Here is a 57,671-nt window from a genome sequence, read left to right on the forward strand (position 1 = left end):
CAGGCGTTGCACAAAAACAAAGGGAATTGCAGGATGCCATGAATGCGATGATTTCCCCTGCTCACACATCGATAATTTTCCCATGGCGGTAGGCAAAAAAGTCATTTTGCGCGCCATCCCATACTGGAGAGAAGTGGTCACGGAAAAATGGATACGCGATGAAGAGGCCCGTTATATTTGCCCCGAGTGCGGGAACAAACTATTTCGCGGTGTTTTAAAGTGCAACCAATGCAAGACCAGGCTTGATCTTGACTAGTGTCTATTCAGAAATGGTGGATTGAACGGACAATCACCGACCACCTGCATAGCAGTTGTTTTTCTGCGGTATTATTGTTTCGCCGGAAAGGTCCGAACCTTTTTCGGGTCGCTCGAGCATAGCCCGAGGTTTAAATAAACTGCATTCAATTGACATCTTTTTTCGGCGTCCTACATTTCCCCAAGATAAGCGATTAGCCGTTAGCCATTAGTTGTCAGTCCTTATCTGTTGAAAACGTATCCGTAATTCGTTAGTCAACGATTGGTTAAACGCAAAATTTCAGCTATTCGTTGAAATTTTATTACTAATTGCTAACCGCTAACGGCTAATCGCTCATTTTACTTCTATAAACGCAAGCAATCCCCTCCCCTTGCAGTCAATTTCAATTGTCAAGGGATTACCAGCGGAGAAATATATGAGCCTTGATGCCTACCTCACCCTATCCCTATTAGTGGTGCTCTTCGTTCTCCTGATAAAAACGAAGATTCCTGCCCCCGCCATCTTTATCGGCGCGCTGACCGCGGCCATCACCCTGAAACTGGCCCCGGTTCCGGAACTGCTCAAAGGGTTCAGCAACCCGGGGATGCTGACCGTAGCCGTGCTGTTCATGGTGGCGGCGGGAATGTATGCCACCGGCGCCATTACTATGATCATGGACAAGCTCATCGGCCTGCCGAAGACCATTCTCAGGGCCCAGTTGAAGATTATGCCGCCCATCGCGTTTGGCAGTGCGTTTCTCAACAACACCCCGCTGGTGGCCATGATGATCCCGGTGATCCGTGACCTGTCCCGGGCCAGCCGCCTGCCCGCCCAGCAACTGTACCTGCCGCTGAGCTTTGCATCGATTTTAGGGGGGATGTGTACGGTAATCGGCACCTCCACCAATCTGGTCGTGGCCGGCATGGTCATTGACGCCGCTGAAAAGGGAATCGGCAGCGTTCATATCGTCAACATGTTCGATCCGGCCTGGATCGGTGTTCCCATTGCCTGTGTGGCCATCGGATTTATGATTTTAGCAGGACGCTTTTTCCTGCCGGGCAGAAAGACGGAAAAAGCCGATGATGCCATGATTCGCCGATATACCGCTGAATTTGAAGTTCGTGATGAATCACGCATCGTTGGACGCACACTGGAGGATACGGGACTGGCCAGTAGCGAAGGGATTGAAATCCTGTATATTCGTAGAAACGACAGCATTCTGACCAACGATCTCATGCACGAAGAATTGCAGGCCGGAGATCTGCTTGCCTTTTCAGCGGACTCCCAGAATATGGTCGAGCTGTGGCGCACCAATACCCTGGTTCCCCACCTGACCCTCAACCCCATGGAAACCGAACGTCACACCCACCACCTGGTAAAAGCCGTTGTTTCACGCCAGAGCAAGGCCGTGGGAAGAAAAATTCCCGATATCTCAGATAACGCCAGGGCCTGCCAGTACAAATTTGTAGCCCTTTCCCGGGATGGTCAGCCGGTGGATGGGCCGCTGGATGAAGTGACCATCGAGGCTGGAGACAGTGCGGTCCTTGAGGTCAATGACGACTTTTTTTACGAATGCCAGATTGAGCATGACTTTGCCCTTACCAAGGCCCTGAAGGGCTTCCACCTTCAGCGCACGGATCGCGCGGTGGAGGCCAGCCTGATCACACTGGTCATGGTCGCTGTGGTAGCCCTGGGCTGGATGAACATGCTCAACGCCAGTCTCCTGGCCAGCGGAGCGATGCTGTTGACCGGTTGCCTGACCCTTCATACCGCGGCACGCAGCATCGATTGGGGGACCCTGGTCGTAATCGCTTGCGCCATTGGCCTGGAATCCGCAGTGACCAGCAGCGGGCTGGCCGAACAGATTGCCGGGCTGCTCAACACAGTTGGACGTGACAACCCCCATCTGGCCCTGGCAGTCATCTTTTTGGGATGTTCATTTATGACCAACGTCATTACCAACAACGCTGCAGCGGCGTTCATGTTCCCCATCGCCCTGTCCACCGCCAACCAACTGGGCGTGAACTTCATGCCCTTTGCCATCACCCTGATGATTTCAGCCTCCTGCGCCTTTATTACTCCAACGGGATATCAGACCAACCTGATGGTCTGGGGGCCCGGCGAATATAAATTCACCGATTTTGTCAAGATCGGCTCGGTTCTGACAATTCTCGTGGCTGCGATGACCATCTGGTTGGCGCCGATTTTATACGAATTTTAAAATGACAAAAAAATGCACAAAAAGCCTTGACTTATTTTTTAAAAAGGGTATTATGCGGACTTTCTTGAGGGGGCAAAAGCCACTCGGGAAGCCAGCCGAGGTAGCTCAGTCGGTAGAGCAGGGGACTGAAAATCCCCGTGTCGGCAGTTCGATTCTGTCCCTCGGCACCAATGAAATTAAGGGTTTAGCTAAACTGGCTAAACCCTTTTTTCATGCCGTGTAACTGATATGTAACTTTTTTGCGGGAATTTAGGGTCAAAGCAGGGATGATTTGGCCAATTTAAAATACGTACACTGAAATTTCCATCAATGTAATGCATGGCAAAAAATACCTGCTTGCGCTTCGAGTTTTTCTGCAAGTTCGACAACCCTTCGATGATGTGTAAAAACCAAAACCTGAGTGTTGGCGGCAAATTCTGCAAGGACTTCTAAGCAAACCTTAGTGCGGTTATCGTCAAAACCAATAAGGATGTCGTCTACCACAAAAGGCATCGGCTCCCCTTTCTGCAGGTATTGCTCGAGGGTCGCAAGTCGTAAAGCCAGGTAAAGTTGATCGCGAGTTCCATCACTCATTTGATCAACCGACACCTCCAAGTCGTTTGGTCGAACGCCTAATAGAATTGGCATGCCGCTTTCGTTCAATTCATCTCGCAGGTTCGCGAAGGAGCCAAGGGTGAGCTTGGCAAACAATCGGCCTGCCCGTGCAAGGACAGGTGCCTGGTTTTTCTTGCGATACTCTTCTATGCGCTGTTCTAAAATGAGGGCCGCAATTTGGAGGCGAAGGTACTGCTCAATACCGTAAACCATGGCCGCTAGGTGCTGCTCCGCCTCCTCCGATGCGATGGCAGCAATGTCGCTACCATCTTTGGCCTGCAGTTCATTTTGAACCGTTTGTCTGTGGTCGCGCAATTTGTCACGAGTCGCCTGCAAATCCTTCAATTTATCAGAAACTCGATCAAGGTCATCCTCGACGGCATCGGCATCAAGTTCAACGGCCTCATTTTCGAGCTCTTGAATGCTTAAACCATCTCCATTACGTGTAAGCTCTCTTTCAACTGTCTCAAGCCGCTGCTTCAAATCACGCATGGTTCGGGAACGGTCCCACGCCGCTTCGAGTTCATCGTCTGTTTTGGCACTCGCCTGATCTCGCAAGGCCGCAAGCTGCTCCTCTATTGAACGGATTGTCAGGTCGGCATCTTCAATCTCCGCCGTTGTTTCTTTTTCCTGGGCCTGTATTTTTGCAAGGCCCGCCCTAGCTTCAAGCGCCTTGGTTAAATCCCTGTTCAGTTGTGAGGCTACAGATATAGCCTCTTGGTCATCTATTTTGAAACCGACGCCATGGGCGAATGCTATAACCTTTTGGTGAAATTGTTCGGAAACCTGATCAATCCCGTAAATCCTCCGCCGCAACTCTTCAGACTTGTCGAATTTGACAAAAAACGCCAGCAACTGCTCGAAGATCTCTATCACCCGCTCCGGGTGGGCATCGGTTTCCAACCCCAACCCAGCGATGGCCTGCGCCCATTCCTTTGACCAAACGGCCTTTTCTTTCTCGATGGATGCAAGGTCTTCAAACGCCCTTTTTTTACGAACAGATAGATCTCTCAGTGAACGCTCCAATTGACGCTTTCTTTCAAGCGCCGCTTCTTCTTTTTCGATACGCTGTTCACAGAGACTGATCATAGCTTCCAAGCTCATCGGATCCGGATCGACAGTGTCATCGAATCTTTTTATTTGCAGGGCAATGTTTTCCCTCAAGAATTTACAGTCCGACACCAACTTTTGCGCCTCTCCAGTAACAATCCGGGCCGACCGAACACTTGAAAGCAAATGGTCTACTTTCAGCAGCCATTGTTTCATCTCCCTGGGCGTTCCGGGTTTTATCTCCAACTTTTCCCAAATAACGTTCCATTCCTTCTCACAGGCAATTCGGCCAGCTTCAACGTTTTCAGTTTCATCGGTTGTGGATTTATGACGTGTTCTAAGAGCCTCTATCTTCGCTTCAAGATCCGCCCTTTTTACCACTTGGTCGGAGGCTAATCTAAATTGATCTGATATGTTATCCGCTTCGTCAACTTTTTGCTCGTAAAGCGTTGGCAGATCTGAATCATGTGCATATTCGGCGATTTCCTTTTCTGCATCGACTTTTTCGATGTACTTGCGCTTTATGAGATTCCATCCAGAATTGCGCGTCATTCGCGAAGCTTCAAGCTCGGCTATTGTCGGCGCATCGCTGGCCAACAGCAACGCTTTTAAATCCTGTTCCGTCCGTTTACGTTCCTCTGAAAGGTCTTTTTTGATACGGTCAAGGTCCTTTGTTTTTTCAAACAAATCATCAAATCTCTTTTCGAACGTGTCCAACGTTTCGGGTAGTGGCATAGCCAACTTCAAAAGCGTATCAATGGTTCCAAAAAACCGTCCAAGTCTCGAAAACTCATTTTGACATGCTTTTTTGTCTTCCGAAGCACGCTTTTGGGCTTCGTCCAGACGTTGTTCGAGATCACCAGCCTTGCGTGCAGCAGCAACCGCTGCTTTAAATTCACTCAAATCCAGGCTCGAGTCAGCGTGTTCGCTAATTTCTTTCTTAATTGTCGCCTGTTCGTCCTCAATATCCTTCGCTGCGCGTTCTGAGTTTTCTTGCTTCTGTTCCAAAAGGCTGTGTCGTCTGGCCAAGTCGGCGATCCACTTTTTATTGTTGATCAGTGGCCTTAGCTGGTTGGAATCAGCAACGTTGAGGTCTGGGCGAATACCCTTCAAAAGTTGTTCGGCTTCACTGCGAAGGAGCCGCCGTTTTGCATCTTGTTGAGGACGGTCCTGAATTGCTTTTTCAACGCCACCAATCTCTTTATAAAGCGCCAGAATCATTTCTTCGTTATCCAACAACTCAGTCTGAACATATATTTTCTCGGCGTTGTCATTCAAATGCACCAGCTTGGCTTGGGCTTTGGTTTTAATTTCTTTGATTGATCGCAGGCTATTGCGAGCAGCTTGTAATGTCTCTCCGAGTTCTTCCGGCAGCAGCAGGACCTTCCCCAGTGCATCAATGCGCTCAATTACAGTGCCTCTTTCGGCCAAAGCACCTTTTACGCGGTTGAATCGATCCAGGCGGCTTTTTTCCTTGCTTCTATCTTTGATGTCTTCTTCAGCCTTTTCGATGTCACTTATCGTGTCTGCCAGATCTTTTTTCAACCTTTTCCATTCTGTAACCGGAACACTTGCCTCTTTGACCCGCCTTTTTGCATCTCTGAAATCGCCGATCGCTTTGTTGACAATCTTTGTGGATGCCCTCGCTTTAAAAAGTGCTTCGGCGCCGTTTCGTAGGTCGGACAAAATTTCACGGAGGATTGCGGTACCCATTGCAGCACTGAAAAGCGCCTGACCAAGATCACCTGACTGGTTCAGCAACTCCTTACCGCCTTCCACCAGTCTGATATGATCGATGCCATACAATTTTACAAAGAGGTTCTCATCCATGCCACCAGGTAAAAACGGCGTTAGAGCAGAATCGTCAATGGACTCGCCGGTGCTTGGATCCAACAGCGTCCCTTTTGTCCCCTTCCTGCGAACGAATTCCAATGCTTTGCCGTCTGACAACCTGAGTTTACCACCTATTCGCAACTGTGGGTTGGTGTGGAGAAAGTTGTCGTTGGTACGTGCCGGTATTCCGAACAACCATCCGATAAGCGCTCTCAGTGAAGTGCTTTTACCCGCTTCGTTGTCACCATAAATCAAATGAAGACCTGATGCTCCATCTGACAGGTTCAACACTGTGTCGGAAAATGGACCATATGCTATCAAATCAAGCCGATCGATTCTCATTTCGCACCTCCGTCCATCAACAGCCTTCCAACCAACATCTGTTTGGCTTCATCAACAAGGCGTTCAAGGGTTTGAGGTTCATCAAGATTAAAGAGAGAATCGTCACTAAAAGCCTCGGATGGAATCTTCTGCCTGACCCCGGCAACTGTATCCTCAAGGCCACTGATATCTTCCGGCTTGGATGGTGTCGCCAATATGTCCTCCAGCAATCTACCTAATGCACTACCGTCGGCTAACACGGCATCCAAATTCAGTTTGCTGACCGTTGCAATTTCAACTTTTTCTATCCACAATCTATCCCCGGCGATTTCTGCACCGAGCGCCTTGATCCGCTGCTCGAACCTTTCCGGATATGCAGCAAGTTCATTTGAAATCCCCGTAGCGCCTTCGAAATGAACGCGCATAGCGACTGGCCGTCCCTCGGCTGACATCCCTTCATTGGAAATGGATATTCGTGTACGCTCAAGTACTTCTGTCATATCTGGTGCATCCGTCAGGTCTATACGGTTGTATACCCAACGTAGAACATCCAGAGGACACTTTTCGATTTCGCTCACCGATCCGTCCTCAACGGTTACAAGGATACACCCTTTTGGGCCAGTTTCTCGAATGTGGCGTCCCTGGATGCAGCCGGGGAAAATAATATGGGGTTCCTCGGACACAATTTCCTGCTTGTGGACGTGCCCCAAGGCCCAGTATTGATACCCTTTGGAACGTAGATCGTCTATTTTACATGGCGCATAAGGCGCATGGCCTTCGCGACCGTCAAGGCTGGTGTGCAGAAGGCCGATGTTGAACATTCCTTTTTCAGCGGCAACAAATTCTGAGGCAATGTTTTTATCGACATGCTGAGTGCCAAAACTTCGCCCATGAATCGCGACCGAATAATTGTCCAACTTTATTGTTTCAACTTTTCTTGACGACAGGATCTTCATATTGGCCGGAACATCAAGCGCCTTGGTCATACGGTTGGCTGCATCATGGTTTCCGGCAACAGCAAAAATAGGTATGTTGTTTTTACCAAGCCTGCCCATTTGCCGACTGAGAAATATGCCTGTGCTAAAATCATTCCATTCACCGTCGTACAGGTCGCCTGCTAATAATACGAATGCAACCTGTTCTTCGATGGCTAAATCTACAAGATTTTCGAAAGCTTTGCGGCAGGCACTACGAAGAGATTCAGCTGGTGCAGATTCGTATTTAGATAGACCGCGTAGCGGACTATCCAGATGTACATCGGCTGCATGAATGAATTTAAACATTACAAACTCCTATGGTCGAGCTCTTCTGTATTAGACATACTTGATATAAACTTATTCTGGTTTTTCCTGCTGGCTCTCGCAGAGACAGCTTTTTCCCCATTTTACAGCCACTGCTTTTTGAAGAATTGACTGGATTGATGCGGGGATAACAGGCGGATCCTGTGTCGTTAGTTTTCTTGCAATATAGCGTGCAATCAAAGGTTTTCCGGAATCCCCATGCAGCCCCATAACCGTTCTTGCATCGCCTGTTAAACCCTCAATATTAGGAATCTCAGGAGCAAGGTCAGTTTCCCATTTATTCGGGAAACAAGCTACATTATCGTGAATTAATATAGCAGATGGAGGGTCGGTATCTTCACCAATCAACGCAAGCAATTCCACGGATTTATCAACGATATTTTTATCGCCGTTGTCCTTGTCATAATCAAACAACATGAAACAGGGTATCCCCAACTCATTGAAAATTCGGTAAAGTCTGTCCATTGATCCCTTGCCGCCAGAATCGACAACACTAATATTCATTGAGTCCAGCGGATGGCCAGCCGTTTCAGCATATATTGGCAAGGCGTATTGTTCCGTTGGCCCTTCGACAAGTATTATGCTTTTCGCAAAGAATCCCTCACTACGGTTAGGGTGATAGGCATGGGAATACAACTCTCTCATGGAATCAATTGTCGCGGCAATACCTCGTCTACCCTTCAGGTCTTCGATCATGGCTTCCATGGGCAATTGCCAGACCACACTTTTGACCGTTTTCCGGCCACCAATTTCCTCCTGAACCGACTCGACCCTTATGACCTCATCAAAATAGGCAACATCCAACAGCAGAGATGAATGAGTTGAAAAAATCACCTGATCATCTTTATCTGCAATGCCCCTAAAGACCTTACGAATGTTTCGTTGAGCTTGTGGATGCATGTACAGCTCTGGCTCTTCAACAGCGAAAATCATGGGCTTCTTTTTCTGTTCGCCGACACCTGTAACCAACTCGGAATAACAGCGCAGTATTGAAAAGATGATTGCTCTCTGAAGACCGTGTCCTTTGTTGGTTACCACGTTCCGGAATCCATCATCAGCGAACAGCTGAGGGGTTGTCAAAAGCATTTCAACAGAAGGAGATTGGAATTCGATTTCCAAATCACAGGCCATGTACTCTTTCAACACATCATTCAATTTTTTTTCTGTACTAACGATACTATCTAACCGGTCAGCCCCTCCGATGCGGTTCAGTCTTTTTTGGAGACCTTCAAGCGTCGTTTCCAGCTCAACCTTTTGCTGTGCTGTTACGCTCTCCAGTACCGCATAAAGGAGTTTGCCGAAGGGATTGGTCTTCGTGACTTTCGCCTCATCTATGAGGTCTCTGACTGCCGGGACGAAGATGAAATGCGGCAAAGTCCCTTTAAGGACTCCGGCATAGCCTTGGGGATTATCGTTCCATGAATCTTCGAAATCATCATCTGTAAGATGGGCGTCGATGAATTCCTTTGCTTTCTCTTTCCATACTCCGACTGCAGGCTTAGTTGTTCCAGCGTAATCGAGGAAATCAGCATCACCGACCTTCAGGTTTTCTTTGTTATTCCACCATTCAGTGATGTTTTTTCCGTTGATTTGCCCTTCCTGGAGCCATTCATATTTGGGCATCGGTTTGCAGAAATGCTGACTGATGACAGGCTTGCCATCACCCGGGGGAGTGCCTTCTTCTTCTGGATCTTCCATTTTCCAAGTTGCAGATCGGGCAATATGGAATTTATCATCCGGTCTCAGGAATGGCTTCAATTTTTCGTCCTCTTTTTCAGCATCGGACAATTCTTCGAAAATGGCTTCGATCCATATATTGAGGTTAATGTCGCCGTTCCAAAATGTCTCTTTATCGACCTTGGTCGCAGATGGATTGAAAAGCAAATCTAACGCTCTGATGATCGACGATTTTCCTGCATTATTTGCCCCGACAAGGCCTTGCATGGAGCCAACGTTTATTTTCACATCCTTGCAGGAGCGATAGTTCTTAATATGGACCCACTTGAGTTTCATATCTTGGCACTCCTTTTCATATCAAAAATATAGAAAACCTATATATCCCATCATATCTTAGTTCTTAGTAATATATCGCGGATCTTTACCATGTCGAAGGTATCCTGGCCGCAGTAGGTAACCTAATGATAACCGGAAACAGATAGGTCTGGCACTTGCCTTCGGTGGTGAACTGCAGGACACTGTTCACAATCATTGTGGCCATTTCTATACCTTCAGTAGGTCAATGAAAATTATTCAATACAATTATGGAGCAGTTGGGATGAACAAACTTAAAAGCTTCGTTTCCGGTGCGTTAAATGGCGTGTTCAACTCATACATCTTTGCTTTTACCAACGACTCAGCCTCTTCTGTAAAATCAATCAGATTTCCTTTTGAATAATCGATATTGTCAATTGTTGTGATTTTTCTTTTTTTCAATATATCATTAAATAAATCAATCAATTGCCAATCATGGAGCAGCTCCTTTTTTCCCGAGGCGACACCCACGATGATTTGTTTGATATTGCCCTCCTGTGAAGTTATCCTGTCGTAAACTTCAAAAACCGATACCGCCTCACTTAAATCGGAAACAGCGGCGAAGCAGGCGTGAAAATTAGCGGCTTGTGTTATCGCCTGGTCAAAAACCTTGTGCCCCACTCCAACAACCCGCAGCGCAGCCTCTTTCCCTTTCACGTTCCTTTCAAAAAGCAGCCCTTCATATCGCCTTCTGATTCCAACATTCTTCAACCACTCTTCCGGCGTTTTGAATGCTATGCCTGCATTTTCTCTAATTACCCGCCTCTTGTTGATGGAGAGCATGGCCTCGAAAAAGAGCTGCAGGTCCTCGAGGTCATTCTTCGGAATCGATTCCAGATTCTGGTAATCAAAGCGCGAGCAGTTGCCGACCAGCGCTTTCACCGTATCAATTGCGTCCTTGCCGCCAAAAGTTTTTGTTTTTGAGTTAAACCAGTTATCCAAGCGAGAGTCACTAACCTCCGCCGCGTTGACAAAAAGCTCCGTAAACAGGGTGGGGGAGGTCATACCAAGAACCAGCTGAAGCAGGTCCTCCGGTTCGTCCATGGCGCCGCCAAGAGCGCGCATGATGCTCTCGATTTTTTCATTTAATTTCCCCCAAATCCTGCTTTCGACGGTGGCTGGATTCCGAAGGTTTATAACCTCTACCGGCATTTTCTGGCCATAGCGGTTCAACCTCCCAACCCGCTGGTGTAGGCGCATGGGATTCCATGGCAGATCGACATGGATGAGAGAGTAGCAGGATTCTTGCAGGTCAATGCCTTCTCCGGCTGCTTCGGTAGAAACCAGAAAACGAACAATTCCATAATTGAAAAGGTCGGCGGCATCGGTACGGGGAATGGAGATCGACCTCGGGACACCATCTGACCCAATTACACCATCAATGCGGTTATCGCCATTGATGAAGGAAACACAGTCATCGCCGAACTTTTGCATTAGAGCCGACATTAATAGCGCTTGGGTCGCTTTGTATTCGGTGAAAAACAGAACCGCCCTTCCTGCGAAGCGTGTATCGAGCACTTCGATGATTTTTTCGATTTTTGTCTCTCTCGTAACCGTCTCAGCCCTGTCAACAAGGATCTTAAGCTGAGGAATTTCATCTTCCATCAACGGCAAAGAAAATGAAATCTCAGCTATTATTTCTTCCTGGCGCTGCAGCTCATCGGTAAGGGATGAAACGTTTGTCTCATCTGCGGTATCAAGGATCCGGCGGATCAGAGCCTGACGTTCTCTGGCCGCTTGAAGGGCTTGTCCAGCCTGGCTTAGGCGTAAAAGTCTGCCGGACAATGCCTTTCTGATTGCGGCAATGGAACTGGAGGCCAGTTTTTGCATTGAGATCAGAACCAGCATAACGGCACGTTGATCGGTGCTCGAAAGCTTCGAGGCGTAGGCCTTTCCGGTGGCGATGAACTCAGTCAGAAGATCATAGAATGCTGCCTCCTCCTCTGTATAAGAATAGGTCTCTGAGGTAACGTTGACCGGCCTGAAAATCTTGTTGCCCTGCATGTCGGTAACATTCTGTTTGTTGTTGCGAATGATCACGTCCCGGATATGTGGGAGCTGTTCTTCAAGGGGCCTGTTGGGAGAAAACTGTTCAGGCCGCAACAGGCGCAAAAGGGAAAAAAACCCGTAGTCTTTTCCTCGATGGGGAGTGCCCGTAAAAAATATTCTGGATCGGGTGAGGTTTTCTTTAACAAGACCTTCTACCAGCTTGTACGCCAGAGTTGCCCCTCTCTCTTCATCGGAATTGAGATGGTGGGCCTCATCAACGATAAGCAGATCCCATGGCTCCGCCTCAAAGATCCGCTGATGACGGTCTCTCCGGTCATCACGCAGGGTCTGCATGGAGGCGACCACCTGGTTTTGGGTATTCCAGAAATCGGCGCGAGGTGTATCCGCTTCTGTCAGGTAACGGGCAAGGCGGATATCAAACATGTCGCGCAGCCGATACTGCCACTGCTCAACAAGCGAAGCCGGACAGATGACCAGGAGCCTTTTGACCTGATTCTTTGCAAGGAGAGGCCAAAGAATAAGGCCTGCCTCTATAGTCTTGCCCAAACCCACGTCATCGGCAACCAAGATTTGGGCCGGCCATTTCCGAAGAACGCGGTGACATACCCAGAGCTGGTGCGGAAGAAGGGCAATTCTTGACTTGGAAAACACCCCCCAGTTGTCATTTACGGAGATAATGGCTTCTGCCATGACGCGGCATATGGCCTTAATAGGCTGTGAGAGCCGCCCAGACTCGACATCCTCCAGCACCCCCGATTTTGCCTGCAGAGAGTCAAGCGCACACTCTTCAAGGCCATGCTTGAATCGGATAATAGCTGTTGTTCCCTTGTTAAATTCAACATGTCCGGTGCCAAATTGTGGATGGAAAACTGCCTGCCCAGCGGCTACTTTTGTCATGTTTCCCCTCTAATTTAAAATCATCCTGAGGACCTCTTCCTTTTCAGCCACCACCTGAAAAGGAATATCATAGCAGTTGGCGAAATCGGCATGAGTTTCGCCCAAGTTGTGACAGAGAAAACGGTGGATGATCTTTGAGTTTCCAATGCCCTCGCTCTCCGATATTTCCACGCATCCAATCTTTCCAATAAACTCACGGGTTCTTTTTGTTGGGAGGTAACAGTAAGGAACCGCCTGGCTCCCATTAATTATACCTTTGCGTTTCAGTTCCCTGAGGGCAAAGCAGGCCCCGATTCCAAGGCTTTTCTCGATGGGAGGTGCGCTGATGCCGCCTCCCTGGAAGGAGGCATTCACCCTGGTTTTCAATATCCCTGATATTCCAGAAATGCTCTTTTCTCTCTCAATACTAAAAAATGCCTCCTTATAATCCTCAAGCCACCTGGAAAATTTATAGATTGCAGGGAAGCGATTCATCCAGATTTCATATTCACTGCTATCCACCTGCTCACCGATATACTCTTCAAGCACCCTCATCCAGTCGTCGGATCTCTCTTCCGGTTTTTCTGCGGAAAAAACATCCCACCAACCCTTTAGAATGCATTTTTCGATAAATCCTTTGTGTTGCAGATCTCGCTGCCGGCCGATAGTGTGGAAATGCGCGAGGCAGAATAAAATAAGCCAGGATTGTCGGTCGATCCGCCCGAGATCATCTTCACCCAGGTCGAGGCGAACATTTCCAGGATAGGTTCGCCGTTCGTACTCTGCCAGGTGTTCATGCTTCGTGTTCATCCACCACGAATGGATTTTCTGCAATATTTCCTTTGGGTTTATTCCCCGCAGCTCTTCTTCGGGCAGATCATACGGAGTTTCTTCGGCTTCGGTATGGAGGCGGTGCAACTCTTCGATAGAAGGGAGCTTTCGGAACAATATTTCAAGCTTGTCATCTTTACTCCAACCACTGAAGCATGGCGAATCCGGCTCAAGTTCGGCAAGCCATGTCCCACCCAAACCCCTTGCCCTCAAGAGTGAGGCAACCCTTTCCCCGTGCTCACCGTCTAGCAGGTAGCGCAACCCATGTCCTCTCTGTTCATCTGTGGAGGCATCGAGTAGCCATTGGACCATTTTTTCAACTGGGATGGATATTTTCTCCCGGCAGGAAAAAAAGAAATCAAGCCCGCTTCCGAGATAATCCTTGGAAAGGATATTTTTATTTTGAGCAAAGGACGCCCGTTTAGCTTCGTCCGGATTTGCATTGGCGTGCTTTGACGCGACAATAATTTCATCGGCAGCACGAAAGGTTTCATCGCGGGTTTTAAACCAAAAGGAGTGCAGAGCCTTTTCAATCAGCTCTTTCTCCTTGGCAAACTCTGCCACATTCAATGCACTGCGATTGATTATTTTTCCAAGTGCTGCGGCTGTCTCTGGCGTAATTTTCCTTACATCATCGGAGTGTTGTCGAAGCACGTCCGCCAGACGCAGCGAACGCCATTGGTCTTTGGATTGACCAATGGCAGGGGACACCTTGTGCGCAAATGAATAAACAGCCTCCGATACCGTTTCCTCCGGATCGCCAAGAAAGTCGCGGAAATAGTCCCATTCGGCAAGTTCTCTGAAGATTGCTTCGTCGCTCAAGCAGCCTTTAAGCACAAACCGGATCTTTTCCGGTCGCGTTAAAGATTGATAGGAGCCCCACAAGCCATTGGGCATTGCGTCTTCATGTGCGACCAGGTACCCTATCCCACCGCCTCCGCAAATCAGTTCCGAGAAAATGGAGCTGACCTCACTGCTTTTCCTAGTCTGCAGACCTTCCGCAATTACCTTCCAGAGTGTCTCCCAAAAATCATATACCGAAAGGTCCCGCTCAAAACGAAGATCAGCTTTCAATCTATCCCATCTCTCTCGGACCAGCCCAGAGAGCTGCCGCAAGGCCTGACCGAACTCCCTGCCAAGTGCTTGAGCTTTTTTCTTGTTGACGCTGCTGTTTCCTGCGAGCCGGGCACGGCCGGCATCGACATCGAACATGCAATTGACTGCAAAACCGCTCCCTTCGCTTTCCCTGGTTGGCGTTACAACCCAGATGTCCGGCAGTTCGGCCGGAAGGCTACGAAACCCCACCGGGCCGAGAGAAAATATAACCCCTCCGCTAAGGAGCCTGAAGTAGACCGACAGCCCACCGATATTTTGGCCTACAGGCAGCGGCAATTCTCCGAATTCAATGCAGGCATCAGCAGACAAGGCAATCTGCTCCGGCTTCCATTCAAATGCCTGATCGGTATCACCGCGAATTTCGATGCGCCTGATCTTTCTCGAAAAAATCGTCATGATTCCGGCCAGCTGGGAAAATGGTTCCATAATTTTCGTTGGCGTTATATCCGTCAATGGCAGTTCCAACAGAGTGCCCTGCCACCGCCTGTCCGCCGACAACTCATTCAGCTGCCGTCGCAGCCTGGCGGAGTCTTCGAGTTGGGTTGGGCAAAGCCCTGCAATGATTTCTGTTGCCAGGCGACCGCTCATCAAGCGGGGCCTGTCACAGGCCAGTAACACGCTTTTAAATCCCAAGCCGAATTTCCCCGTAACCCTGCCGTCTTCCGACTTGTCGGAGGAGGATAGCACCAGCATCTTTTCAAGATCTTGATGAAACCCTTTTTTGTGCCCCGGGAAGCCCGCGCTTCCCACGGCGTTAACCGGCCTGCCCCAATGGGCAAATGTCACGGAATCATTGCACTCGATAACGAGAAAGCGCCTCACATGCTCGGGAAGCATACTATCTTCCACTTCCTCCGGCGGATTGGGGTACGATCGCATCATGGCAAGCTCGACCACAGCGTCGTCGGCATTTTGAAAAAGCTCAAAGGGGATGCTGGAAGTTGAATACTGAAAATCTTTCATCTTAGCCCGGACGGCATCCAGAACAACATGTTGAACATGATCGTCTGTTTTCAATAATCGCTGCACTTGGCCAAGAAGTGCCCGTTCGTCCTTCTCAAATGCCTCTCGCTTCTCTTTGGATTCGTAATACTCCTCACGCTTGTAGCGCGCTTCACTCCACTGCCCCAACAACTCCTTCAGGTGTGGATGCTGTTGAACACCAAGCTGACGCAAATAGAAAGGGATGTGGTTCAAAACAAGCTGTTGTGCGATACGAATATCCAGCTGTTCGGACCGGTCAAGCTCCTCCCAAAGGCTACCAAGATCACAATCTTTCTGATTATATGCTTTATTGAGAAGGTATTCAGCGGCAGACCGTAGCAACCCAGACAATTCCGAAGGGGAAACGTCTTTGTCAATCGGGTTACGAAGTGTAATACGTACGATATTTATTCCCTTGTCAGGGTACTCGTAGAAAAGCCCTCCCGTGATCAGGGAGGTAAAACGGCTTTTCAATGGGACATCTATTTCATAACCCAGAATGGAAACAGTCTTTACCATGTCACCGTCGGTAAACCTCACAATGAACCGGTGTTGGGCCAAGGCCTGGTGCTGATCGAGCCCATACATCCACTCCTGACGATGAAGCTCGTCTCTGCGATGATGAACTTGCCAGGGAATGCTGTCCCGCACCCATTCCACGGAGTGCCTACCTCTGTAGCGCCCTGCCAACGCTAACATTTTCGGGTCGTCACCTAAGAGAGATAAAAAGGCGCAGATGATCTCTGGGGCGACCAAGCCTTCCCACTCAGCAAAAAATGCCTCCAGTTGGTCGGCCGCTGCACTTATTTCAGGCTCCAGGTTCCTTCTTTTTGGAAGTCTGTCATCCTCTATCGCCTGCTGTCGATCTGCATGAAAAATAACATTTTGCAAAATCCTTGTCTGCTCAAAGTCCAGTAGATGGCTATCCGCCACCCCCTCGGCCTCAGAGCAAAGCTCTTTAGCCGGTTTCCAATCGCCGTCGCAGTTCAACATGAGCAGTCGGGAGATATAGCCGATTCCTGGCTTTTCATTGACAAGGCCTGACAGATAAGCGTTAAAGGCGGCAAGGATATCCTTCATTGCCGCTTTCCCCACCTTGACATGCTCTTCTTGCAACCAATTGAGCACGGCAACTATCCGCTCAGCCGAAATTGGCTTAACCGTCTCCGGTAGTAAGAGGTCTCTCACCATATCAGCCGGATAGGCGCTTATGGCTCTGGCGAGCAGTATCCAGCCAGGCAGGCGCAGATGAAAAGGCAGTCGGGCACATGTCTGAACTAGCCGTTCAAAACCGTCCACGGGGCAGACGACTCGCCCCACATGGTATTCATTGGTCTCTCCCAGAAGGAGCGCCAGATTTTCAAAACCTGTCCTATCAGTGGCAAAGCAATTTTTTTGGAGGAACTCAAAAGAAGGATGGGTCCTCAGATCAGCATGCATCTTTCCCGGGGACCAGAAGGCACCTCGGGCAACCGCCAGCAGCCGGTCGACTTCGTCCTGTATTTTTTCCAGATACAGAACATCCGTAGGTTTAACAGGGGTTAGGCTGACATCGGGCAGCCAGGAGGTTTCACGGATCAAAGGATCTTTGATAAAATCGCTTGCGGATTCGAGGTTGTCCATCAACAGGCGCCAGAAGTTCATCGGCTCGTCATGCCGTAAAGCAATCCTGATGACCCCTTCTTTAGAAAGCGGTATAATCCATTCCCTCTGCTGCCTTTTTATCACGGGATCTTTCGAGCGCTTGATGATGTCTGCGCTGCGGTACAATTCATCGGGGAGAGCAATCCCGGTTTCAAGGTATGATTTTCCAGTTGTTATGGGGACTAGCTCGCCTTTCACCGTCTCGTGGAATGGCAGCTCCCTCCAAAGCTTTTCATCACTGGAGAGTTCCTTCAAAACGGCGTTGCGCTCGTCCACGCTGAATTGATCTCCGGTTATTTTCTCGATGCCATTGTCACGTAGTTCAGCCAGAATACCGCTCGATTTGATCTCCCGGATCGAAAGCTTAGGCCACTTGTTTGCCGGGATCTCCTCAACCAGTTCCCTGTCCAGAATATTCCAGCCGTCTTCATGATGGTTCTCAAGCTGTCGCCAAATTTTACCCCAGACTGGACTCTGGTCGTAACCAGAAACCCAGAGGGTTCTCTCATCACCAAAGTAATCTTCAAGCCCATGCAGGAGATATCTCAGCCCCCTGACCTTTTGTTGCGATTCAAGGTTGGCTCCGGCTACATCCTGAAGCAGCTGTCGCCTGCTGCCAACTGTCTGCAATGAAATGATTTTTGTCCCCAGGGAATCGAGTGCGTTATCCGCATTACAGGGGGCCAGATCGTTAGTCGTACCGAACACAAGCTTAGCTGTGTCACTGGCGATCAGAAAGACTGTTTCATTTATTGCCCTCTGTAATTTCGAGGCCAGTCCTCGGCGCTGCAGATCATTGACACCTTGCGAATAGAGATATAACAGCCGCGACTCGCGGCAGCCTCTCAGGTCCGCCGGGGACAGGGCAACCAGTTTTTCCTGCACGCAGTCATACCCCTCAAGTATTTTGAGTCTTTCGGCCCGGATTAGAAGTTCCCTGCGATGTTCTTCGTTCTGCCCCTGGAGGATACCCTTAGCAAGGGCCCTGCAATGCTTGACGGATTCCTGTTCGTCGCCATGCTCGTAAAGGGTGACCAAATCATGAAGTTTTTGTAAAAGGGAATAGGCGTCTTCAAGAAAAAGATTGGCTGTCCCGGGAGAATCGGTCGAATCAAATTCGTTTGCCAGAATCAGTACACCTGTCGTGCATTGCTGCAGCTCCCGAATAACCTGCGGTGCATCAGGCTTCAAGGGATAGCGCCTTTTCGGTTGAATGAAAGAGACAAACTCCTGCACCTTCTTTCTGTACTGGCGCATCCCGGTTCCGATGACGATAAAGGCCCTGTTGGCAACCTGACTCAGTCTCTCCTGCAGGCTGCCCGCGTTCAGCATTGGCCTGACGGCAGAGTCCGCCATGAACTGGAGCAGATAGTCTATGCATCCTTGATCTGCGAAAAGCTCGTTCTCCTTAATGTGTAGAACCTCTAAAAGATCGGCTTCTTTCCATTGCGGTAAAGGGTGTGCGAGGAGGTGCGGGGCATCTTTTAGGAGCAGCTCTGTTCCTCGATCCTGAAATGATTTCAACCCGGGAAACGTTTCCCATGGCCTCTCTGGAGCAGACAATGGCGGGGCAGGCAATGGAAGGGTACTGGCGTCCCTGGGTAGGAGTCGCCATTGCCTGCCGTTTAGGGTCAAGCAGCAAGCCCATAAGGACTCAACACAAATGCTTTGACGGTGACGATGAAATAGTTTTGAGCCCAGGATCCCATTGCTGAGATGCCAGGTGTCATCGGCGGACAGTCTTGCCTTTACAACAAACGCTTCAAGGGATGGAAGGACAAGCGGCAGTGTGCCCCTCCTGGCAAGCCGGATATTCCACAGCCGCCGTAACTCGACCTCGTTCTGAGGTTGGGCGGAATCTTCAAAGAACTCGCTGCCTTCCTGCAGCCCGTCTATGTCCACCCGTCCAGCGTCTATAAAAAAGTAGCCGTGCAGTGTGATCCGGAAGCAGCTTTCCCCACCACAAGTAACCTCTTCCCTGGCAGCATCCACTGGAAGAAAAACCGCCCAGCGGATCTTCAATCGGCCTTGTCCTTTTTCATTAGAACGGGAAAAGACAACCGCGCCATGCCCTCGCGCCTTGTCCGGGGCCTCTCGAGTCCTGCCCAGATCGTCCCTGACATAGCTTTTGGGCCAGAGGGGAGATTGCCGGAGAGATATCAATCCCGGAATCCCAATAATTTTTTCACGCCCTGAATAAGTCAGTGAATACGATGCATCTTCATTTCCTTTATGGTGGTATGTAACCGTCCCTGCGATGGCTTTTGAGCGATACTGGCCGTCTGCAAGGCCAATACGGACAGCCCCTTTCAATGAGACTTGAAATTGAGGTGCAGCCACCATGCCGGAATCATTGAAATGCCAGAAACGTATGCTTGTTATCCTGTGTAAAAGCGGCAGCAGGGAGGCGATCCGTTGGGCAAGGGAAGGATGAGAAAGAAAAGAGAGGAGGCCCAGGTTATCACCAGGAAACTCGGAGATGATGCTGCCAGCCTCCTTGCCGTTAACCAAAAGATGCTTTTTTTTTCGCAATGGCAGCCAAAGCAGAAAAATGGTGCCGCGCGAAAGATCCATTTGACCCACGACAGGTCGAACATGTTTAAAAATCAGATTGGCATCAGATACGGAAAAATTGTTCCAGTCGTCATGAACGGAGGGAAAGTCATCCCCACCTGACCAGGGGTTTAGAATTTCTTTGTATGGTTTTTCATTACATTTTGCCAGAAAGAAAAAGGCCTCGCAGAAGTGAAAAACACTCTTCATACCAAGGCCGAACTTACCTATTGAAAACTCCTCGATGGCCTTACGGTTCAGGCCGAAGGAGCGGATGGCCTTGTGATCCGCTTGGGTAAATGCGCCGTTATTGAGAAAATAAAGCGCCGCCCCTTTCAGGAGGGGGTGCTCGGCTTTGGGAATGCCATGCGAAAGGCCAAATTCGAGTTGAATTTCCTCATCACCAGAGCCGGCGTCATCGGCGTTTTGAATGATTTCTTTAAGGACCGGAAATCCACTCTTGTATCGGTCACGCAGGTTGTCCGCAATAAGGTTGATGATCTGCAGAGGATCATGGATATAACCGCTCATTCCTCAAACCTCATTCACGATGTCAAATCAAGCTGCTTTCGCGACGGTTAATAGCTCGATCAAATCATTTTGAATTAATTGCCAATCCTGATTTAGGTTTATTGTTTGCACCATAACCTTGTGGCCATTGAGTATCATACCCTCAGATATCTTTTCGCTGTACGCAGTAGGGTACAACAATATGCCACTGGCATTTGTATTTAAACCACCTTTTGCTTCAAGGTTCTTTAAATAGCTAAAAAGTTGATAAAAATGAACGCTGTGGTACTTTTCTTTTCCGTAGTGTTCCAAAAGAGCCTTCTTGTAATATTTTGCTTCAATGACCACCTTAAAATCCTCAAACTCGATGGAGACGTCAGTTATCATCTTTGGCAAATATGAATTAGAGGATTCATCGAGGAGGATTGCATCCCATGAAATGACCTCACTTTTGACCTTGCAACCTGGGACTTCTATTTTGTAGAAATTGCGTACAAAGTTTTCAAAAACAGAAGCCATTCTGTGTTCATCTCTGAAAAAATCCCTGAACTTGCTCTTCCCAGGGTCTTCCGATATGAGGAGGTTTTCATGTATTATTTCACAAATTTTTAATAAAAAATCGTAAAACGCGTTGTTCCTGTGTAACTGAACCCTTGAAAAAAGCGAGTTTCTAAGTTCGATATCATCGATCTGTTGCATTTTTCGAAACAAGCCCAGAAGCTCATTTTGCAGGTCCCTGTTCAGACCTTTGTAGTCAATCAACAACCCAATCGTAGATTTGAGTATCTGATTGTGCAGGACATTGTGGCTAAATTCATCGAATTCACAGTGGATCTGTGCTTTGGCAAGTAAGTTTTTTTTGTACGTTGGGCCGAAACATATTTTACCTCTTAAACACTTTGTCTGATCTTCATTTGCTATGTAACCCCGGTCCAAACCCCTCTTGAATAAATGCTTTACACCTTGTATCAACACTTTAGCGAACAGGTCTAATATGTTAGTGCTGTCTATATCAGAAACTTGGACAATATCTTTTTCCTCAAGCTTATTCCAGGAATAGCAGAGCAAATAATATATGTTTTGTATGGGTATTTTGGATATAATCATGCCAGAAGATATTTGATGTATTCATCGACACGTTCAGGGTTGTCAAACCAAAATTCTTGTAGAAGTGGCTCAATTTCCGATTTTATTATTGTCCGGTACCAGCTTTCATCATATGTTTGTTCAGAATCTGATGGGCAAAAGTAACTGTGCCCTATCTTGTAACCTTTTCCTAAATTTTTCGTGTCACTAGAAATTTTTTCGTTAAGGTCTGATATTTTCTTAATTATTTTCTCTATAGTGCTTTCTTGAACTTGATTGTTTTTAAGGTGAGTAAAAAACTTAGGGCTTTGAAACATGGGCTCTAGTTCTATAAAACTAAAGCGCCTACGCAATGCGTAGTCAACCATTGCAAGGGAACGATCCGCAGTGTTCATTGTACCGATGATGTGCAAATTGGCAGGTATGAAGAATGTGTCATCGATTGTGGATGAATATGTTAAAGGTATGGCAAATTCGGGGCCTCGCTTGTCGTTTTCGATGAGCATCAACACTTCGCCAAATATTTTACTGAGATTTCCTCTATTTATTTCATCTATGATGAGAAAATGCTCTGAATCTAATTTCCTTTGAGCTTTTCGGCAAAATTCGTAAAACAAACCATTTTTTAGATCGAATCGACCTTGTTCATTTGGCCGGTAACCTTGTATAAAATCTTCATACGAAAAGGATTGATGGAATTGGATCATTGCCACTCGCCGGTTGTCCACTTCCTTCATAATGCTGTAAGCTAAATGTTTTGCTAAAAATGTTTTCCCGACGCCGGGGGGGCCTTGAAGTATTATATTTTTCTTGTGTTTTAGAATTTCTATGGTTTCATTGAACTTAATTTCGTCAATAAAAAGTGTTTTTAGGGCATCACTTACCGAATAGGGTTTAATTTCGGCTTTTTTAGAGACCGTCACTTTTTCATCAATCAAAGCCCTAAGCGTTTCATACTCTTCACCGCTGAGTATGAACAAACTTCCCTGATTGTTGTTTTTGATCGGTTCGCTTTCTTTTAGAACTGGAACTGACATTATTTGTTCGAGAGTCAAAGTTTCGTCGAAATCTTCGACTTTTTCAAATTCAAATCCCTCACCCTCCACAGTCTCATTTAGCTCTGAAGTTACACGACAAAGACCCACTACCTCCCTTATAGGCGACGCGACATAGCCAACAATGAGATCGCCTGGTTTTACTTTTGTAAAATTTTTATATATCCGTCTTTTATTTCCCTTTTTATTGATCGATGTGTATATTTGCTTGTCGTTTACAGGTAATTTGTCGAAACTCCAGATCTTTGGGTTGGCCGTCAGCCACCAATAGTTCGTAACCTTGTCATCTGGTGTTGGGATAGTGCCACCTTCAGATATGCTGAAAAGATTTTCAATTTCACTAAATATTTTCTCGTCCAAAGGTACAATGGTTTTCCCGAATTTTCCTTTAATAGCATCAGGTATCTTGATGCCTTCCTTGCTGACCATGTCATATTTTACATCGACCGTGTGCTTGTATTCAGAACGTTCAGGTCTGTATTTATAGGCTCCAGTGACAGTTCCAATTCCCAAAAGAGACTGTTTGCCTTTGTTGGACACAAACCGGTCACCTGGTTTGAGAGAAACAAAATTCCAGAGCATCCTGAAATTAATTTTTATGGACATTTCAGTTTCATTTTTGAAATGCTGTCGATAAAGCTTTAAAAGTTCGTCCTCAGATTGGCCGGACAAATCGAAATCCAATTTTGAATAACCAACGGCAGCGATAGAGTTTTTTCTGAGATCATCCCACAATCGCGCTTGATCTCCAGGGGCGATCTGCCAACAACTTTTTCCGTTCTTAGAATTTTTAGAGCCCGGTTTTGATTTTCCTTTTTTGCTTATTTTAAACCAGTGGCTAAATGCATCGAAAAGTACCGTTGGGTGCAAACCGGTGGTATCAGCTTCTAAAATTGTGTCTTTAAGATCATCAATTATCCTTAATCCAACTTCATTTATTTCGGGATAATCTTCAAGCTTGGCTGTGAAATCCTTATCTGCGAGGTAGTTGATTAATTCTTTCGGCTTTTTATTGATAACAATAAAGTGATCGGGATCGAGTGCATTGAGAACAGGTGATAAAAACCCTGATTGCATACCCTTAGTCTTAGGATTTTCGATGAACGCTTTGCATTCCAATTCCAAGCTTTTTGGGTCGTCTACACAGTGAGACACAAATCTGAATATAGCATTTGCTATTTCAGGCCAGTCTTTTTTATCGACCCATCCAATATTCTCAAACCATTGATGAATGTCCCTGCGAATGGCCGGTGCGACATGTATCCATACACCTTTACTCCGGTTGTATGGTGTATTTTGGTGAGGCAGGAGACCGGTGATCACCAAATCGGTGATGTCTTTACCGTTTTGGTGCAGTTCTTTAATTTTTTTATAATTTTCAGTGGCCTCTTGCCTTGATTTGACGGGCAATGTTCTGTGGGGCTCTCCCTTAGGGCTTAAAAGGTATGAGCTAACAAATTCTCCGTAAAGATCTTTAAACTCCTCCTTTGTTTCTTGGCTTAGATTTACACTTTTTTTTTGAGGCGCCATACATCCCCCTATGTATTCAATTAGAATCTCTCCTAATAGCTGCTTTGCTTGACACCTTGTTCCCATTACCGTTATTTGTGATCAGGTTTTCCAGATAGATAGACAGCTTAAAATCGGGTTTACGGCACTCTTGACTGAACTTGCTAAGCCAGTTACCGGCCAGTCGTTGAAAACTGTGCCGCTCTCGATGCACACATCGATTCTGCGGAGGATGGGAAGCAAACTCAGTAATTGCATTAAATACAGCGTAAGCATTCTCACCAAGCTCTTCTGAATAGCGACTGCAGAGAACACCAATTCCTTTGGAAAGGGCTTCCCAATCATTTGCAATTGGGCTCTGCGGCTTCATTTTTTTGGGTTCTCGAATTTTGAGAACCCCGTAAAACAGTGGGTCGAACTCCTGGCGGTTGATTTTACAATCTCGCAGCGCATTAAAATAATCGTTGAAACTGGTTTTGATTTTTGAGAGCCGTTCTTGGGAGACTTCAAAACTGATTGTTTTACCGATGTCTTTTTGGGAGTGTGTAAATTTGAAACGGATAATCGACTCAGGAAGAATCATCCCGTTTTTACACACTTTCCTGAAAAATCCGATGTCAAAGGCGAGCGCACGCAGACCGTTATAGCTGTTTGTGACCCTAATGAACGGGCCAAATGCATCCGGACGGTTTTCAGCTGCGACAAATTCAAAATCCAGCGCAGTTGAATTGTGCACGATATCGATGAAGCAATGACCACCAGTCCCAGGTGCATCGCTTGATTTCACTTCCCACTCACCCGGTTTGGTTTCTGGGAAGACCGTTTGACAACATTGATATGCCCAGTCCAAGGCTTGATGGTTTGTTACCAGCCGGTAACCCCGACTCACGATTCCCAGCACCCGGTTAGTTTTTGTATTTACAATTGCTTTTTTGTCAGGCACTGACAGACGACGCTCTACCGATTCTTTGCGGACACTCACGAAAACAGGGTGTTCTTCAACTGGGAACAAAACTTCCTCGATATTTGTTAATCGTGGCATGGCATCACTTCTCCCCCTTATCAATCCAGCCCTTGATATAAAGTGGATTCCTCATTTTGCCCGTGTGTATGTAATCGTCGTTGCCTTGCACTTTCGTTTAGTTTGATCCAAGAAACCCAGGGTGAACTTGTCATCGGGCTTTTGAAAAATATCCAGACCGCGACCCAGGATTATTCTCCAGCCGGTGTCTGCTTCTATCCAACGGTCGTGTATGCTGCTGTCCAATATGTAATCAAAGTCGATTTGATCCTTACTCAGTCCGATTTTCAGTTCACTAAGCTTGGTCTTCAACTCGGTTTCCAAATAAGAGTCGCACGCTGTAACAAGGTCGAGTTTCAGTGGCCCATCTAAGGGGTCAAGTATTTCGCAAAAAGACATGAGGTTGTATATTTGGTACTGTAGCCGAATGTACGGATCGCAAATTTTTATTAGTTTTGCGCCCTTGAGGTAGGGCAGAAACAGCTTCTCATAAGAGATCCCTCTCTGGCCTTCAGCGATATCCAGCGTCTTCTCCTCAGGGTTTCGGTCTGGTGACAACGGATCGACTTTCTGCGCTTCTTGTTCAGGGTCTGGTTTTTCATCGGGGTGAGACAGCTGAAATTCGTCAGGGCTTTCGCTTTTAATGGTCACCCATTTGTATTCCTGGTCGATCTTCGACAACTCATCTCGAATTTGTTGCCGCATGCGCACCGCTGGATTTACGCAGTAGGTAATGAACTCTTCCTCGCTCAGGATGAGATCTGGAAACAGCAGCTTTAAAAATCCCTCGGCCAGCCGTGCAATAGCTTTGTTATCGCGCATATCCTCACACTGAGGGAGGTGCAAACTCTGTGAGACATAGTCGGCATACCTCAGATCAACACGCAGCTCATGTAACACCTCGCTGAAAAAATCGCCCTTGAATCCAAGTGTCCTTGATGGCGTGTTTCTGGAAACGCGTGGCATGAACCAGCCCTCGATCAAACCGTGAATACGGTCAATAAAAGCCGATTCCTGAAGAGCACTCGGTAGCTCCTTAAATATCCCGTCGCTCTCGTAAAGCGGTAGCCTGTTGCTTCCCAGGGTGATATTACCGAGCATCACAAACCCGGACTCAGACGTTCCTAAACTCCCCGTTGCTCTGCGATACCTTCCGCTTTCAAGGTACATCTTTAGGGCCGCCATTGCCTCGCCGGATGCATCGGTGTGAATTTTCTGAATTTCGTCGACCACAACTACGTCATAGCGCGGTATTAGGCCAATCTGCTTCGTGTTGCTGTTGAAAAACAGGGCTGGAGCGGAAAGCTTGCCGCCGGGAATGACGGCCGCATATCGACTGATGTTGTCAAACACAAATGATTTTCCGGTTCCTTTCGGAGCCAGCTCTGTGATGTTGACCCTGGGTTCGACCAAGGGAATTATTCGGCTGAGAAGCAGGAGTTTCTGAGACAGCCGATGAACGTCGGGATTAAATTGACAACTCGACACCAGGAGGTCTATCCACTCGTCTATGTCGAAGTGCTTGCGTGAATCCCGAAAGTAGTCCAGATCAACCCCAGGCGTCTGAAATGCCTTGAATTCGACCATCCATATCTGCCCCTTTTTGACGTCTTCACCGTCAGGCGGAACATATCTCAGCGTGCCTAGACCCCACATACCCGTCTTCAAGAGCATGGGGTTGTTGTCAATAATGTCCTTTTGAACCATTCCGTTGCTGACATCCAGAAGGGGGATGCTCAGATCGTGCGTGTTGCGCTCTAAATTGACGTTGACCCTGAAATCATCCAATATGCGAACCTCTTCCTGCTCCATGAGGCGATTCAGGATCATGTTTTTGTCCGCTTTTTGCGGCAAGTATTTCGAAATCGTGTTGACTATTTCTGTTCGACCGTCTTCAGTGAGTTCATCTCCGTCCATGAACTGGCTGATGATCCACTCACCGACATAAACGGGAATCGCGCGAGCGCCGAAACCAGCCTTTCCCATGAGACCTTTGTTGATAACGACCTCTCCGTAATAGTCCTTTGCGTTGCTTTCAAATGACTTCATCGTTTTTATTGCCTCCATCAAAGGTCTCGCAAACTAAATCCGCCGGCCATGGCTGATTTGAATTCACATTCAAGAGTCAGGGTAAGGGTGTGTTGTTCGCCCGAAATTTCATATGCGATCTCGATTTCAAGGTTCTTTTCCCCCAAAGCCGCTTTTTTGAAATAACAGTTCATCTTGATCGTATTCACGCTTCCTGCCGGTATGATTCCGACGTCGCAGCTTTTGAGATCGGTTTCCGGGGATGCCACACTGGCCCGGAGGACGCGGATGTCCACGGGGTTCGGATTCTGTATTTCAATTCCTACTGTCACGACACGCTGGATGTAGAACTTGGCCCTGCCTGTTTCTCGTATCAGATCCAAGGCCATGAAGCGCGCAGCGGGAGCTTTCCAGGCAGCTTTTACCAATTTGTACAAAGCGGTGGGAACGACAACTTCTTCCGGCGTCACTCCACCGTGCAAAAAGCCCTTTGCTTTGCTGGACTGCCTCACGGTGTTATGTCCCCTGGGCAAGAAAAAAACGTTGTTGTCCGGTGCATAGGGTTGTTTGAATTGATACCCCAACTCCCAGAGGTTGTCGGGAATGTCACCCACCTGTTTTTCGTCCAGCATCGCGAAACGATGTTTTTCTTCGGGAAACAGCTTGCTGACGACCGAGGAATCGAAAGATTGCTTTTCTTCCTCCAATATTCGGCAGGCACCGTGATCCGTCACCACGTAGACGCTGACATGCTCCCTTGCCCCAGCCCACTCCTTTGAGATTCGGTCCACAGACGCTGCCATGCGCGCAAACAAACGATGCAGCTCTTCATCGTAAGATGTGCTTTTTGATTCCACGTCTGAGTGGAGCAACTCGTCCCCATCCAAGAAATTCAAAAGGACAACGGTAGACTCACGTGGTGCCGGCAGTTCGGACAACGCCTTCAAATTGTTAAGATAAACGACCTTTGTGTTGTTCCAGTCGGCTTGGGCGCGCGCCTTGAGAATGGCATCATAGTTTCCTGGGCCATGTTGCCACTGTCCACTAACCAAAACTGGCTTGTTGTACTCCGTAGTGGTCGGCAACGCTGCGAAACGATACCTTAAGTCATGGCGGCTGTAGCCGACGTTACGGAGCGCACTGTCCAGGAGGTCCGCAAATTGCAGCGGCAGGCAGTCAACAAGAAGGATAATCGACAACTGTTTTTCCGGTTCGCTTGAAATTACATCCGTCATACAGTGAGCCAGGCTGAGATTCGGATCTTTGTGGATGGCGGTGTATTCCTCGACAAACCAGTCCGAAAAGCGAGCAACGGCGTTTTCCAATTCCTCATCATATTGGTTGTTGTAAATTTGCCAGGTGCGATACGGCGTGTATTCCTCTGTGGTCCATCTTATCCACTCCGCGCTATCCCATTTTTCATCTTGGCCGATTAGCCTTGGTCGGGAAGGTGCAATGTAGTGTCGGAGTGAGTTCAGGCTGCTTTCACTCACACCTGGGCAATGCCTAAACTTGGCCTGTACCAGTTGAACATCCTCTGTGGTGGGAGAAAATTGACGGCTCCCAAGCATCTTAGAAATAAAGTGATACTCCTGAAAGAGCCGACCGGAGGTCCATCCCAATACCTTCCGGAACTCCTCGTCAGAGGTGACTTGGTTCTGGATTTCTTCAAACAACAGCTCAATTTGTGTCAGTATCTGTTCCCTGGCCGTAGGCTCCAGAGGTAAATCGTAAACCGCCTCAACAGGGATGTTCCGAACGAACAGAACCTGCTCAGGAGCCAACACATATTCCAACAGCTTTTCCGGGTAGCTGTACAAACAGGCCCACAAACTTAACCACTGCCACAAGTCGCCGGTGTTTTCAAAAATGCGGGAACACAGATTCTTCACCCATGCTTCCTTACTGCGCTGCGCCCATGTTTCGCATTTTGATTCCAGGGAGCGATACAGTATGGGATATTGTTTGAAGGCTGCCTTAGCCTCAGCGCTGACAAGCGCTTTGATCACATCCACGAGGTCATTCGCGTTGAAAGCATCCTCTCCGAGGGATGAGCCCAGGAAGTGTGTTAGCAGTCGATTGCTGAAGCTCGTCTGTCCTGCCTGGAGCTTTACATCTATATTCAACAGTCCCTGGTCAAGTACCTCCGCATCCGTCAACCAGTCAGGTAGAACGACATTCCACTTTTCCGCAAGTACCAGGCGAGGCGTTTTTTCACTGAAAAAGGCTGGACAACCAATCTGTTCAGTAAAATCTCTCAGCCAGGCAAAGTAATTCTTAGAACGCACCCACACTTTCAATCCCGATGTAGACGCATCTGTGGCGGACAGTTCCCGGCAGGCGCGCACATAGTCCTCATCACGCTCCACCAAAAGAACATCTTCGGGTGGAGTGTGAGCCAAATCCCCAATATAACTGACTGATATTTTCTTCGCGTCATCCACCGTCACACTCCAGATCCTAATTGGCCTTGTTCAATTCACCCAAAAGCACCTCTATTTCCTGGGCCTTGTCCTTGTTCAGCAGTTTTCGCTTCACCCCATAGTTGAGAACAGATCGTAGGACAGACACCAATCCTTCCGTGTCGTTGGGACACTTAAACGTCGCTTCTTTTTCACCGAACAGGTCCGACTCCACCTGTATGTCGAATTTGCGTTCCTTGCTCACCAACTCAACGCTGACCACGTCGCTGGCATTACCGTCTTTATCCACGGCCCGCATTTTGATTTTCACATTGGGCCGGTCCTTTAGAAGGCTGACAAGATCGAATTTGCTGTCGGCTTTCTGAGCCTTGTCCGAGTGACGGGGGTCTCTTCCATCCATGGAGTAGATCAATTGGGCAGCGCCTTTGGGGATTTCGACATACATCTGTTGGGATTCGCGAACTTCATGCACACCCTCATCAACTGCAGGCTTGTAAACAACCGGCTTGGCCTTGTCGATCTCGGCTTTAGCCTGTTTAAGTTTGGCCGCGTAGTCCTTGATGTGCAGTGACGTCCACTCCGCTACGGCACCGAATCCATAATCCTTAGGCAGAAGCTTGACAATTTTCGTGCTGAAGGTGGCAGACTGATCGGCCAGTCGCACGAGGAATTGTTTCGCGTCTTCGTGATCGCACTTGTGTGGATCGCGTTGGCTTGGATTCAATCCTGCGTACCACTTGCTGACCACATTTTCGCACTCGATCATGTCCCCCTTGGCACCGTAAATCTCACAAACGGCCTGCGCCGCAAGCCCCTGAGCGATCTGTTCACCCGAGTTCAAAAGCTTCACATCTTCGGCAAAGGCCTCACAGATGCTCTTGGCATCCTTTTCCGTCAGAGTGTCACCCACGGGACCGCCACTGTAAACGGCTGGCAATTGTTCGAGCATGAAATCAAATCGGTCGACACTGCCGGTCAACCCATCCATCAGGCCTTTGAGGCTGTTCAAGCGCGTCTTTTGACTTTCCTCATACAGGCCAATCACTTTGGCAACGCTCGGCAACCCGTTCCACCACTGTTTGAGTGATTCAAAAGCGGAGTTGAGAGACCGGGTCTCACCGTGTTTTAAGGGTGGCGCGTCAACGGCTTTAGCACCCAGATCCACAAGCGTTATTTGGGCCTGTGAAATGTCACGGACAACAAACACCGTCTTGGCTGCGGCATCCGATACAATATTGACCAGGTCGTCATAGCTCCTGAGCGGCTGCTCCACCATCTGCGTGGAGTCTTTGTACACTATCAATCGCTCGCCATAGGCCCGAATGACATGTGCCAGGGAAAGGATCAGGGGCGTGCAGCCAACGCCGTAGGGTGCATCTTTGGCCTCATCAAGGAACGCGCCCACTGAAAAAGCTTCCCCTGGATTGAGATTGGCCAGGCGATTACACAATTCCTTGAAAACCGGAAAATCATCGTGGAGTTTGGCGGGATCAGTCACGCAAGTAAAATAGGACACAACACCTTCTGATCCGGCCTTCTTTAGAGCTCCCGCACCCTTGAGCAGGACTTTTTCCAGATACCGCTTCTCGCCGTGATTGTCAGGGTTGCCGTTGTCAATGAGAACTTTTTCCGCCCCCAGCAGAACACCTACAGCCTGCTTCAAAGCGGTGTTTTTACCCGTGCGCCACTTTTGGTCATGGCAGAAATTCAGATCCGGGTGTTTGATCCGGCAACGTTTCTTAAACAGCTCCTCGCACAACATGTCTGCGGGTTTGTGGGACTGTTTGGGCTTGTCCACCAGGACTTTACCGCCTTGCCAGTACCAACAGGCCCCACTGCCCTCCGTGATGTCACGGAAAATGCGTTGTAGTGTTGGCAGATATCCATCTTCGGGATTTTCAAAAATGTCCCGCAGCCGTGACTCGGTCTGGGCACTGATCTTTTCCGCCTCGTTGGGCGGCAGATAGTGACGGCATGCTTTCACTCTGAGCAGGGTCTCTGTAAAGGGTTGCGACACATGGGGAATAGCCAGGGCCACATTGTCAGCAGCAACGTCCTTGGCTGCCTCCCGAGCCACATTGATCTCGCTGTCGTCCTCGCAAAGCACATAGACAAGGGTGCCTTCAAAGCTTTTGCCTGGCTTGTTGCGACTTTCGGTGTAGTCGGTTCGGATTTCATCCCAAAGCGCGTCCCCGAGGTCCTTGGCGCGGACAAAGCGGGTGCGAAAGCGCTTGTCCTCGCCAAAAGGCAGGTTGTAGCCCTTGGCCTCGGCGTATTCAGGGATGTGCTTTCCAGCAGCCTCTTCGAGAAAAGCCGTCACCATGTTCGATGGATGCAATTTGGGGTCCGCGACGTAACGCTCAATCAGATCATAGGGGTCCTCGCCGGTACTTGCTGCCAGTTCGTAGGTTTTTGACTGTTGCCGGAAAAAGATCGCACCGTTCTTGACCAAGTCTTTCAGGAATCCTATGACCTGATTCTTTTCAGAGTTGCTCAAACAATAGAGCCCGAACTGGATATTTTCGAGATTGGCCGGGATCTGACACAGCTGATAAATCAGGATGGTTCTGAGAACCTGAATGCGCTCGTCCTCCTGAAAACCGAACAAATCGCCTTCTGCAGCCTTGCGCAGTGCGTCCATGCTCGCATAATAGCCATTGACAAACTGCCGCTGCCGGTCCCGGAGCTCCGGATTTTTTTGTGACAGCTCCTTGCGGAAGAACGTGAACAGTTGGTCCACCGTGTACAGGTTCAGTTTTCCGCCGGAAACCGTCATGTCGGCATTTTCGATAAAGTCTGCATAGGACCCTTTTTCACCGCCCACGTCGCCTGAAAAAAAGGTAAAGGTGCTGCGCGCATCCGAACCGATTTCAGAGGAAAGGTTCAACAGACAGGACAGGGCCATGGGATGCACGCCGTAGATGTCTTCCAGCACACGTTCACGAATGCGGTTCACATCGTCAATCCACGGGAACAGATCGAGGGACTTGCAAGGTGGCACCAGTTGATCGAAGATGCCGGTTTTCGGGGCAATCTCTTTTTTCCAGGCTTCGTTGTCCTTTTCGGTTTCTACAATGGCCCCGATGATCTCCTCGATGCCTTCGTTGAGCAGGTCTACCTGGGTGATACGGGCGCTCATGACAGCCGCATCGTCTTTGCTGAACCGGTCGGCGTAGGACTTGAAATCTTTGTGAATACATCCGACGAACAGAACGTTCGGCTCATTTTTGCAGATGGTCTCCATGAAGCCCTGTAGGATGTCCTTTGAATAGCCTGCTTTTTCCAGGGTAAAACCAAACTCGTCAAAGAATATGGCCAGCCCCTTGAACCGCTCTTTGAAGGCCGAACTCTTCACCAGTTTTCGGAGTATGGGAATCAGATTGCCGGACCGGGCCTGAAACTCAACGCCGCCCATCATTTCCCTAAACGCGGTGCGGAACTTGTCCAGCATGTCCGAATCGTAGTTTTTGAGCCCGGCGCGAAGTTGATCAACGGTGAGTCCGGGAACCACCGCTTCGAGCGCCTTGCCGAAGTCCAGGTAGAAATTCCGTATGCCGCCTTTGTCTCCCTTCTTTTCCCACTCGGCCAGCTGACGCTCCGCCTCGTCGAACTCTGTTTCCACGCCGGCATCCAGCCCCTTGGCCTTGCAGGCGTCGAACACAGCCTTCATGACCACATCCTCGAAGTGACGCCCCGAGTGGTAGTCGCAGATCGCCACCAGGTACTGACCGTCCTTGCGGATGTTTTTCAGCAGCTTGGCCTTTTCCGGATCAAGCTTGGCGTAGTTCTCGTGAAACCCGGCAATCTCAGGGTCACCGCTGGACCGGCTCAGCACATTGGCCGTCATCAGGCACAGGTGCGACTTACCTGTCCCATAGGAGCCGCTGAGCAAATAGAATTTTTTGTCGTTGGGCTGATAGAGACCCCGGCAAATGCGCTCAAAAGCAACGCGGTGGGCCTTGGTCGGGCGGTACATGGCCATACGGTCGGCGTTTTCTTGGGCAGCTTCAAAGGCGCTTTTTAGCTCAACGAAATTTGCGTAGCCGGATTTTAGTTTGACTACGTCAGCAATTTTATTCATCAAAAGTTCCTCCTAAAACAATACTTTTCGCCGTGTAGCACTTAGCTTTAATGACACACGCTGGACAATTTGCTTTCTTGCCGGTACAAGTTTTCCTTCCATGAGCGACTAAGTTAACGTGTAACTGCTTTGCCATCCCTCCAGGCAAAAGCATGTCAACGATTTTGTGTGCCTGATCGCTTGACGCTGATTCTGGTAAAAGCCCAAACCGCCTCAAGACTCTTGTTGCATGTGTGTCCATGGGAGAAATGTCAATTCCAAGTGAGTACATCATCACGCATCTCGCTGATTTTTCACCAACTCCAGGCAAACTTTTGAGGTAACGTTTGGCTTCCGCTGCTTCAAAAGTCTTCAGTGGATTCAAGGAGACTTTGCCAAAGTCAAGGTGCAATCTCTGAGCGATTTTTTTTATTTGATTAGCCCTCAAACGTGAAATACCTAAAGGCTGGAGAATTTGCTCAATCCTTTCTTGCGGCATTCTAATTAAACTGTTCCACGATCCGCACTCCCGTCTCAATCTCTTGAAAACTGGTATATAGCGGTCAGGAGGAGTCTTCTTAGACAATATGATATAGAACACTTCGTTGGTGGGGTTTTTGTAGTTTCCATGAAGCGGAGAGGAATAAGTCGCTTCCAGATGTTGATCGACCCAACGTATGTAACGTCGCCACAATTGTTTGTTTTTAACAACGGCGTCCCACGAACAAGAACCATTACTGCGATTGATCAGTTGCATTGGTTCTCTCCGTGCGGTTTGTTAGGATGGGTGAAACAGAGATTACACTCACAGGCATCGCATGTTCGGATTTTCGTGTCAGGGTGTGTCGCAGGACAGATCACGCCTTTACCAATTGGGTTAGTGTGCACCCATCGGTGGTGTTCCAAAAAATTGATCTCAACATCATCAGCCAAGATTCCGCCAAAAGCGGAGTATGTTTTGCGAGCTTTTTCTGGAACCCAAGCTTTTCTGTCATCGCTACTAGCGTCGAGTGTGAAATTAATGACAAAAAGTTCAGGATCTATCTCGGATGCTTTGCGATGCCGTGTGTACACCACGCAGTCAACACTTCCAGATGACACTGAGCGTATTTGTTGGGCCAAAGCATTTGCAAATTCTGGGAAAGGTGCCATTTCTCCTACGTGGGCAAAACGGATACTTGGTCGGCGTTTGAAACCGGCCGGCAGGAAAGCTAGTTCATTATTTGAAGCTCGAACAGCTCTTTGCGTGTGTTTCATCATCTGTCCCATGATTACGGAACGATCTTTACTGGAACCTTTTTCGTAAAACGCTGCAATTAGTCCATTTACAACGCCTCTGATCAATGACAATGGTGCAGCATCCAGAACATCGTGAGCGTAGCAAGCAGAAGCACAGAGTTTAGTAGGCTGGCAAGTAGTCAGGGGCATTCTAACACTAGTCCCTTGTTTCTTGCTTTTGCCAAAAAAATTGCCATTGAACAGCTCTGAAGGAATGGAACCATTCTGCTTTTTATTCCACTCTAAAATTGAATGTTCGATTGTACTTTCAACTAGTGTACGCACTCGAAAGACATGCTGATTAGCGGCTACAACCAAATCAGCCGATTCATTCTTATTTCTTGATAGACAAGAAAGAGCGAAATAACTATTTAGGACATCGTAGAATCTATTTTTTATATTAGTGAAAGAAAAAGACTCTAATTCTTTTGGAGCAACGGCCTTAAGTTCTATTGCCCATTGAAGCGTCTTTTCACGTTCATCTTTAGTGTTTAATCGACCCATTATCCTATTCTCTGTATTAGTTCAGCTTGCTTTCTTGAACTTTCACTATCTCTTTTCCAATGGCCTTTGCTAATATTGGAGGAACTGCGTTTCCAATTTGTTTATACTGTTCAGTCAAACGGCCATAGAATTGGACGCTGTCAGGGAATCCCTGAGCACGAGCACATTCACGAACAGATATTACGCGGTCTTGTTCAGGATGTATAACCCTTCCCCAGTAAGGGTATGGACGAGTCAGAATAGTGTTAAAGGTTCCTTCCCAGTGAAGTCGTCCGAAGCGATTGTCATACCTTTTATCACCATGCCGTGCCAGATTCCTTGGTTTTAAATGATCAGGCAGATCCAGCCAACCAGCACCAGGTCGACGAGGAACCGCAGCAATCCTTTCGAACATGATTGGGCCCATTTTTGCACATGCATGTTGGGTCGGCTTTTTAGCATTCCCCCTCAATAGTCCTTGATACTCCGATGAAGAACCGCTTCTGTAGACTTCCCCGTTTGACTTTCCGCCGTTTTCTATTTTCGGAAGATCAGATATAGCATCACCGACAGTAATTGTCTTTTGAGGCTGCCAAAATAGATCCGGTGCTTTAGGCGGTCTTACAACATTTGCACGGAAGGCTTTTGCTCCAAAAATTGTTGTCCGAGGAAATTCATGGGTTGGATACGGAAATTCAGGCAATGGTAAATAATTTTTTACTGCATATAGAAAAACTCTCCATCGATTCTGAGGCAAACCGTAATTGCCGGCTTGCAAAATACCCATTTTAGTCTTGTATCCACATTCTTCGTAAGACTTTATAAGTGTTTTAATAACATGCCCATTTGACATAGAAAGGAGCCCTGGAACATTTTCCATTACAACAAGCGATGGTTTTAAGAAATCGACGAAATCCAAGAAAGTATCAACATGAGAGTTTCGCGGATCTTCCGGTGAACGGTGTCGATTATACCCGCTGAAGCCCTGGCAGGGTGGGCCTCCTGTTATAATGTCAACTTCTCCGGGCATGGGTAAGCGAGAATCGCCATCAACAAGTTTTTTATACAATTCTCTTGCATCTTCTTTAAAAATTTCTGTGTCCACATGTACATTGCTGTATGTGTCTGCTGCTGCATCCCAGTATTCGTTTGCCCATTTTATCGAGATACCAGCGTCCCTTAGACCCATCGAAAGGCCACCACAACCAGCAAAAAGATCGAATGCCGTTAATCTGATATTCATCAATCCGCCCTTTTTCCTCTATTGTGCGCTTTATCCGAACAGTATGCCAATTCTATCATACTCTTCTAGAAGCTTACGTTCTGAAAGAAATTCACCGAAGGCTGCCTCCTCCTTACGTTTCAGCACTGGAAAAGTTTTCATTAAATAGGACGAATCCAATTTTGTCAGGCCATATAGATGAGAAATATAGGCGTCTATTTCTGCTCGAAATTGAGCCCGCTGCTTATCATCTCTGCGATCTGGGAGGTGGTCATTTAAGCCAAAGTGAGGTTTCCATTTTCGGGAAAGTTTTACAGCTGATTCAGCAAGTTGTTTCCTGGTTTCTTGCTCATGCTTTGGTCCATATATGTAATTACAATCCTTAGGATACCAAAAATTTGGATCGTTCCACTCATCCTGAAAAACATTTTCCCAAAGATCAGCGTGCCTTTCCTCCACACAAATCAACCTTGCTGCTCTTGCGGTAACTGCCCGGAATATAACCCCCAATGAACCAGTTTCTTGTTGATTAAGTCGAAGCAAGGGAAGTGAGTACAGAAAGAAGTAGTTCAATGTCTCCATAACTTTCTGCCTAATTAAATAGTCCATCAGGTAGCTGCAAAACATTGATGTAAGCCAGAGCGCTTCCACATTATTTGGTCCATGGAGATTAAAATCAGCGTGGTATGGTGATACCGTAGGTATTTTATTTCCATGGAAAGCGGGAGGCAAAATAGTTGAGATCAGTGTCCTTTCGTTTGTTCCTGCTGCGATATCCCTGTAGCCCACTCGATAGCATTTAGTTTCCCATGCATTTTTCCCAATGGTTTCAGAGGCAACGTCTGCATCTACCCAATACCTGGGTGCCTCATAGAAATCGTCAAAATGCCATATCATTTTACCCTCATATAACGGCCACTTAGTTTCAGTGTTTTTAAAAATTGAACTGTGGTTAGTCATATGAAGTTCACTTCTAAATTGAACTGACCATCTACCCTCTATTTCGTCACCTAGCAATGGATGATCACCATAGATTTTTGAGGTTAAATCAATGTCCTCCTGTGACTGGAACTCCATGAGTGCATAACTATCACGACCCAGTTCCTTTACTTGCTTAAGAGTAATCTGTAATGAATGGCTATGCACTGATGGAAGTCTTTGGGGATCGTGCTGCATGAAGGCACAATTGAATGTGTCGGTGCTACCACCTTTTTCAATTGATAAAACAATGATTCTCTTTCTACCATCAACCGCTGTGAAGATTGTTGGCCAACGGTTTTCAAAGCTGTAAACGAACCTTACTCTATTTTTTGTAAACAACCGCTGCCTCAAAGGTATACAACCCTTGTTGGCATAAAAGCTAGCAGGTATGATGATCCCAATAAAACCTGTTTTTGTTGAAAGGGTTAGTGCCTGCTCCAAAAAAAGTTTAAACAAATCAACATCTCCACCTCCAAGGCTTTTATAGCTTGCTGGCTCCTTGCTAAATGTAACCTGTTGTTTAAAACCACTGCAATATTGTTCCCATTTTAAAGCAATAGAAGGATTTTCTTTCAAAAAACGGTCTGAGACCCTCTTTGCCAATTGCTTTTTATAAGAGCGAAACTGTGGATCATACCTTGAAAAGAATTCTTTGGAATTTGGTTTTATTTTGTCCCAAGGAGGGTTCCCAACTATCGCCTGAAAACCTGATCTCGGTATGTCATCCGAGTTTGGCCGAAACACATCGGGAAACTCCAAGGGCCAGTGGTAAAAGTGGTGCCATTCAAGATATGCTCTAACTGTGTCAAGAATCTTTGACAGCTTGGGATTCAGGGTGTCGGCTACAGACATCCCCTTTGCGAGCCGCTCAAATATCTCTTTATATTCATCGGGCTGGATTTCCGGGTCCATCAGGTAGGCCGTACACAGATCGGCCAAAGGGCGCAAATGGGACGTTGCATCGAGCGCTTCGTACAACACAGCTTTCTGGCTGTCCGTGTCGTCTTCATCGATCTGCGTGATGGACGCAATGCCCTGTCCAGCCTCGGTCAGGGCAGAGGAAAGATCGTTGTAGTCAAACAGCAGCCGTTGCGGGTCTTTCTTTTTGTTGCCCTCCTTTTTACGCTCTGGAATGTAGGCGAGCTGATCGAGTGATCGAATGCCGATAAGGCTGTTTCCGCAGCGAACGTGGTGGTCAAGAAAAGTCAGCTTGTGTTCGATGGCAAAACAGTTGAGCCAGAGAGACAGCTTGGCCAGGTTCACAGCCAGCGGATTGAGATCAACTCCGTAAATACAGTGGCGAGTGATGCGACGCCGCCAGTCATTGGGCTGGCTGGTCACAGAAACTCGCATTCCCTCGACATGGGGCACCTCTTCAAGCAGGGCGACAACCAGTCCGGCCATCTGGTTGGCTACGTCCACCAAAAAGTGGCCGCTTCCCATTGCCGGATCGCAGACCTTGAATTCCAGCACTTCATCTTCGACAAATCGTTCGACCAGCGCTGAGGCAGCCATAGCCGCCCCGCGGCGAGTGCCTACATCTTGTCCTTTCCGCGCCTGCTCTAACAGCTCGTCGAACCGATTTCGATAATCCTGCTCAAATTTTTTATTGAGTGGTTGGACAATGGTTTTTTCGTTGAGAAACCGAACAAGCGACTCCGGCGTGTAATATGAGCCGGTTTGTTTACGCTCCAGCGCGGATTCACCAAAATAGACATCACCTTTTTTAATGAGGGTGTCACCTTGCTTTCTGGTTGTCTGGGAAGCCAGCAGCATTTCCATACCCTTCTTGGTGCGGCGGCGAATACGGTCGGCGTCGGCGAGCATAACCGTGTACTCCAAGATGTTCTCGTAAAGCTCGCCAAGGTGGCGAACCTCAAGGTCTTCATAGGGTATGGCATACTCTCCATCGGGTTCGTTGTTGTAGGGTTCGACAAACGCCAGCAGGTAAAGCGCTCGGCACATAAAATCGTTGCGCAGCTGATGTTGACCCAGGAACCGCTCCTCTTCGTCATCGAAGAGGCCTCCGTTGTAGCCCATGATGCCGTATTCCGGGTCGCCGTCATTAACGGCGTTAATCAACCCCTTGAGATGCTTCCACAAATCATAATGATCCGTGTCACGGCGTTCCCCCCAGCGGAATTTGCGGGCCTCCTTGCAGAGCGTTTGGATGGAGTGCCGCTGGTAGAGATCAGCTTTTTCCGGGTCCGAGGGCAGCAGTCGCCGGGCCTCGGCATAAAACAGGAACAGGCAGCGGTAGATCAGTTTGACGGCGCTTTCGAAGATTTCCGCCCTTTCTTCCTCCGTGTACTCTTCGCCGCTTTTTTGGGTGTCAAAAATGAAACCGTTGCAGATGTACTGCAGGACCTCGTCCACCTGGGCAAGAAACGGTGTTTTGACGCTGTCTTCAAGCACCTGCTCCGATTGCTCCCGGTCACGGTCGAGCCTGCACTTGTAAACACCAACGGACTCATCCTGCTCCCTGGCCTCGGAATCATCAACGTCTTCTACAATGAAGGAATATTTGTGGAAGAATCGTTCGAAAAGGCCGTATTCCGCTTCATCTGACCCTTCCAAAGCCTGCTCCAAACGTAGTTCCACGTAGTCTTCATAGGGTCTTGAACTCTTGGTGGAGTATAACCGCCAAATGGCACCGTTGGTCAGGATTCCCCAGTTGAGCTTTCGTTCTTTGAGCTGCGCCAGAAGCTTGGCGGGGTAAAAGCTGCCGACGGTTATATTGTCAATGTCTGAATCAGGGGGCGCGAGATAGAGCACGCCAATGCAGTCCTTAAATCCCCAGTCTTCGAAAAGTGGGTAAACACCTGGAGTGGTTGGATTGCCAGGTGGGACGAATTCGAGATAGCTCAACGCCTGTTTCAAGAAAGATTCCCACAGGGACTCGGTGTCCTGGGAATTCCGAGACCGCCACGTTTGCGCCAAGGTGGCCATACGGCCTTGAGCGGCATCGTCGAGTTCGATTATACCTTTCAATTCCTCGATAAAAAGTGAGCTGAAAAGGCCGTTATTATTCATTCTTTTTCCTTATAGAAACTTATGGGATTTATCCTCTGAATTTCTCGTTATCACTCAATTCTGGCATCAAATGGCTGCACTCGTGATTTTTTGCCCACTCAACTGTTTCTTTCCACCTCAACAGCTTCTGCAACCCAGTTGTTTCATGCCATGCCGCAAGAATTAATGGTATGGGTGGTTTCTCGCTTTCCGGCAGAGCTGCTTTCCTCCAGACCTGTAGCAACGATTCATAAACTTCATTCCATTTCGCTGGTAATGGACAGAAATATTGTTTTTCTTTGTTGCTCATAGCGCCAGTGTCTCCCGTTGATCGACAACAAAAGTATATTGCTGGTACCGTCGGAATTTGCGGGTCGCAATTATCTTGTCGTGTTGAAGAACGAATAAGATGCATGGCTTCTGGTTCCAAGTTTCCACATGACTGGCAAACTGTTCGACGCTGTTTGTTTGGCCGGACCAGGTGGCCTTTAGAAACTCAACACCGGAGACGATCAAAACAGGAGCCTTGTCATACCCCTTCAGAAACTCGAAAAGGCTGGGAATCAGAAATTGGCTAATTTTCCTGCTGAGCTCCGCGTCCTCAGAGAAAAGCTCCAACAGATTGAGGTGTTCAGATTTTGTCTGATGAGCCAACTCTGCTGCCCACTCTTTTTGGCCTTCATACTCATGGGTCAGAACGATACACGCCCTTCCACGGGGGCGGGAGGGCATGGAGCTCACAAGTTGAACCATGTTGACAGGATCGCTCATTGAAAAATGCCTCCCGGTGATTGTTTGGTGTCTTCACGCGGCTCGTGGTCTTCAAAACGGGCGGACAAAAAACTGATCGCCGAAAGGCCCGGCTTGAGACGAATTTGATCGAGGTTGTGGGTGGTTTCGTACCGCAGCCAGCCACGGTCGTGAAGCCCTTCGATCTGTTGTCGGAACGATGCGACATCAAGCCCGAAAACCATTGCTGGAGAGCCGGGCGCAGCCGCCATTTCGCTGATCTGCGCAAGCTGCAATTCATTTAATGCACAGAAATCGTAAATCATGGCCGTCAGAACAAGTGGATTGAACTTTAAGAAACGACGACGATAGATCCGTTCGTCATCAGATTTTTGCAGCAACTCCAATTTTTTAAAATTACGCTCCGTGTATGCATCTATGACAAAGCGAATTTCCTTGTGCACATGAACTTTGAGTGTTTTTTTAGTGTACTGACCTCTGAGCTTGTTGCGGAAATATTCTTCCCAACCCTCCTGAGTCATTGCTGTCTGTTCCGACAATAAATGATTAAAAACATCAAACCAGATTAAGTTCTGGTATGACCCTGCAGCTTTGTAATGGCACCACTCAAGAGTAGCTGAACTCTCTATGAAAATGTCGTGAGTCGCAATGATTAACCCTGTGGGGGTGAGGATTTGCACGTTTGGCTTAATCAAGCCCATTGCCGTGCCCATACTTACCAGGCCTTCTACTTGCCTATCAGCCAACCCTGTTTCTTCTTTTAACAATTTTCGTTTGATTCTTTTTGACTCTTTTTGTTCCAGGAGAAAATTTAAAACGCGGGCAAGCTGATCGAATTCTAAAAGATAACTGTTGCTTACTTGAAGCTTTCGACGGATGCCCTTTTTTTCGGAAGAGGATTTTCCGGGGATCTTAACTGTTCGTTTGGCTTTCGATTCGTGCCCTCTCTCTTCATGTTCAGGTGAGTTTTGTCGCTCTATCGATGGCTGGCCTTCAGTTACTGGTTGCGTTTTGATTTTTAGCGGTCTGCTGGACAATGAATTTTGAGGTGACAGCTTTGGAGTAGATGGAGGATCTTCAAAAAGCTGCATTTGACCGGCGTCTCCGCCAGTTTTCAGCGGACGAGCGGTTTCAGGAGCTATTTTTCTGGTTTTTATGCAATCGATGGCCTTCAACAGAGCAATAGACGCCTGTCCGAGTCCTTTTATTTTTTTGAGGTTATCACCCGAAGCGCCAAGAACTTCATCTAAATTGCCAAAGACTCGAAGGAGCTCTTCAGCAATTGGCTGGACATCCTTACGTCCGATTGCATAGGTTAGAAGCAGTTCAAGCAACGCTTCATCAGAGCTTGACTCTTCATCGCCCGACAGGAAGCGATCTCTGAGTCTTTGCCTGTGTCCTGTTTTTCCCTTATCCGCCATGTTTTTGTTCACCCTTCATACGGATCTATTTTTTCTGGCGTCTTTTGTCCTCGGCCCCCCCACTGCGAACCCACTTGTCGACCTCTGATTTGTTGAACTTCCAGAGCCGACCGATTTTGTGCCCGGGCATTTGCCGTTCACTAATCCACTTGTAGACCGTATCCCGCTTAATCCCGAGATGGTCTGCAATCTCATCAACTGAAAGCCATCGGTCTTCCATCTTTGGTCTCCATTTTTGCTTGGTCCGGTAAGCTGCCTCACTGAAGACAACAAAAGACTGATTCTTTGATTGGCCTATATTGTCTATTTCTCAAGGCAGCTATGCTAAATGGCCAAATATCCATTGGAGAATTTATCATAAGCAAATCGAATGTCAATCAGTTTAAGCCGTTAAAATATTGTTTTAAACGAATTAGACCGATTTTGTTATGATTCATTGCGGATAACGGTCGATTTTTTCCTGCAACCGGGTAGCAAGGTAAGGGCTTGCACCCATGAGAGCCTGGTGGATTTGACAGGCCTCTTCACGGTAACGGCTGATCTTTCCTGGCTTCCAGTGCTTGGGCGGCGGCTGAAGGTTGGTAATCCGGTCCGCCATTTTTACCATCCAGACCTCCCTCGGTTGTTGTCTCACCCTTTCGAGGCTGTCTGCCATCTGGCGCTCTTTGCGTTGCTGTTTCGGCAGGTCTTTACCGATCGCATCATCCTTGGAGAGAGCCCGGACACCGTCTGCAACTGCAAGCCCGAATGTTTCGACCAACTGGTCGTAAGCAGTGTCGGTGTCTTCAATCGTGTCATGGAGCAGAGCACAATGGACGGCGAGGTCTCCGTCCAGACCGGGCTCTTTTGCCAAGGCGGCAATCACCTCCATGGCAACCATGCTGAAATGCATTAGGTAAGGGAGGTCAGTGCCGGGCACGAGTTGCTTTTTTTCGCTGTTCCAGTGGGCTGTAGCCGCATACCTGTAAGCTTTGATGTAAACGTCCGGAGACCAGTCACTTCCCATTGTCAGCTCCCAATTGTCTTTAGATAGTCTTCGATTATCGTCTTTACCCGCTGCTGAACTTCTGCAGGGACAATGGACAACTGCTTGTAGGCTTTCACCAGAATTCTCTTGGTCGACCGGTCGAGCCTTTTTTTTACCCGCTTGTGCTGTGACAGCAGATAAAGAAAAAGGGTCACGGCCGTCTCCTCGTCCACCCCGGTGTCCACCAATTCCGATAGTGCTTCGATCAACCCATCCGATGCTCCTTGGTCCTCCAAGTCGCTTATCGTCGTAACATCGCCAACAGGACTGAACAGTCCGGTTTGAAGCCTGTTCAACCGGTCAATGAAGTGGTCCAGCTTTCGACGCTCCAGGTCTTCGTTACTCATTATGCTGTACTGGACCATCGGCTCGGAATAATTCGCCATTTTGCGCCTTGAAAACATCGGGGCCTCAAGGCTGTAGTTCATGTCCATATCCTGCACCACAGCACCTGACCCTCCCCAACCAGCTGCAAGCATCTGGGGGGTCTTGCGGAGAGCCGGGAGATCCTCGGCTTTTTCTCCTTCGGCCCTTACGTCGATCGCCAGGTAGTTTGTATAGGAGGACATCAGTTGGTACTTCACGCCCAGGGTGGCGATCTGTCCAGAATCATCCATCGCCCTCATTTCGTATGCTGCAGCCATTCGGGCCGTTGTCCCATGCAGGCCGGTCGGTGGTTGGCTGCCGGCCATGCTCTCCAGGGGCACCCTTTGCTCGAGTGTCCCTCCGTTTTCCAAATCAGCCTGAAGTTCGACCTCACCTTCTGGTTTACCTTTGAACCTGCCGAAAACGTGCAGTGTGTCGCCGTCGTAGACAGCGCTGACTTGTTCCGGAAAGGTTTTCTCAGGCTCGCCGGGCCAGAGGATCTTCAAGTTTTCGGCCTTGGGGAAATAGATCCGTTTGAAATGCCGGACGATCTTTTCCGCCATGTCCTCGTTGGGAGAAACCAGCTCGCAGGCCCCGCCGGTGACATCGGCCAGGGTCTGTACGAAGGCCTCCGACACGGAACTGCCCACCCCCACGGTGAAAAAGCGCACCCTGGATCTATCAGCCATTTTTGTCACTTTTTCCCAGTCCCACACCTCGCCGTCGGTTATCAGAAGCGCCTCTTTCGACAGTTTGCTGCGTGTGGCCCCTTTGATCGTCGCAGCGATCGCCTGCCCGATTTCGGTCCCCCCCATGTCCGCGTCCAAGACCTCCAGGAGGTTCTTTGCCGTTTTCAGGTTACCGGCATCCGCAGGCACTGGCGAGGGGAATAGCATCTGGTAGGAGCTCCCGAAGCGAACGACGTTGAACTCATCTTCCGGCCGCAAGAGTTCGAGGATTTCGTAAAGCGCCTTGCGGGCCTGGGCGATGGAGTCCCCGCCCATGGAGCCGGAGCAGTCCACGATGATGGTGATGCACCTGGGTGTGCGTTCGGGTGTGGTCGGGAGCCTGGGGTAAAAGGAGGCCAGTGCGACGTAGCCGTCGCCTTCCGGTTCCACATGTGCGGCGCTCTTCTCGTCTGCCTCCATGGAAAGATTCAGGACAAAATCCCGGTCCATCAACGCCTGCCCCTTTTTCAGGGTAACGACCGTCTTTCCGTTTTGGGACTCGGAGACGATTTTGTGGGACGGGCATTCAACCGCAGCCCGGGACAGCATGCCGGAAATCGACACAGTGACGGCAAAGGGGTTTTCGTTCGTCAAATCGTATTCGGGTGCCTGGTGCGGCTGGACGCCGAGGTTGTCGGGATCTCCGTATCTCGGCGCGACGGTAGTCGGCAGGAAAAACCTCAGGGAGTTGTCTCTCCATTTGAAAAGCTCGGCATAGGTGATCGATATGTCGATGGCATCTTCAGGTTGCAGGTTACCGACATTCATCGTGTAGAGGCCGGGATCGACCTGTTCCAGCATAATCGCCGTGTCCCCGTCTGTTATGGCGTCCTCGTAGCGTTCCTCCGCTTCGGACTTTTCGACGACAACGCCTTTGAGCTTCTTTGCCCGGGTCTTGATGGTCATGTCCAGCAGCACGGCCCCGAGGGGCAGCGGGAAAGTGTAGACGGCTTCGATGTTGATTTTTTCAAGGTTGCGGTAGCTCTGCTTTACCGTAACCTGGCAAAGGAGGTTTTCGATTTCGGCCTCGACGTTCACCGACTGCAGCGCGACCTTACCCTCCCCGACAGGTTCCAGCACTGGCGCTGTCATTGCTCTGTTCATGTCACGGATCCTCCTCTCGTATTTTTTGGGCCAGGTTCATCACCTCTTTGAACAAGGTGCGAACCTGTTCAGGTTTCAATCCGGCGCGCTTGGGCTCGATGTGCAGTTCGATGCCGTCACATACGTGCATGTGGCTCCAGACCTCGACTGTCCCTTGTTTTCTGGGCAGGGGCGGCGGAAGCGGCCGGTCGCCGGTTTCACCTTGTTTTTCACCGGCCAAAATGTCCTGGATACGTTCCAGGGACAGCCCGGCGGCTTTCCACTTGCGGATCGCCAGCAGCTGCTCCAGGTGGCTGTGACTGTAAAACGCCCCCTTGCCGATGCCTTCCGGCCGGTCCACCAGCCCCTTTTGGATGTAATACCGGACCGTGCGCTTGTTCATCTCGACCAAGGCGCAAATCTCGTCGATCGTGAATTTCTTGTTGCCGCTTTTCATGACACTAATACTATACAGTAATGATGTCACTGTCAAGATTAAAATAACACGAGGTTGTGACAGATCAGGTCAAAAATACAGAACTTTTTAATAAACTCTGCTTTCTTTCGTTCAATGATAAATTGACGGAGGCATTAGCCCTGCAGCCAGGTTTTATAACGGTCAGCAATGGTTTTCAGCCAACCGGCATCAGCCATGGAAAAGAAACCATCGCCTATGATCAGGTGATCGTGCAAAGCTGTATCAATACTGGCCAGGGCCACATACACCTTGACGGTGATCGCGCGATCATCGGCCGATGCCACAACGCAGCCACTGGGATGATTGTGGGCCATTATCAGAGCGGAAGCGCCGAGCCTGAGCACCTGTTTGACGATTTCTCGCGGGTAAATCGGTGCACTGGTAACCGAACCTCTGAACATCTTTTCGATCCCCAGGACCTGGTTCTTGGCATCCATGAAAACGCAATACATGGCCTCTACATCCGGATGCCGGGCACAGACTGGCTTGAGGACGTTGTAAACTTCCGTTGCATTGGACAACCTGTGGCCTCTTGCCGATTCCTTGACCATTGATGCGAATTTTCCCGATCTTAAATCCTGCCAGAATTGTTCTTGGGTCGACATGTTTCACCTCCCGGAAATGTGAAGGCCCTTCCGTTCATGCGAAAGGGCCTTTGGTATTAGTGTTGATGGTAGTTGCGAGTTAATTGAGCACGATTTTGCGTCGCGGACGTGTAAGGACGTCGGCCATGGCGACCTCCACCTGCTGCATGTCCCGAGCAATTTGTTGTTTGAGGTGGTCGTTGGAGCGAATCGCGTTGGCCGAACGGTTGCCGAGGATCGCCTGGGCGCGCTCGACCAGTTCGGCCAGTTCCGTGTCCCGGAACAGGTTGCGATCTTTGAATGTTTCGAAAAACTCGTAAAAGTTCTCCACCGTGGTATTTTTGAATACCTTGGGCTTGCCGTCGGGACCGGTGGCGAACCGGTCGGTGATGCGTTCGATCAGGCCGGCAAACTCGCCGCGAAGCGATTCCACAGCCATCTGGCGGGCCTGTTCCATGGTCTGGACAAACTTCTCTTTTTCTCGCTGATAAACCTCCGGTGCCAATATGGCCGTATTGCCGTTTGGCACGTCCAGGACCACAAATCGCCAGCAAAAGGAAAATTTGCCGGCCACATCCACGGGATAATCCATTTCATTGAACAGCGAGCCCAGGTGCACGGCTGCTGCAGCACGCAGCTGTTCGTAATCGGCGATAAAGCCGTCTACGCACTGATTGAACTGGAATTTGAACTCGCTGAGCTTGTCATCCACGCGGTTGATCATCTCCTTGGGCATGAACACCATGCCTTGGATGGGAAAGGGCAGGCTGGAGGCTGCCAGGTAGGAACGACTGGCGTTGACCACGCGTTTTATCGGTTTCAACGCATCCGGCTCCACCAGCTTTTTGCTGGCGGTGAGCCACTCCGGCGTTGCGATCCTATCGGTCAGTTGCGCCGGCTGAATCTTGCGGGCAGCCCCCCAAACGCTTGCAGACAATTGAACCAGGCATCCTTTTTCGAACAGGTTTTCCATGACGCACTCCTTTCGTTGCCGATCATTGACCGGCCGTGATGAAAATTGATGGATTTGGGATGGATTGAGGAAAACGGAAAAGGCGGGTTACCCGCACAGGGGCAGGTATTTCTTGATCGTGGTGGGGCATTGCTGCCAGTAGGCGGGGGTCAGTTGGCGGGTGGTTTCGGTACCCAGCAGGTCTTTGATGAATTGGGCTTCGGCAACACAGCTGTTGCCTTTGAACCCGCGGGTTTCGATCCTGATTTCGCCATCGTCGGAGATGTCGATGATGATCTCTTTCATGAAAGTCCTCCTATCTTTAGGTCAGGCGCACATGCAACCGGATACCGGTAGGGGTTTTGCGTTCCACTACCGTGTAGGCTTTTTTGCGCGCTTCGATACGGGTTTTGGCCACGGCATAGGCCTGTTTCAACCATCCGCCCTGGCGGCCGATGGCCTTTTCGATGGCAGCATCGTAATAGTCGCAGTTGAGTTCCCAGGCGTTGTTGTTTTTAACCACTCCGATTTCATACCGTGCACCGGGGATCCGGATAGCGTGCTGGCACTGCGATGACTGGCCGTACCACTGGAATTGTTCCTGGCGAGCACAAAACTCCAAGTTCAACGCACGGCAGGCCTGCTTGAGGGCGGATAAATCCTTAACCTCCAGTTCGATTTTACTGATGTGCGACATGGCAATTGATCCTCCTGATGGGTTTGGGGGTATGGGCTTGAGCATTGTTGGCCCGACGGGCCCGGGTAGCAGCCCACTGCTGCAACGCAGTGATCTGCTCTTTCATGGTTTTGGACAGGGGCACGATGGTATCCAAGGCCGTGTCCAGACCGTCGAACAGAGCGTCCTTGGCCAGCTGCTCGATCTCGGCACCGGTCCACCCGTCGAGCTGGTCTGCATAGTCTTCGGGTATCTGGGCCTGGTAGCGGGCATTCATGATTCGGATGATGTCGATTCTTTCCTCTGTGGATGGCAGGTCCACGAAAAACATGGCATCGAACCGGCCGGCCCGCATGAACTCAGGTGGCAGTTGATCGATGCCGTTGGCTGTGGCCAACACTAATACCGGGCTGGTAGTCTCCTGCAGCCAGGTGAGAAAATGGCCGAACATACCGGCCGTGGTACCGCCATCTGTTTGGCCCGAGGATTGGACCCCGGCAAAACCCTTCTCGATCTCGTCCAACCACACCACGGCTTTACCGAAAGCATCGATGGTGGCCGTGGCCTGTCGGATGCGTTGTTCGCTCTCACCAACCAGGGAACCTTTCAGGGCGGACAGGTCTAATCGGAGCAGGGGCCAACCCAGGATGGATGCGGCCGCTTTGCAGGAGAGACTTTTGCCGGTACCGGGGATGCCCACCAGCAGTAAAGCCTTGGGTTTGGGCAGGTGCTCATTGTCCGGTTCAAAGGCCTTCTTGCGGTTGGCCAGGTATTGTTTGAAGCGTTCCAGTCCACCGACATGGTCTTTCGGAACCGGCGGCCAAAACTCCATCAGGCCAGTTCGTTTGATCATTTGCATTTTCTGCTCGGTGACCACCCGTGTACAAAACCGCTTGGTGGTGACCAGGCTCAGGGCAAAGGCGGTTTCGCTTTCGAATTCGGTCAAGCCGAGCGCCGCATCGATGGCCGGCGGGTGAATGTCGACCCCGACGCTATCGGCCAGGTCCTGTTGAATGCGCTGCAGAGCCTGCCGGTCGGGCAGCTTGAACTCCAGGGCAGTGAAATAGGTACCGATTTCCACTGGCAATTGAACCGGTGGGCCTACCAGGATGAGGCAACACCCGGAGGCCTTCCAGATGGCGATACTGTTCTGGATCTCCTGGATGATCTCTATCGATGCGATGAAGTGGTGGAAGTTTTGTACCATCAATACCGTGTCGTTCTTTGCGGCCAACCAGCGCAAAGCTTCCAACGGGTCGGTAATGTCTTCGATGATCCTACCACTGTCGGCAGCACTGATGCCGCGCAAACAATCCCAGGTGAACGACTGCCAAGCGCCGGCATGGATGGTTACGATGGCGCGCTGGGGTTCAATGGTGGTGATGCATAGGCCTGGATAACCGGCTTTAAGGTAATGGGTGATGTCCATGATCCGTCTCCTTTTGCTTGGGTAGGGAAAAAAGCCCCATGCAGATCGCAAGAGGCATTTGGGTGCTGAGTTTAATAAAGATGGTCTTTCACCTGATCGTGATCGAAGTCCTCCACGTCACAATCCGAGTTGAACCGTTCCAGTTCTGCTGGTGTGATTAAAGGACCGACAACGGGTTCCACCCGGTAAAGACGAAGGTGCCCACCGAATTCCTTGCGCAGCTGGCCCAGTTCGGATATTGCTTCAGCCGGATCGTCAAAGCCGATGGGATCGTCATAGGATACGACGGTAAATCCCAGCGGGTGGATTGGATTGGCGATCACATAAATGGACGGCTGCATGCCTGCGGACCGTTTCTTCACTGTTTCGCGTACATCCACGAATTGATCGTTGTCATCGAGAAAGTCTTTGACATTGGTCAGCATGCCCTCGGCTGTCCACACGGCTGCATCTGTTTTTTCCAGGTCCGACTCGCGGGCAACTTGGGCCAGTGCATCAATGGCTGGGTCTGGTTCGTCGAACATGCGTACCTGGTCGATGATGCCACCATACACCTGGATGAATACAAATTTCATTTTTCACCTCCTTATTCATGATGATTGGGTTCCTGTCAGAATGAGGCCCATGACCTTTTCCGTTTCTCCGAGCACTTTCAGGCAGGCCGCATACGGACTCATTTTGATTTTCTCTGCGTAGTGTTCGATGTACTGGAAAGAGTTACCGGTGGTATCGACGATGCGTTTGCCCACCAGGCGGCAAAGGGCCTGAGCGGAAAGTTCGGCTACGATTTCTTGAAGCGGGTCCTGTCCTTTGGTGAGAGAGCCCTTGATCTTCTCGTGCGCGGCATGGGCCAGTTCGTGGAAAAACACTTTCTCTTCCGGTGCCGCCAAGGCAATTTCGTTTCGATCCGGCGAATAATAGCCCCGGTAGCGATAATTACCAGGCACCGCTTTGACCGAAATACCCCAGACCTGGGCTCTTTCCAAAAGCGGCAGTACGGGAAGCTCGACTTGTTCGTAATCCAGCGGTTTGCCTTCGGTGTCTTCGCAGGCAAAGACCGGGGAAGCTTTAAAGTAGCGTAATGTCTCTTTCTCCTCGCCGGTCTCTTCATCGACCTGGGCTTTCATGCATGGCACCAGGATATAGATGGCCTTGGCACCTTTTTTGACCCACCGATCGGCCTGCTTCCATTGCCTGAACCCCCTGGCGTCGGCTGTGCCGGAAAGGAACATCAGCGTACGGTTAGTAAAGGACCACTTGGTGCTGGGGATGTCCGGGATGGGATAGCTGGCAATGGCCACGGCCTCGGGGATGTCGCCGGATCTGAAATTCTCGACGATGGTGTTCAATACGGATCTTACTTTCTCGTTCATGAGTTTCACCTCCTTGAAAATGCCAAAGGCGCTTTTCGAAGTACCGAAAGCACCTTTTTGCGTTATTGTGGATTTGTGGAATTGGGGTGGATTAACTTCAGCGAAAGGTATGGTTGGCTTCTGTCAGGTGCGGTTGAACGGGCATTGATGACAAAAGCTGTCGTCCCTGCAGGAAGCACACACCCTATGAGCTGCGATCTTGCGGCCGAGATAATCGAAGATTTCGATTTGGGCTTTTGTCATCGGCAGGTTCATGGCCCATGCGATGCGCCGCAGCACCGCACTGCAAAACAGATTCAGCTCAGGCGTGTAGGCCATCTGAGTCTCCTTTTCCCCGATGGGATGCAGACTGTTTTGGCATTGACCAGCCGTTTCCCTTGCAAATCGTTTTGATTGTTGAGGCTCGTTTTACCGGAAAATATTCCTCATGTTCACAATCGACTTCAATGCCACCAATTGACAACGCCTTTAGTTCGGTGAGGCTGAAATAGCCCCACTCGGCCATCTGGTAGTCGTTGTTCAAAATAGCGTAGCCGAAGAACAAGTCTTGGCCGTCGTATTCGGCAACGTACCAGTCGCAGCCACCGATGAAAAAATGCATGTAGATTTGCTTGTCTTTGAGCGGTATATGCTCGGTGTCATAGAGCCTGGGTATTTGATCTAATCTTTTTTTACTGGGTACATTCCACATGGTTTCACCTCCTAAAAATGAAAAATCGCGTCACTGTGATCAGTTGACGCGATGGGTTAAAAACAAAACCGCCCGGTTAGGCGGTTTGCTGGTGTTCATTATTTTCAAATGACTGCTATTCAGCAGGGATAAAAAATATCTCTGTCATGTACCGACAAAATGGGCAGTATCGTTCACCAAAATCTTTATAGTTCTCCCCTTCGGTAAGCCAGATCAATAGATATTGATTGCCACACCGCTGACATGTCTGCGGTGGCGAAAGCTCTGTTCCATCGTTCATGTGCTGGTTATTCATGAATCAAATTCCTTTTTGGGTGTAGGTTTCAAACCACCATTTGGTCAAAAATACGGTGCAGGGTCCGGCTACACCTGACGAACCGAGCTATTTCGACGCGAACATCCCTTGGGTGATTGGCTGTTAAGATGCTTTGATGGAGCATTTGGAGGCCAACGATGGCTAAAATCACTCTACAACGGGTATCAACGTTCGTTACCTTCTGGCGCCCAAAGGTTGCGTTAAACCGCTGTTGGACCTTCCTCAGTACGCAATCAAAATAGTGAAACATTTTAGGGGCACTTCGACCAGCCGCAATGGGGGCAATAGGGGCAGTTACCGGAACGATAGGTCTTTTGACCGCAGTCTGGGCAGCGCTCTCCACCATCGTTGAATTTTGTTGTTTGTGGTTCAGGAAGTGCTTCGTATTCTCTTTTTCGGGAGCTGTTTTCGGTGATTTCCATGATAGACCTCCTTTGATTGGATAAGATTGTTGGCAAGACATCGAATTCTCCTTTCTGTTAATAGAGTCTCGGAATCCCGACTTTTATTAACCAGAGAAATGCTAAAAAGACGGGAGATAGCTCACGCTATGAAAAAAACCGGTCCCCTGACGGAGACCGGCCCCTACTGCACGGCGTCGATGTTACTGCTTTAGTTGTGGCCGTTAATGGTTGGTTTTAAGTTGGGATGTATCCGGTGCGCCTGTCGCTATTTGTTATCCGCAGCCGATACATTTTTCGGTTGAGCATGATGGATTGGATGATTGGAGGCGATTAAATGGCGGGTGGGTTGTTGATAAAATCCTTGACATAATTGATTTGGATTTTGGATTTATCCGGGATAATGAGAGTGTCGAACATCTCCCTGATTTTGATTTCTGCTGCCTTGTTGGTTGCCAGCATGTATTTTTGGTCAGCCTTATACTGTGCCAGTTTGATCAAATTGGAATGGATATCGGATTTACCAGTCTCCACCTGGATCGCCAGAGATCGGTGATAAGACTCGACAACGAGGTCAATGTTATCTTTTTCGACAAACGTAAATCCTTCTTGATTGAGGTAATGATGTTTGATTTTCTCGACAAAATATCGATGCTCCAATCCACCGCGACCGTTTAAGGCGAACTTTTTCCCGAGGATTTTCTTCCCGATTGATGTCAAATCATACAGTTTTTGTCGGTCAATCATGCAGGGTTTTACCAGCTGATGAGTGATCAGTTCATCGATGACCTGGTATCCTTGGGTGGGTTTCAGACCCAATTCTCTGAATCGCTTGACTACTCCGATGATCGGTTTTTGGGCTATGTTTTCCAACATGATCCGGCCCAGGGGGGATAAAGATTCTCGTTTTGGAATCGTTCGAATCGTGCTCGGTTGGACCAATGGCGTCGGTTTTGCCTGCAAATCCTGCAAATAGCCTCGCATATGGCTTTTCACGTCTTCATCGGTCACTAAACCTTTTCTCAGCGGAATGTGGGGAATGGACAATAGGATGGGGGTTGCCAATCGATCAGAGCGGCAGATTGCCTGACCGATGGTCAGCATTGAAAGGTATTTTTTCTGATTGGGATCCAGGAGCATAGCATTTGCGATGGCCTGTACATCCTGATTCAGCGACATGGCAAGTGCGAACTTGGTGGACAAATTGCCCAGGGCCGAGACCGACATCTTACTCGGGTGTTGATCGATGATGATCATCGCCTCGCCCAATTCACGGATCTCCCGCATGATCACATCTGCGATATCCTCTTCCTGTCGGGTTTTCAAAAACAGATGGTGCGCCTCTTCAATGATCATGAAATGCTTCAATATCTCCCGTTCGGGTTGACGCATCCGGTAATGATATATCCATAATAATAAGGTGCCGATGACAAAGGCTTGGTCACAGGCGGAAAGCCCGTCCAACTCGAGGATCACCTTTTTTTTAAGTAGATCGGGGATGGAATATCCCTGCTCGCAGTTGACCATCTCACCCAGACCAGGATAGTTAATGGCGTTCAAGGTCCGCTTGACACTGGCCCACCATAACAGCTCCCGCGCTTTCTTTTTCTGCTTTAAGACCTTTTGATGCATCTCCTTGAACGTTTTTTCATCCGCATTTTCCATCAACACATCAGCCGCACCCAAACCCAAAAAGTAGACCTTTTCAATAAGCTGCGAAAGTTGTTTGGTCCACACATAGGCTTCAATCCCCTCGGGTGATTGTTTTGGATTGAAATAAAAAGGCACCTCTTCATTCCGGCCAACGGTAAAAATCAAGATCTCATGGCCGGTGAATTCTGGTTGTTTGATCAGATCCCGATAGTTGCGTTTATAGTCGAAGATCAAAAAAGGATGATCTTTTTTGACCAACTCCCGGATGATGTTGACGGTCAGGGTGGTTTTACCGGACCCGGTTTTGCCGAAGATCCCGCAATGACGAATCCACTCTTGCGTTCTGATCCCGAAGATTCCCATGGACCGATCCGGATAAACAACATTGCCGATCGGATAGTCTCCGGTGAGTTCAGTTGACTCTGGCGGTGGCAGTAAAATTTGTTCCGATGGTAAACCTGGCACTTTCTGGGCGATCAGCATGTCCAGCAAGGTTTCGATCTCCTGCCGCTTTCTAAAATCAGACTCAAAGGTATAACGAATGCGCAATCCGTTCCACTGGGTAAACGGCAGCACCGGTTTCAACAATTTGAATTTTTCTTCAACACGATCCATGGCACACCCTTGAACCATCATTTAACCAAGCCTTGTTCACAAAACCCTCCGCAAGTGCATGGATAATCGATCTCATTGCTCGAAATCGTTTTTTCATGCACCGATTCAACCAACAACTTGGCGTAATCCAGCAAATGTTCATCGATATAAATAGGTACCGGTTCCCCGGGCTCAATTAAAAAGTGGATCCACACGGCGTCGGGCATCTCCTGATAGCGTTCCTGATAAAGCAGCGCATAAATCATTGCCTGGCGCTTGATGTTATCCGTCAATACCGCTTGCTGGGATGTTTTGTAATCTATGATCACGGCTCTTCCGGGATCCTGGAAAACCGCATCGATGATACCCATCAGGCTCAACGCGTTCGAAAATAAACGAAGCTCACTGAAATCGGGACATTTCAAATTGTGCGTCAACAACCAGTTGCTGTAGTTTAGTAGCATCTTCTCGCTTTGCTGACGAAAATCTTCCAGACTCGCTTTTCCCATGTTGAGTGCCTCTAATTGCGGGTACGCATGACTCCAAAATCGGTTAAAAGTGGTTAATAGGTCGGAACGGATGGCATCGATATGGGTTTCCGGATGGATCCGAGGATGGTTTTTTTGAAATTCATGCAAAGCGCGGTGAACGAGTTGCCCGCGAATTAAATGGATCGATGGTCGACTTTTCAATCGTTGGATATAGCGCAGGTAAAATTTTCGGGGGCAATCAAGATAGATGTTAATGGCCGTGGGTGATAGGATCCGCTTAGGAATTTTGATCACCTCGATTTTTCTTATTGAGCACGGAAACGAAGACCGAAATGATCTCTTCAAGCTGATCGTTTTCCATCAATAGCGCATAGCACAACGGCGCGCTGACTAGTTTATTCACATCGTTACGGGTTACACGTTTCATATTGATTCCTCCATATTCTGACACAAGGCCTGCTTGTGTTGCTCTTCCAATGCTTCGATCTTGGCAAATCGCAGTTCCTTGTTCAAAAAGCTTAGATCCCGGAAAAAAGCAGTTTCTTCCCGGCGCTTTTCTGCTTCCAGATCCAGAATTTTATTTTCCAGGTCGATACGTTGTCGGTCAAAAAACTCTCCGCCCCTGGAAAGGATCAGATTCCTGCAAGTGCATTGGTCGTAGTTGATCCGATACAACAATTGCCCACTAATGTATGACCGCACACCCATGGCGGTATAAAGCATCTCGATTTTATATCGATTGAGGTCCTGTTTTTGTCGCAGGAATTCTTCGATGCCGGGTGTGTAGGTAGCCGACATAGGGTCATCGACCGCCGTATATAGCGGGCTTGATACTGCAGGACGGTACCGGTTTTCATAGTCAAAATAGTTTGGATCCGGAGGAAGATACGGCTGGTGTGCGTATCGTTCAGTGGGCTGCGAAGGGCTCTTCAGGTACATTTTATGGCCTCATGGTACTTTTATTACTGGTAAGTGGTACAGCTATATAAATATTTCGCTGATTGACCTGACTATAGGAATGAGAGCTGAATTTTTTTCTGCTAACCATACAAACTCCTGAGGAGGGATGAGATGGGAAACAATTACGAAAATTTTGAAGAATTACCGGATGAATTTCTTGAAAATTGGCAAGAGGATATCCCGGATGTGCATTGGGCTGAGAATATCGCGAAAATTCAAGATCCAGAAATTCGTCAACGGGAAATCGATGCAGCGAACGAAATATTGGAAAAACAGCAGGCCGTAAACGAGAAACACAAAAGTGGGGAGATGAACGACTATCATTTTTGGGAGGCAAACACATTTGATCTGAGGCAGGAAAAGACGAAAGCCTCAACCCGAAGCGCATTGGCTTCAGAAGGCCTGAGCTTTGACATGTTAGGTGATATCGCTGAAGATTGGGATTTTGTATCTGCGGACAAGCAGAAAATGATGGGACTGAAAGATGACCTTAAAAAAACGATCAGACGTCTGGGACCAGGTCCAGCTCAAGAACTTGCCAACAAGCAATTGGCGGAAGGAAAACTGTCAGATGAGGCCTACAAAATGATCTCCAGACAAGTGCGGCTATACAAAAAATAGGGCTCTATTCTTACTCTATATTTATTGTATTTTTTAGAATTTATTTGAATTTATTTATTTTTCTCCTATTTACTTAGATTAAATACGCATACGTTATTTTTCTTTCGTTTTCATTGATTTTCGCTAATTTTCTTTATTTCACCCTTTTGGCCTATTGGCCTTGCCCAGCTGCTATGCTGCCCACCCCCGGCCCTACGGGCCGGGGGCTATAAATTGCACCGAAGGTGACTAACATTTTTGCACCCTCATATTTTATTTCTTATTCTTTCCTGAATCTTCACGATTCTGTCTTCTATATTTTTTATATCTGCCTGAATGATGCCTTCGATTTTATCCTGTTGAAGCATCTTTATGGCCTCAATCCCCGATTTGACCCAAGCGATTTTCTGCAAAATTTTTTCAATTTCTGAAATATCCGCTCTTCCTTTTTGAACTTGTTCCCAGCGTTCATTGACCTCAGTGTAATCCGCTTTTACCTGACGGATCAGAATAGTCTGTTCCGCCAATTGATGATCCAGGTCTTGATAAAATGGATTATTCCTATGCATATCCATCTCTCAGTGGCTTTGATTTAAATACTTTTCGCTGACCTTGATCCGCTAAATTATAAGGCTAACTGTCTCCCCCATAACCACCTCTGACACAAACCAACAAATGTGGCTTTGTGCATATGGGGGTCTGTGCATATGCACCAGTGTGTAGGATTTTGAGAATCCCGCACGCCTTCAAGCGAATTTAACCATTCGCAATTTTTCCATGATAGAGCAAAACAATACCATTTTCATGGTAGTGTGCTCTATCGCCACTAT

The 57,671-nt window shown here is 48.6% G+C and carries 40 protein-coding genes and 1 tRNA gene (1 of these 41 running past the window's edge); 4 read left to right on the plus strand and 37 right to left on the minus strand.

The genetic code is table 11. From position 1 onward, the window contains the following. From Dvar_RS25730 to Dvar_RS25740, 3 genes are all read left to right on the plus strand, one after another. On the plus strand, window positions 1-256 hold the 3' portion of the coding sequence (locus Dvar_RS25730) for a DUF3795 domain-containing protein (RefSeq protein WP_419655985.1). It extends 236 nt beyond the left edge of the window; 256 of the gene's 492 nt are visible here — the last part of the coding sequence; its start codon lies off the left edge, out of view; its stop codon occupies window positions 254-256. Window positions 257-671: 415 nt separating this feature from the next. Further along, window positions 672-2,456: an SLC13 family permease gene (locus Dvar_RS25735; protein ID WP_419655986.1), complete on the plus strand. Its 1,785-nt coding sequence runs from the start codon at window positions 672-674 to the stop codon at window positions 2,454-2,456. 94 nt (window positions 2,457-2,550) lie between these two features. Continuing rightward, a tRNA-Phe gene (locus Dvar_RS25740) sits at window positions 2,551-2,626 on the plus strand. A 136-nt stretch (window positions 2,627-2,762) separates the two neighbouring features. Here Dvar_RS25740 and Dvar_RS25745 read toward each other — a convergent pair. The 36 genes from Dvar_RS25745 to Dvar_RS25920 all read right to left on the minus strand — a co-directional run bounded on the left by Dvar_RS25745 (window position 2,763) and on the right by Dvar_RS25920 (window position 56,220). Then, on the minus strand, window positions 2,763-6,275 hold the full coding sequence (locus tag Dvar_RS25745; protein ID WP_419655987.1) for an AAA family ATPase: 3,513 nt from the start codon (window positions 6,273-6,275) through the stop codon (window positions 2,763-2,765). Continuing rightward, window positions 6,272-7,537, minus strand: a complete 1,266-nt coding sequence (locus Dvar_RS25750; RefSeq protein ID WP_419655988.1) for a metallophosphoesterase family protein — start codon at window positions 7,535-7,537, stop codon at window positions 6,272-6,274. The genes Dvar_RS25745 and Dvar_RS25750 overlap by 4 nt, the downstream gene beginning before the upstream one ends. A 51-nt stretch (window positions 7,538-7,588) precedes the next feature. Next, entirely contained in the window at window positions 7,589-9,568 is a 1,980-nt protein-coding gene (locus Dvar_RS25755) for an ATP-dependent nuclease (protein ID WP_419655989.1), read from the minus strand. A 246-nt stretch (window positions 9,569-9,814) separates the two neighbouring features. Continuing rightward, a complete protein-coding gene (locus tag Dvar_RS25760) occupies window positions 9,815-12,493 on the minus strand; it encodes a DEAD/DEAH box helicase (RefSeq protein WP_419655990.1) in 2,679 nt (892 codons plus the stop codon). Between the two features lie 9 nt (window positions 12,494-12,502). Beyond that, window positions 12,503-20,131, minus strand: coding sequence for a sacsin N-terminal ATP-binding-like domain-containing protein (locus Dvar_RS25765; protein WP_419655991.1), 7,629 nt, complete (start codon window positions 20,129-20,131; stop codon window positions 12,503-12,505). A 27-nt stretch (window positions 20,132-20,158) separates the two neighbouring features. Next, window positions 20,159-21,217, minus strand: coding sequence for a 5-methylcytosine-specific restriction endonuclease system specificity protein McrC (gene mcrC / locus Dvar_RS25770; RefSeq protein ID WP_419655992.1), 1,059 nt, complete (start codon window positions 21,215-21,217; stop codon window positions 20,159-20,161). Next, complete coding sequence (locus tag Dvar_RS25775; RefSeq protein ID WP_419655993.1) at window positions 21,214-23,781, minus strand: AAA family ATPase; 2,568 nt, start codon at window positions 23,779-23,781, stop codon at window positions 21,214-21,216. The genes mcrC and Dvar_RS25775 overlap by 4 nt, the downstream gene beginning before the upstream one ends. 16 nt (window positions 23,782-23,797) lie before the next feature. Continuing rightward, the gene (locus tag Dvar_RS25780; protein ID WP_419655994.1) at window positions 23,798-24,802 is read right to left on the minus strand and encodes a DUF932 domain-containing protein; all 1,005 of its coding nucleotides are present in this window, start codon (window positions 24,800-24,802) and stop codon (window positions 23,798-23,800) included. 51 nt (window positions 24,803-24,853) lie between these two features. Further along, window positions 24,854-26,830, minus strand: coding sequence for a BREX system Lon protease-like protein BrxL (gene brxL, locus Dvar_RS25785; protein ID WP_419655995.1), 1,977 nt, complete (start codon window positions 26,828-26,830; stop codon window positions 24,854-24,856). 17 nt (window positions 26,831-26,847) lie between these two features. Beyond that, the gene (locus tag Dvar_RS25790) at window positions 26,848-29,259 is read right to left on the minus strand and encodes a hypothetical protein (RefSeq protein ID WP_419655996.1); all 2,412 of its coding nucleotides are present in this window, start codon (window positions 29,257-29,259) and stop codon (window positions 26,848-26,850) included. 10 nt (window positions 29,260-29,269) lie between these two features. Further along, window positions 29,270-33,313 (minus strand): hypothetical protein, encoded by a 4,044-nt coding sequence (locus Dvar_RS25795; protein ID WP_419655997.1) that lies wholly within the window; start codon window positions 33,311-33,313, stop codon window positions 29,270-29,272. Further along, complete coding sequence (locus Dvar_RS25800) at window positions 33,306-34,049, minus strand: endonuclease III domain-containing protein (protein ID WP_419655998.1); 744 nt, start codon at window positions 34,047-34,049, stop codon at window positions 33,306-33,308. Before Dvar_RS25800 ends, Dvar_RS25795 begins: the two co-directional genes overlap by 8 nt. Further along, window positions 34,040-35,074: a hypothetical protein gene (locus Dvar_RS25805; RefSeq protein WP_419655999.1), complete on the minus strand. Its 1,035-nt coding sequence runs from the start codon at window positions 35,072-35,074 to the stop codon at window positions 34,040-34,042. The genes Dvar_RS25800 and Dvar_RS25805 overlap by 10 nt, the downstream gene beginning before the upstream one ends. A 16-nt stretch (window positions 35,075-35,090) precedes the next feature. Next, window positions 35,091-36,296, minus strand: a complete 1,206-nt coding sequence (locus Dvar_RS25810; RefSeq protein WP_419656000.1) for a DNA cytosine methyltransferase — start codon at window positions 36,294-36,296, stop codon at window positions 35,091-35,093. A 30-nt stretch (window positions 36,297-36,326) separates the two neighbouring features. Beyond that, window positions 36,327-40,289 (minus strand): Eco57I restriction-modification methylase domain-containing protein, encoded by a 3,963-nt coding sequence (locus tag Dvar_RS25815; RefSeq protein WP_419656001.1) that lies wholly within the window; start codon window positions 40,287-40,289, stop codon window positions 36,327-36,329. Between the two features lie 28 nt (window positions 40,290-40,317). After that, window positions 40,318-40,578 (minus strand): hypothetical protein, encoded by a 261-nt coding sequence (locus Dvar_RS25820; protein WP_419656002.1) that lies wholly within the window; start codon window positions 40,576-40,578, stop codon window positions 40,318-40,320. Next, on the minus strand, window positions 40,575-41,039 hold the full coding sequence (locus Dvar_RS25825) for a hypothetical protein (RefSeq protein ID WP_419656003.1): 465 nt from the start codon (window positions 41,037-41,039) through the stop codon (window positions 40,575-40,577). The genes Dvar_RS25820 and Dvar_RS25825 overlap by 4 nt, the downstream gene beginning before the upstream one ends. Then, on the minus strand, window positions 41,036-42,439 hold the full coding sequence (locus Dvar_RS25830; protein ID WP_419656004.1) for a DUF4007 family protein: 1,404 nt from the start codon (window positions 42,437-42,439) through the stop codon (window positions 41,036-41,038). The genes Dvar_RS25825 and Dvar_RS25830 overlap by 4 nt, the downstream gene beginning before the upstream one ends. 25 nt (window positions 42,440-42,464) lie before the next feature. Then, window positions 42,465-42,659, minus strand: coding sequence for a methylation-associated defense system helix-turn-helix domain-containing protein MAD1 (gene mads1 / locus Dvar_RS25835; protein ID WP_419656005.1), 195 nt, complete (start codon window positions 42,657-42,659; stop codon window positions 42,465-42,467). Between the two features lie 213 nt (window positions 42,660-42,872). Beyond that, window positions 42,873-43,445, minus strand: coding sequence for an HD domain-containing protein (locus tag Dvar_RS25840; RefSeq protein ID WP_419656006.1), 573 nt, complete (start codon window positions 43,443-43,445; stop codon window positions 42,873-42,875). A 2-nt stretch (window positions 43,446-43,447) separates the two neighbouring features. Further along, entirely contained in the window at window positions 43,448-45,664 is a 2,217-nt protein-coding gene (locus tag Dvar_RS25845) for a VIT and vWA domain-containing protein (RefSeq protein ID WP_419656007.1), read from the minus strand. Between the two features lies 1 nt (window position 45,665). After that, window positions 45,666-46,100, minus strand: coding sequence for a MerR family transcriptional regulator (locus Dvar_RS25850; RefSeq protein ID WP_419656008.1), 435 nt, complete (start codon window positions 46,098-46,100; stop codon window positions 45,666-45,668). Between the two features lie 134 nt (window positions 46,101-46,234). Then, the gene (locus Dvar_RS25855; RefSeq protein WP_419656009.1) at window positions 46,235-46,726 is read right to left on the minus strand and encodes a JAB domain-containing protein; all 492 of its coding nucleotides are present in this window, start codon (window positions 46,724-46,726) and stop codon (window positions 46,235-46,237) included. A 79-nt stretch (window positions 46,727-46,805) separates the two neighbouring features. Further along, a complete protein-coding gene (locus Dvar_RS25860; protein ID WP_419656010.1) occupies window positions 46,806-47,678 on the minus strand; it encodes a DUF3150 domain-containing protein in 873 nt (290 codons plus the stop codon). An 87-nt stretch (window positions 47,679-47,765) separates the two neighbouring features. Further along, the gene (locus Dvar_RS25865; RefSeq protein ID WP_419656011.1) at window positions 47,766-47,963 is read right to left on the minus strand and encodes a DUF2997 domain-containing protein; all 198 of its coding nucleotides are present in this window, start codon (window positions 47,961-47,963) and stop codon (window positions 47,766-47,768) included. A gap of 16 nt (window positions 47,964-47,979) precedes the next feature. Next, window positions 47,980-48,354 (minus strand): DUF1257 domain-containing protein, encoded by a 375-nt coding sequence (locus Dvar_RS25870; protein WP_419656012.1) that lies wholly within the window; start codon window positions 48,352-48,354, stop codon window positions 47,980-47,982. Continuing rightward, window positions 48,338-49,762, minus strand: a complete 1,425-nt coding sequence (locus Dvar_RS25875; RefSeq protein WP_419656013.1) for an AAA family ATPase — start codon at window positions 49,760-49,762, stop codon at window positions 48,338-48,340. The genes Dvar_RS25870 and Dvar_RS25875 overlap by 17 nt, the downstream gene beginning before the upstream one ends. A 71-nt stretch (window positions 49,763-49,833) precedes the next feature. After that, complete coding sequence (locus Dvar_RS25880) at window positions 49,834-50,337, minus strand: hypothetical protein (protein WP_419656014.1); 504 nt, start codon at window positions 50,335-50,337, stop codon at window positions 49,834-49,836. A gap of 15 nt (window positions 50,338-50,352) precedes the next feature. Beyond that, entirely contained in the window at window positions 50,353-51,135 is a 783-nt protein-coding gene (locus Dvar_RS25885; protein WP_419656015.1) for an ArdC-like ssDNA-binding domain-containing protein, read from the minus strand. Window positions 51,136-51,258: 123 nt separating this feature from the next. After that, the gene (locus Dvar_RS25890) at window positions 51,259-51,453 is read right to left on the minus strand and encodes a hypothetical protein (protein WP_419656016.1); all 195 of its coding nucleotides are present in this window, start codon (window positions 51,451-51,453) and stop codon (window positions 51,259-51,261) included. After that, on the minus strand, window positions 51,437-51,826 hold the full coding sequence (locus tag Dvar_RS25895; RefSeq protein WP_419656017.1) for a DUF2958 domain-containing protein: 390 nt from the start codon (window positions 51,824-51,826) through the stop codon (window positions 51,437-51,439). Before Dvar_RS25895 ends, Dvar_RS25890 begins: the two co-directional genes overlap by 17 nt. 567 nt (window positions 51,827-52,393) lie before the next feature. Beyond that, window positions 52,394-52,564: a hypothetical protein gene (locus Dvar_RS25900; protein ID WP_419656018.1), complete on the minus strand. Its 171-nt coding sequence runs from the start codon at window positions 52,562-52,564 to the stop codon at window positions 52,394-52,396. 312 nt (window positions 52,565-52,876) lie between these two features. Then, window positions 52,877-54,811 carry an ATP-binding protein gene (locus tag Dvar_RS25905; protein ID WP_419656019.1) on the minus strand — a complete coding sequence of 645 codons (1,935 nt, stop codon included), beginning with the start codon at window positions 54,809-54,811 and terminating at the stop codon, window positions 52,877-52,879. Between the two features lie 17 nt (window positions 54,812-54,828). Beyond that, window positions 54,829-55,575 carry a RecB family exonuclease gene (locus Dvar_RS25910; protein WP_419656020.1) on the minus strand — a complete coding sequence of 249 codons (747 nt, stop codon included), beginning with the start codon at window positions 55,573-55,575 and terminating at the stop codon, window positions 54,829-54,831. Beyond that, complete coding sequence (locus Dvar_RS25915; RefSeq protein WP_419656021.1) at window positions 55,559-55,708, minus strand: hypothetical protein; 150 nt, start codon at window positions 55,706-55,708, stop codon at window positions 55,559-55,561. Before Dvar_RS25915 ends, Dvar_RS25910 begins: the two co-directional genes overlap by 17 nt. Then, on the minus strand, window positions 55,705-56,220 hold the full coding sequence (locus Dvar_RS25920) for a hypothetical protein (protein WP_419656022.1): 516 nt from the start codon (window positions 56,218-56,220) through the stop codon (window positions 55,705-55,707). Before Dvar_RS25920 ends, Dvar_RS25915 begins: the two co-directional genes overlap by 4 nt. 132 nt (window positions 56,221-56,352) lie before the next feature. On the opposite strand from Dvar_RS25920, the gene Dvar_RS25925 reads away from it, so the two are divergent. Further along, window positions 56,353-56,862 (plus strand): hypothetical protein, encoded by a 510-nt coding sequence (locus tag Dvar_RS25925; protein WP_419656023.1) that lies wholly within the window; start codon window positions 56,353-56,355, stop codon window positions 56,860-56,862. A 245-nt stretch (window positions 56,863-57,107) separates the two neighbouring features. Here Dvar_RS25925 and Dvar_RS25930 read toward each other — a convergent pair whose 3' ends face one another. Then, window positions 57,108-57,410 carry a hypothetical protein gene (locus Dvar_RS25930; RefSeq protein WP_419656024.1) on the minus strand — a complete coding sequence of 101 codons (303 nt, stop codon included), beginning with the start codon at window positions 57,408-57,410 and terminating at the stop codon, window positions 57,108-57,110. Window positions 57,411-57,671: the final 261 nt, after the last annotated feature.

This window comes from Desulfosarcina variabilis str. Montpellier (assembly GCF_048565275.1).
Taxonomy (GTDB): domain Bacteria; phylum Desulfobacterota; class Desulfobacteria; order Desulfobacterales; family Desulfosarcinaceae; genus Desulfosarcina; species Desulfosarcina variabilis.

Bases quoted from the DNA above. Each gene is read 5' to 3' on its own strand.
- Dvar_RS25855 (WP_419656009.1), bottom strand. From the start codon at position 46,726: ATGTCGACCCAAGAACAATTCTGGCAGGATTTAAGATCGGGAAAATTC.
- Dvar_RS25830 (WP_419656004.1), bottom strand. From the start codon at position 42,439: ATGGCGGATAAGGGAAAAACAGGACACAGGCAAAGACTCAGAGATCGC.
- Dvar_RS25930 (WP_419656024.1), bottom strand. From the start codon at position 57,410: ATGCATAGGAATAATCCATTTTATCAAGACCTGGATCATCAATTGGCG.
- Dvar_RS25840 (WP_419656006.1), bottom strand. From the start codon at position 43,445: ATGGGAAGTGACTGGTCTCCGGACGTTTACATCAAAGCTTACAGGTAT.
- Dvar_RS25760 (WP_419655990.1), bottom strand. From the start codon at position 12,493: ATGACAAAAGTAGCCGCTGGGCAGGCAGTTTTCCATCCACAATTTGGC.
- Dvar_RS25820 (WP_419656002.1), bottom strand. From the start codon at position 40,578: ATGAGCAACAAAGAAAAACAATATTTCTGTCCATTACCAGCGAAATGG.
- Dvar_RS25755 (WP_419655989.1), bottom strand. From the start codon at position 9,568: ATGAAACTCAAGTGGGTCCATATTAAGAACTATCGCTCCTGCAAGGAT.
- Dvar_RS25850 (WP_419656008.1), bottom strand. From the start codon at position 46,100: ATGAAAAGCGGCAACAAGAAATTCACGATCGACGAGATTTGCGCCTTG.
- Dvar_RS25870 (WP_419656012.1), bottom strand. From the start codon at position 48,354: ATGTCGCACATCAGTAAAATCGAACTGGAGGTTAAGGATTTATCCGCC.
- Dvar_RS25920 (WP_419656022.1), bottom strand. From the start codon at position 56,220: ATGTACCTGAAGAGCCCTTCGCAGCCCACTGAACGATACGCACACCAG.
- Dvar_RS25905 (WP_419656019.1), bottom strand. From the start codon at position 54,811: ATGGATCGTGTTGAAGAAAAATTCAAATTGTTGAAACCGGTGCTGCCG.
- Dvar_RS25815 (WP_419656001.1), bottom strand. From the start codon at position 40,289: ATGAATAATAACGGCCTTTTCAGCTCACTTTTTATCGAGGAATTGAAA.
- Dvar_RS25845 (WP_419656007.1), bottom strand. From the start codon at position 45,664: ATGAACAGAGCAATGACAGCGCCAGTGCTGGAACCTGTCGGGGAGGGT.
- Dvar_RS25925 (WP_419656023.1), top strand. From the start codon at position 56,353: ATGGGAAACAATTACGAAAATTTTGAAGAATTACCGGATGAATTTCTT.
- mcrC (WP_419655992.1), bottom strand. From the start codon at position 21,217: ATGATTATATCCAAAATACCCATACAAAACATATATTATTTGCTCTGC.
- Dvar_RS25745 (WP_419655987.1), bottom strand. From the start codon at position 6,275: ATGAGAATCGATCGGCTTGATTTGATAGCATATGGTCCATTTTCCGAC.
- Dvar_RS25775 (WP_419655993.1), bottom strand. From the start codon at position 23,781: ATGGCGCCTCAAAAAAAAAGTGTAAATCTAAGCCAAGAAACAAAGGAG.
- Dvar_RS25795 (WP_419655997.1), bottom strand. From the start codon at position 33,313: ATGAATAAAATTGCTGACGTAGTCAAACTAAAATCCGGCTACGCAAAT.
- Dvar_RS25780 (WP_419655994.1), bottom strand. From the start codon at position 24,802: ATGCCACGATTAACAAATATCGAGGAAGTTTTGTTCCCAGTTGAAGAA.
- Dvar_RS25900 (WP_419656018.1), bottom strand. From the start codon at position 52,564: ATGGAAATCACCGAAAACAGCTCCCGAAAAAGAGAATACGAAGCACTT.
- Dvar_RS25805 (WP_419655999.1), bottom strand. From the start codon at position 35,074: ATGGGTCGATTAAACACTAAAGATGAACGTGAAAAGACGCTTCAATGG.
- Dvar_RS25890 (WP_419656016.1), bottom strand. From the start codon at position 51,453: ATGGCCTACACGCCTGAGCTGAATCTGTTTTGCAGTGCGGTGCTGCGG.
- Dvar_RS25765 (WP_419655991.1), bottom strand. From the start codon at position 20,131: ATGAGCGGTTATATCCATGATCCTCTGCAGATCATCAACCTTATTGCG.
- Dvar_RS25895 (WP_419656017.1), bottom strand. From the start codon at position 51,826: ATGTGGAATGTACCCAGTAAAAAAAGATTAGATCAAATACCCAGGCTC.
- brxL (WP_419655995.1), bottom strand. From the start codon at position 26,830: ATGAAGTCATTTGAAAGCAACGCAAAGGACTATTACGGAGAGGTCGTT.
- mads1 (WP_419656005.1), bottom strand. From the start codon at position 42,659: ATGGAAGACCGATGGCTTTCAGTTGATGAGATTGCAGACCATCTCGGG.
- Dvar_RS25860 (WP_419656010.1), bottom strand. From the start codon at position 47,678: ATGGAAAACCTGTTCGAAAAAGGATGCCTGGTTCAATTGTCTGCAAGC.
- Dvar_RS25875 (WP_419656013.1), bottom strand. From the start codon at position 49,762: ATGGACATCACCCATTACCTTAAAGCCGGTTATCCAGGCCTATGCATC.
- Dvar_RS25865 (WP_419656011.1), bottom strand. From the start codon at position 47,963: ATGAAAGAGATCATCATCGACATCTCCGACGATGGCGAAATCAGGATC.
- Dvar_RS25810 (WP_419656000.1), bottom strand. From the start codon at position 36,296: ATGAATATCAGATTAACGGCATTCGATCTTTTTGCTGGTTGTGGTGGC.
- Dvar_RS25915 (WP_419656021.1), bottom strand. From the start codon at position 55,708: ATGAAACGTGTAACCCGTAACGATGTGAATAAACTAGTCAGCGCGCCG.
- Dvar_RS25800 (WP_419655998.1), bottom strand. From the start codon at position 34,049: ATGCAACTGATCAATCGCAGTAATGGTTCTTGTTCGTGGGACGCCGTT.
- Dvar_RS25880 (WP_419656014.1), bottom strand. From the start codon at position 50,337: ATGAAATTTGTATTCATCCAGGTGTATGGTGGCATCATCGACCAGGTA.
- Dvar_RS25750 (WP_419655988.1), bottom strand. From the start codon at position 7,537: ATGTTTAAATTCATTCATGCAGCCGATGTACATCTGGATAGTCCGCTA.
- Dvar_RS25825 (WP_419656003.1), bottom strand. From the start codon at position 41,039: ATGAGCGATCCTGTCAACATGGTTCAACTTGTGAGCTCCATGCCCTCC.
- Dvar_RS25735 (WP_419655986.1), top strand. From the start codon at position 672: ATGAGCCTTGATGCCTACCTCACCCTATCCCTATTAGTGGTGCTCTTC.
- Dvar_RS25885 (WP_419656015.1), bottom strand. From the start codon at position 51,135: ATGAACGAGAAAGTAAGATCCGTATTGAACACCATCGTCGAGAATTTC.